Genomic DNA, 57,671 nt, shown 5'->3' on the forward strand with positions numbered 1-57,671 from the left:
ACTTAACCAATTTTATAAGGCACACTCGTTTTACAAACTTCTTCTGTATTATCTAGTTTTGAGGGAATGATTCCTCAATTAAATAGTCTGGCAGCAATGGCGAGAAGGTCACACCCGTTCCCATACCGAACACGGAAGTTAAGCTTCTCAGCGCCGATGGTAGTTGGGACACGCGTCCCTGTGAGAGTAGGACGTTGCCAGGCACGAAAAGGACAACTTGAAAAAGGTTGTCTTTTTTGTCTTCTTTTAAGAATTTCCACTAAAATATACACAACAAAGCCTTAATTAAAAAGCCTCGAAATTTACCAATCTCTTCTATTTAGAAAATCTAAACCACTTATAAACCTTATGACTTAAAAATAACCCCTCACCAGTAGTTTCCATCGACAAAAATTTTTATTTTTCCCTAAAAATTACTTTTCTTTGTTACAATTAAAGATGGAATTCTAGACAAATTGACAAATTACTTACATATATAGGAAAGGGACAAATAGAATGAATCGATTTTTATTACCTCTTTTAATGTTTTTACCGACTTTTTTACTATTAATCTATTATTTAAGTGGAGGGGCCACCAAGCTTGGTGCAAATGAGTTTCTTGTACTAGCTGTTTTAATTGTTCTTGGCATGATTGCCAATTTCTCAATAAGAAGTAATAACACCATCTTTACATTTTTAAATAAACAGGATGAAGATCTTTCGAAAAATCCAGAAAATAATCAACTTGCTGCAACGATATGGCGAGCATTTAATGATAAAAAAGAAAGAACAAAGACACAGCTCAATATTCCATCGTTTATTGAGGTGTTTATGTCTGAATATCATATTGATAATAAAACAAGTATTGTCAAACGAATGAAACTGATTCATACGTTTGCATCGATTTCCATACTCGTCGGGGTCCTCGGTACCTTTACAGGCCTCGTGATAACGCTAGCTGCCCTTAACCCAAGTGATATTGATAAATCCATCTTAAAGGTGTTAGGCGGCGTCCATACTGCCTTTTTCACTAGTATCGGTGGAATTCTATTTTCCATCGCGATCAATCTTCATTCAAAGGTAAGAAACTCGGAACAATTACTATTGCAAGTTATGTTGAAAGTTGAAAACTTTATTCACCAAAAGGATCAAAAGACGTCTGACTATTATGTGGTCGAGGCCATTGGTGGAGTTAAAGAAGCCGTTCACAATATGGGAAATGCCTTCCTGGAGGTCGCCCTCTTTTCGAAGGAATTTAAAACAGCTACTGATAATTTAAAACAATTTAATAATAATTTTCAGCAAAACACGGTGGCAGTTAGTGGTTTATTTAAAGACATGATGGCCATTACTGAATTGTTTAATCAAAAGACCGCGTTAATTCATGATGATTTTGAGAGAATGTTTACTTATTTTAATAATCAGCACAATCTTAATAACGAAATTAAGATGACGTTTGAAAATACAGCCCATGACATTAAGTCGTTTGTCGCGAACCAAAACAATGTGATTGATGGTTTTATGAAAAACAATTATAACTTACACAATTCATATAAATCGTTAGTGGATAGTTCACAACAGGAGATCCAACAAACTTACAAAGAAATGACCAACTTTTTCGAAGGTACAACTTCTCAAATTTCTCAAATTGTAACTCAAAATGAATCACAAGTAGATATGCATAAGCAACTGACTGAATCGATCTATAAACAAATTAAAAAAGAGCAGGCAGGTCTATTGAAGCAGCTGAAAGAGACGAATTCAGAAAACGGAGAAGTCAAAGACTTATTTAAAGATGCCGTGACGAGTATGGGAAATTATATGAGCATTCAAGAGTCATCTAATCAATCTTTAGAAACGAGCCTAAACGCCCTAAGCAATAATATTAAAAATACAAATGATCTCATCGGTAAACTGGACCAAAGCTTTTCCAAAGGGGCTAAGGAGACACCTGAAGCCTTAAACTCCCTTGAGTCCACTTTGAATGATTTAATGAAAAGTCTAGAGACTTTTTCAGAAAAAATGAACGAAAAACAATATGCAGTTAATCTATCAAAATAGGAAAAGGGTCTGAGCATGAAGGAAAAATATAAACGACTAATCAATGACGGTTCCGGAGAATCGGATTTCTGGCCCACGTTTACAGATTTGTTATCAACCATCCTTTTAGTTGTCTTAATTATCTTTGTCGCGATCATCATTAGTATTAATAAGGAAAGCAAAGCGATGCAGGCAAAAGCGATGGAAAGCCAGACGGAAATCAAAAAACAAGCAAAGCAAATTGCTGAAAAAGAAAAGCAGATTGAGGCGTTATCCTACATTCAAAAGGATATCGTCAAAGATTTAGACAAGGAATTTAAAAAGCAGCATATGGAAATTTTGATCGATAAAGATACGGGTGCAATTAAGTTTAAGGATGACTTGTTATTTGAAAAGGGCAAGGATGTTATTAAGCCAGAATTTAAAAAACAGCTGGATAAGTTTATCCCCATTTATTTTAAGACACTTTACGGAAAGTATAACGACAGTATTGCTGAAGTCGTGGTCGAAGGGCATACCGATGATAAAGGCGACTATATGTATAACCTCGATCTATCCCAGCGCAGGGCCTTCAGTGTCGTGAAATACATTTTAAGTGATGAATTCGGAGATTTTCCATATAAGAATCAGGTAACAAAAAATATTACCGCCAACGGACGGTCTGAGAGCCAGTTGAAGATCGTCAAAGGCAAGGTGGACCGTGCACAGTCGAGGCGGGTTGAGTTCAAGTTTAGGCTTAAAAATAGCTATTAAGGAAGCAAAACCCCAAGTGGGAAGTAGGTTCCTTCGAGTATAAGTATGTCCAGGGAGCTGTGAAAATGGCTGACATTAACCAATTCAAGATCATTAAAGAACTATATACTGGTGAGCAATTAACCGTTTATCAAGTGGAAGATCCAAAGGACGGAGAATCAGGAATCCTTCGCTTGATCCATCAGTTGCCGCTTCGTGATGAGTGGAATCAGTTGTATCGTGAGTACGAGGCGAAGATTACCAATTATAAGCACCTTCCAACAGTGAAGGTGCTAGATGTATGGGAGCGTAAGCCCTTTGTTGTGATGGAAGGAAACGAAGGAAACTTTTTAGAAAAAGAGCAGATGCTTACCGGGAAACAAATTGATCAGTTCGTCGATGCTGTCGTATATTTGCACAAACATGGAATTCTTCATGGTAAGATCAATCGATTTAATATCTGGATAAAAGAGAATGGCGAGATTATCTTATATGGCGCAGGTGAGAGAACCGTTTTTCAACCAGATAGTAAAATAACCATTCAGGATGACCTCAAACAAGTGCTATCCATATTAAAAAATCATTCTTCCCTTGCTGAATCGCATTTTGAGGGGATAAGCTTTGAAAACATCGAGGAACTGCAAGGGTGGATTCTAAGGAAATTAGCGATTCCCAAGCCGGGATTAGTGAATCTAGGTGAATCCTCAAAGACCGTTTTTGAATCAGCTATTCATGAGAAAAACAATAGGGAGGAGCCAGAGTTAGTAACACCTGCGCCTGTGCCCCCTAAAGAAAAGCGGAAATCCGGCTCATTGTTTATAGGCATTGCTGTAGCTGTTTTACTTATAATCGTCATCTTTTCCATTAACTTTTTAAAGGGTGGAGCGGAAAAAAACTCGATTCAAGCGAGCGAAAGTAAGCAAGAAACAGCTGTGGAAAAGGACATTCCAAAGGTGAAGGCAGTGGAGAAAAAAGATCAGGTTGATTTAAGTCAATTCACACAAGTAGTTTCTGGCTGGGATCCAATCAAACATGCTTCCATCAAAGTAGCAGGTCATGAATATACTTTAGTTGCCGCTGCCCAGAAACAAGACGATTCATCAGGCAAGGTGAAAGTTTTTGTTTTATCCCAAGGCAAGAAGGTAGGGGAATCGCCTGAGTATAAAGGCAGTAATTCTCCAGAACCAGCATCATATATTGATTCTTTCCTAACCACCACATCAGAAAATGGACAAAAGGGTCTGCTAGTTTTTGGATTACCTGGTGGATTAGGAATATCAGAAGTTATTGCATTAGAGGTCCAAGCAAGTGGCAGTACGAAACAGGTATGGAGTGACTATGGTACTGAGGTTAAGCAGAGCAAAGATGTTATCAGCGTTACAGGGACAGAATTGTCCAATCTTTCTTTGGAAAATAATAAGTTTACCTTGGTGAAAAAATGAAAAGTAACTCCAATGAGGGCTATTGGCGACAAAAATTAGATAAAAACAGAGAAAAGTGTGTCCAATGTCTAGTTCCCCAAAATCAACAATAAAGGTTTCTACAAAAAAGGAGCATCCCACCATGGGAATGCTCTTTTTTGCGCTATTCTTGGCTGTCACTTATTGGGTCTGTAAAAGGGAATTCGTAAGCTACTTCACTTTCACCATGTGTTAGCGTTAGTTTTTTAGTAGCTAATTGTACATCTGTAATAACCTCCGAGTTGTAATTAAGCGGGAGAGGTTCCAGGGTTTCATTCTTCATGTCAGATTTAATAGAGTATACCCACAGATAAGATTCTACTGTTTCACTATTGTTAGCAACTAATACGACTTCATACGTTTTATCACTTGGATCAAAATCGTACTCCGTCCCAACAAGCGAGAATCCTACTTTAAGTTGCCCATTTTCAAAGGGGCTGGCTTCCGTTTCAGTTTTCAGATCCAACTGGAAATTCCCCTCTTGTCGATCAGTCAGGCTTACCCCTTGGGCTTGTCCAACAATTTTTTCAAATTGTTTTCCATCAAGAGGCAGACTAAAGTTCTCACCGTCTACTTTTTCCTCAGATAACTGTTTAAATTGGTCTAAAGAAACAACATTCTCTGCTTTCTTGACCGTCTTTTCCACAGCCGGTGTCGATGCAACCTTTTTTGTAGAATGTTTATTGGAATATAAGTCCACTCCAAACCAAGCTGCACCGCCTGCTCCGCCAAGTACGACTACAATAATTAACAGTTTTACCCCATACTTTTTAAAGAATTTGACAAGAGGACTTGCTGTTTCTGTTTCAACTTCCTTCAAAAAGTTCTTAAAGCTGCTCTTTCGAATTAACTTCAATTCTTTATTGTACTTTTTATTCCGCCAAATTGATTTTGGATCGGAAACTAAATAGCTTCGTAATGCACTTCGATAGGGTACGTCAATTCCAACTAAATTTGAATGATCCTTAATAAAAATCATCATCGTTTTATCATCGCTGTATTGGATTAAGTGTTTAAATAGCATCCCATAATCTACTTCACCATGTTCTGACCCAAATGCAATATTTAGAACTGGAATCTGCTCGGTGGAAACCTTGACCTGTAATAGCTGCTGCAGAATCTCCCGCACCAGTTCCCGGCCCGATCTTGATAACGATTTAAGCTGATTAGGACTAGCCTGAGATGGCATGCTGAGCACCTGGTATAGGGCATCAGTCATTAGATAATTATCTTTTGCCTTGCCATCCTTCATATCACTCGGGTTTATCGGTTGGTTGAAAATTTTACCGAATGTCATGATATCCTGAGTTGTCAGCTCTTTTGGACGAATATTATCTAACATCGCCCATACTGAATTCCTAAACATCTTTTGTTTAAAATTGAGAAAATCCTTGTCTGCCATATCCACTTTAAAGTCCTTGATGGCAAGAACCGAGGTGAAAGCATTACTTTCCTGTTTTAACGAGGCTTCAATTTTAGTAATCACTACCGATTTAAACTTTTCGATAGATAAAAGGTATGGTGAGCTAAGCATTGATTTGAGCTCCCGCAGAATCTCTTCGACTCGAATGATCCGATTGAACCGTTCATCCAGATAAATCTCAAGGAGCCTGTCATAGTTGGGATGCTCATTAATAAACATCAAAATCGCTTTATAAGAGCGATTGTCCTGTTCAACCAATTTCCAGAGCTTATGGAAAAGTTGAGCATTTTGATAATAGTTGAGTGTTTCTAGTATGAACGAGAGAGCCTCATCGCTTCGTACCATTTGATTGATGGACACTACAGCGTGAATGTAATCTAGAGCTGTTGCAGGATCGCCTGCATATTTTTCCATCGCTAGGATTTTTAAAAATAGCTCAACCAAAGGCTGTTTTTCATCACTATTAACCTGAAGAAACTTCTGCAAACTATTTAAAAATCCTAGTTTATTTTCTTTATATAAGGCGTCATCGTGACTATTAAGTGTTTGATAAAGGGAGGTCAACTGATAGTAGCTCGCTACCGCTAGTTTCTGCTCCTCAGGTAAGCCTGATAACGCTGTTTCTGCGAACGCAAAGAAATCGTCCATTCGCTTCGATTGGGAAAAATGGTTGAGTGCAAAGTCCAGATACTCATGCTTCTGACCAGTAATATTGAGGCCAGAAATCCTATCATTTGCAAAATCAAAAATGAATTGCTTTTCAATCGAACGATCATTCATGTTTAATGTACCTGGCTCATAAAACATCACATGGATATAGTTTTTACTCTCTGGTTCACTTGAAAAGGTCATTGCGCCTAATTTGCGGCGGTGTGCATAGGGCAAATAAAGATAAATTAACTCCAACAGTTGAAGTGCAGCCTTCGAATATTCCTGCAAAGGTACATTTAATGAGATAAACACCTTTTTCTTCCCAGCAATGGACGACATGACTGCAAATAATAGTTGTTTAAACTGATCTTCGCGAATTCCTAATTTCCCCAAAAGAGTATCTTTTTCGGCAAGAACATCCATATCATCATATCCGGTTTCTTCCAATTCCGAAAGAACATGGCCTTGCTCGATTTTATAGGAAGTCTGAAAGTCATTTATTTGAAATAGCTTTTCAGGATGTTTAATCCATTCTTCCTTTCGGTTTGGCGGGAGTACATAGTTATGCATGAAATAAGCGCTGCGCTGACCCGTAAAATCAGCAGGCACAAATACAGATTGACCAATGACCATGTCACCGGTTTCCGGCTGAAATAGTGTAACAGTTTCGGGGTAGAGGGAACTGTCCTTTTCGCCACGTGTTGTTAAAGCCTTTGGCGATTGATAAATGCAAAAGGGATGTAAATATTTTTTCACAAATGACTTATCCAAGCCTTCGGAAATAGCAATGGTATCATATCCGTCCGTTGAGAGGAATATTCCGCCCCGTTCCCTGGTATACATTTGTTGTTGAATTAACTTTCCGGTCACTGCACATGTCTCCCTTCTATATAGCCCAGCTTATACATGAGCCAAATAAACGGTTCATCCACACGAATCGGACTAATTATCCCACTAACTTGTCGATCGACTGGATTGCTTCCGAGGGCAGACACGGCAAAATAGGAAGCCTCGTTAAAAAAAACATCAATGGAACCGACGAACGGAGTATCTACCTTTGATAGAAATCTTCTAATCTCTCCATTGATATTCTCGTATTCATCCAGGTTAAGGTATTCACTATGTGTAACATTGTGGAACACATTGCTATTAGAACGAATATATTCACCCTCGTCGGAACTTAGGGTATACAATAAATCACTTTTTGTCAGCACGACTGCAGTCGGAATATTCGTTTTGTTGTTTTCCTGTTGGGAAATGAAATCCTCAAATAATGCGACAACAACCTCGCGGGGTTCACGAGCAAGTCCAACTATCTCCCCCGGATTTTCACCCATTTGATGAAGCATTTTCTGACGGATTGCTCGAATTTGCATTGGGTCGACTAAGAATAAAATTCCCGCTGAATTTTTGATATGGGGAGCATGAAGTTGAAGATATTCTTGTTCAGTCATACCCTCACCAGCTACATCAAAAAATACGAGTGTCAGTGGTGCTTTGTCTTCATCTTTAAACACAAATTGGAAAATAAAGGGTTCTTGACGCTTTGTCGTAGCGGTAGCATCAAGCAAATTTCCATTTTCAAATAAAGGAATTTCATAGTCATCCCTGAATCTTCTGCTAATCGCGTTATTAAGCGGAATACATGCCGCATTAAAATTATTAGCTGTTACATGCTGCAAGGTATGAATGAGAGACGTAATATAAACAGATTTCCCGACGGAAGTGGCACCGACAATGGAAAGAATATTACTTGGATATTTACCTGCTGTAACGGGAAGTTCGTTATGGCACCCTGGGCAAAGTCGCTTTCTCGTCACAACCGCGTAGTTATCAGAAACACCCATAAGTACACCGTTGGAGTAAATCTTATTTTCATCTGGAATCGTCGAAGGATAAACAATCGCCTCAATTTCATCAATTTCGGCAAGCCCAAATTTCTTCCGATAATCGTTCAATTCAGGATCTTCCTGAAGGTTAAATAGCTCATCATCATCACGATAGTGTGCAGCACGGAAGACGACATCTTCATGATGAAATTTTGAAAAGCAGTAGGGGCAGACAATATCATAAAAAGGCAGTCTGGTAGGTTCTGGCTGCTTTTTTTCAAACATTCGTTTTAATAGTCCAAACATGTAAGGTCTCTCCTTATTGTGGAATCAGTTCAAAAATTTCAGCTGATTTCCTTCCATTACTAAAAAAGATTCTAATATATTCATCCTTGCCTATTTCCTTTTCGAGCAGCTCCGTTTTTCCAGGTGGGAAGTCACGAATAAATGGGAAGACGGTTCCATCTTCAATGGACATGGGAGGACTGCCCGTTTTTTTAACATAAACTAACAGATCTTTATCAAGCACGATTTCTGTCATGATGGACATGCGAACTCTTTTTTTCGGCTGAAGGAATTTATTTTTATAGGTAATTGAAAAATAAATCTTTGCCTTCGATCCCGTTATATAAATGAGATTGTTATCGTTTTCCTGACTAAAAACAGCCAGCTTTCCGTCACATTTTTTGCAGGGAAAGATGCGATAGGCGTAACGGCCAATCGCATCCAGTCTGCCAACATATCCATGATTGGCTTTATATTCCTCGCGGGTATAGAGTTTCAAATCCTGCTCATTGATTTCGCTAACCGGTTTTACATTGTCTGAGGACGCTTTATAAATATAGACAAAGTCGATATCTTTAGACCAGAACCAAGTTAAGTGAACCTCTGAATCTCTTATTGTCTTTCGTAAATCCTTTATTTCATAGTCAGGGGAAGCAAGGGTTTCCCAGTTCACCAGAAATCACCCACCATCTTTTCTAATTGATACGGAGAGGTCCAAGCCGCTCCTGAACGCCGTCCATCAAAATCCCTTTTTAAAATGATCCCTTTTTGATGAATTTCTTTTTACGGAAAAATTGGACCCACTGGTGTTACGCGGCGCACTGCCCGAAAACTTTTCACGAATCGGAATAATCAGCGTTCCAAGACCAGTTAACACAGTTAAGAGAATATCGGCAGCGAGGCGGTAAGAAAATCCTGACTGCAGGCTATCTTGCAAACCAAGTTCGAGTACCAATCCTGCTAATAGTCCAGCAAACACCCCAGTAATAGCATAGCTTTTCGCTAAATAACGGTTGTCGAAAATTATTCCAAGCGCGAGACCAAACAATCCGCCGATTAACGTGATTAAGACCACTCGGAGAATGGCGAGATAGGTGCTGTCTTGAAACAATCCGTGTCTTTGGGTCACAAGCAAACGGTCCTGGTTTTCTAAGTAAATTTTTTCAAATACGTTCGTTAATTCATTGGCATTTTTTACATCATAGAAGGAACCACCGGTACTTGATGCAATTAATTTAAGTAATTGGGCTCCTCCTTTATCAATCTTGCTCATCCCAATCGTATTTATGACAATGTCCTTATTCTGGTATGGCTCTACCACTGCATCAAGGTCAAGTTCGCTATAACCATCTGAGAACAGAATGACCATTGGTTTTCGTCCATTTTTTTTGTGGTCATCAATCTCTTGAATAGCTGTGTCCAAGGCGTTGCCAATATCGGTGTTTCCTGTAGCTTGTAAACGATTGATTTGCTCGATCGCATCGGTGCGTTCTTGTTTATCACTGACGTTAAACATTGATTTTGTAATATTAGCATCATCGTTAAAAGAAATAACGGAGGCACGGTGGGTCGGCTTCATATTGGATATGAGCTTTCCGGCAGCCTTCAAGCTTTCGTGTCCAGGGTCCGTTTCATTCATGCTGTCTGAAATATCCATGACCATCACGATATCGTCTGGCGGTTTGATATTTGAGAAATTAAGAGAATATAAGAATTGAAATAAAAGGCCGGCAGCAAATAGCATGACGAGAGTGGCAGGTACCAGCATCTTCCAAGAAAGGCCCGAGTATTCCAAGCGCCAACTGCGTCCATTAATAATCGGACTAATTAACTCAGCACCTAAGCAGAAGAGACCTGCGATCAGGGCTAGCTGGCCAAAATAGGCGCCCATTAAAAGGATATTTGGCCAAACGCCATAATAGGACTCGATTAACCATTCACCAAGGATAGCACCTAGAAGCCCGGAAATGATACTAAAAACAAAAAACAGGATACTAAATTTTCGAACAGGCATGTTCAAATCTCCTTAAAATATAAATTGGGTTTTCTAGTACATTGCTAAGCGGGCGTTTCCGCTTTGGAGTGGAATTCGTATCCTTTTTCTGTGTAGGCCTTGTAGTATCTTTCCCCTCTTTGGTAGTACATTAAGTCACTTAGCTTAAAGCCGCCCATCAGGGTAAGCTTTTCGATCCCGCTGCTATTCTTCTCATGGGCACAGCCCACCTTAAAATGGCGTGTTTCTTGTTCTTTTTCTAAAGCGAACTTCATGAATTTGCTGTGAAAGTCACCGAAGAAGTATTTTTCTTCATAGCGGTGTTCCTGTTTGTAGTTAAAAACTTCAATATGAATCGATGAATTTTCGCTTAAGCGCGTGTTTAATTGCTTGAACAAATCCTCTTTGGTTAGAACGTCTTGATTATCATAGTGCGTCATAACATTCGCCCGTTCTAACAGTTCATCTTCAAAGCTGCGCTGGAAATCCTCTTGGGTCAATACCTCACGATTACAGACAAACAGCAATCTTTCGATCAGGTCGGTCGCTCCGTTTTCAAGGAATGATAGCAGGTTTCCAAAAAAGCGCTCATCAGAAAAGAAATGAGGACCGCGTTTTTCCTTTAGCTTTGCTGTTACGCTGCTAATCATTTGTCCATAATATTCAGCGATATTTTTATCTAAATACTCATCCGAATCATACAGACTCTCCGCAGCTGCTTGTTTCAATAAAGATTCCACCTGATCGACAATCTCTATTTTCGCGCGCAGATACTGGTGGTTTTCTTGTAATACTTCAAGATATTGCTTTAAGATGGCTTGCTTTACCTCAAGTTTGACCATTTGATACTTTAAACCGTAAGCTTCTTCAAAAAAATACTGTAAAAAGCTAGTTAGGTTTTTCTTGTCTGAAAATGGGAGATAGCTTTTTTTAAAATCACAGCTATCCACGATTCGATGATAGAGCTGCTCGAGCCGTGCTTCAGCTTCTGCTCGTTCATTTTTGGCTTCACGAATCATTTTATGAATTTCATCCAGTATGCTAATATTCGGGCCTGTAGAATCAGAGGTCCATAAATAGGCGCAATATAACCCGTATTTTTCATTATTAATCACGTTTTCATGGAGGCATCGCTCAATATGTGCTTTCAAGTTCATGGTTTGTAAATGCTCACTGACCGGCTCTTTAAAGTTAGTATGGAAAAAGCGTTCCGTACCACCTTCATACAGATGCTCTTCTGCCTCCTTGACAGACATTCTTTTTACCGTTTGATAGGAATTGGACACTCCCATCATGTCATTCATATCCACGAGCTTTTCGTCCGAAGGAATGATGTCATGATAATATTTCTGGAAAGAAGCCTCCGTCAACTCAAATAAGCCGAGTACATTTTCGCGTTTCTCGGAGCTGGCTGCTTTTAATGATGTCAGCAGTTCATGGAAAAAATGGCTAGCCGCATGAAGCGCAATCGCTTTATTGGGGCGGTTCACCTTGGAAAAGCCAGCTGAGGCGAATACTGGTTCCTCGGAGTTTCCTCTGAAACTACGTTTAAAGTCCTGATGATTATAGCTGTCCATCTTTTCATGATAATCTGTAATCATTTTTCGGTTTTTTAAGAGATTTAGATTGCTAATAATTTCGTAGTTTTGCTTCCCGGCATCACTTGAAATTAAGCCATCTTCATTTTTATCGCTTAACAAATACACCATATCAAAGAGTGGGGAAGGAGGGTGAACGACTGGCAGCCGCAGATCTTCTTCCAACTGAAGTTCTTTTTCAAAGGTGTATTTATCGTGTTGAAACTGATTTAACTCATTAAAAAAACTAATCCCCAGTGAAGTGGAGAGAGCAAAATTTTCACCATCCTGCTTTTCCTTTATTAATCCATACAAATCTACTTCCACTTGTCGAAAAGACTCTTGTAAAATACTTTTTAACAGCAAAGTAAATTCTTGAATCAGGATATTTGCAGGGTCATCGACGGCCGTCACCACACATAGGTTTAGTTTAACTAGTGAGGAATAGACCTTTCCATACTCAGCAATTTTTGACGAAAGTTTACGGAAGGTTTTATTTAGTTCAATCAGCAAATTCTCATCCTGATAAAAGGCCTCGTAAATGCTTCTGCGAATGGTTTTGGGATCAAACTTATTGCCTGGAAGTTGAATGGATAACACGTTATCGTGGCTGATGGTATTGGTTTGATAGGCATGGAAATATAACACACCCGTGCTGTTATGCCATTTTTCTTCATTAATACTCATGATGGATGTCATGGCTTCCTTGACTGAATCCCCTAGAAATAAAAAGACAATGGGATGGTTTACACTGCGCTGCTCGTTTTCCTCTAATGTCATTTTTTCCAGCTGGTTTGAAAAGGTGTTTGCGTATTTTTGTAAGAGTTCTTTCAAAGCTGTTTCCCCCCGTTGAAAACATTCCCCTATTTATAAAAAAATGGGTGTGATTAGAGGCGGCCACATGCAAAAGCTGCAAGTGGCCTAAATAGTAAATGTGTAATAAGTCTTTGAACGATACGCCGCTAGACGGGCACTTCCGCTTTTCTTAAGAGTTTAATTGACGGAGCATGTCATTAACCTTGAGCATCATTTCTTTATAGAAACTGTATATTTCTTCGCCATTGACTAAATCCTGGTAATCGTAATCAAGGGCTTCTTTTTCCCTTGAATAAGTTGCAGCCATTTCCTCTAAAGCAGTAACAAGTTCGTTCGTGTTTTCTTGGTTTATCATGTCATTGCTGCGACGATCTGATTTCTTTTGCAGTTGATCCATTTTCTTTTGGCTCAATGCTTTAAAAGCATGATAGAGTTCATAATCAACAAACTTCGTTGTCTTCATTAAATTCACAAATGGTTCCCATGCATCTTCTTCAATCTCTTTATCGTACACGTATAAGGCGCCGCGTTTTCGTATCGTTTTTGTATAAACGGCTTGAATGAATTGAGTTAAAGAAACCTCTTTTTCCTCTTGTGAGGCAATATATTGCTCAATCTCAGAGATTTTCTCTTTGATTAAGTGATACTTTCTAACTTCTAGTTTTACTTTTTCGATGAGTTTAGGTGTACGGATGAGATTTTCTTTTGCCAATTCCAAGTTGGTGCTGTCGAAGATATCACTCACACTGTCGGACTCCATGCCGCCGTTAAACATGTCTTTAAGCTGTCGAAGGATTTGCTTCAGGCTGCCAAGGGTTGCTTTGTTTAACTGTTTTGGATCTATATCGTACTGAGCAAATAAGTCCGAAATGTTCATCTCTTTTGTAAAATGACATTCATAGCGAGCACTAGTACTGTGATCGGAATTTTTCTCCGTAATGACTTTAAATTCCATCGCTTGTTCAAACATAGAACGGATGCTGGCATTGTATTGCTGTACGCGCTTGTTGCGGTACGTATCTCCCCATGATTCTTCAGGAATCGGTGAAGGGAGGTAGGCCCAGTTTTCTTTATCTGTTTGGACAAGGTGGCGGCCAGCGCCTTCTCTTTCTAAAATCGTTTTTTCATAGGACTCCTCATAAATGGAGAGTGGGGAGTACGAGAACAGTGGAATACCATTTTTTGTGTTTAACCAGAAGATCCGATTCTTCAGTTCACTCTCTTTAATGGTGAAATGAGATTCACTAATCGAATGCTTTTGGTATTCCTTAACTCCTTTTAAAATATTAGGAGCCTTTACTGGAACGGATACAAATCCCCATTCTGGGAAATGAAGTGCACCACGACCGTTATCTAAATGGAACACCGGTGTTGCATCACCATCAAGTCGTGCAGCAATTTTGTCTTGGATGATTCGATCAATTGGCATATCTTCGCCGTGTTTAAGCCTTAAAAAGTCTTCCATTGATTTCGTAATCAACTCGCCAAACTGGTCGCTTAGGAATTCTGAAACGGTACCTACGATATCGATATCTGATTCATTGACCCAATAGGATGACTTTTCGAGGAGCATTTCTGACCATTGCTGGACAAGTTGTTCTCCATCCTTTGAATTGAACATGCTCTCAATTTCACGGGCCACATCCGGTACACTGACTAAATGCCAGTAATAGGTGACATTATCTTGTTGTTTGACTTCCTCACCATTCACAAGAATATTGGCGTTCTGTTCAAATATCCCTCTAAGTGCATTGAGGATTTCTTTATAGACCACATAAATCTTGTTGTTTTGACTATTGATTAGCTTATATAGATCTTCATAGAATTCAATCATTTCTTCCATTCGTTCTTTTTCGGCGCGAAGATCATACTCATTCAACTTGGACTCGATATAGGCATTCTTTTTCTTTTCCTTAGATATAAATGCACTTCTCGCATCTTCAAGTTTATTGTAGGTATACTCCTCAGCCGATTGAATGGCTTTAGGCATACGTTCTAGACGTTCGCGTAAGCTTTCTACATAGGTTTGCAGGGTCGTTAATAAGCAAAACCCGTCCTTCTGGTAGATTAAACGTGATGCGTAGATAGGGCCTTTTTTGGAATTTAAAAACATTTTCTCAATTTGCCGGCGGAATTCTTCCATGATTTCGCCTGGATGCTGCTTTTTGCATTTACGATACTGATCTTTTGCTTTTAAAAGAAACTCTCTGTCTAATTCATCATTGATATTGGTTACCGATGTTTTGATGACATTGTTGTAGGAGAAACGGTCACTATTCTCATAGCCTGAAAGCGGTTCTGGTACACGTTCATTAAAGCGTTGGTGGACGGAATCAGGGTCAATCCGCAGTTTTTCAGCAAATTGCTCCACATCTGATTGCTCAGGACCTGCTTCAAACATATTATCCATTTTTTCAAACAGCTTGTAGGCGATGTAGGTTGTCATTTCTTCCAGTGGAATTTCTGCCATGGAAGCGCCGATAATGTTGTATTGATAGTTGGCTGGATATGGCTTATGCATGCCGGCAATATTGGATCTGATATTGCTGATATAGTCATGGATGGCAAATTCTTCGCCTGATCCTTTATCTTCACTAGCCATAAAGTTAGTAATATTTTCAGCTGTTACATTCATGCAGTAATCGTAGGCATTCTCAAGCCATTTTCCTTCAGTATTCGTACCTGATATTAAATGGCATAGATTAAACGGCGGCACTTGTGAGTTCACGGTTAATAAATTGCCGTACTTCTGAATAAAACGTTCATTTCTTTCATCACAGTTCATCCAGTAGTCGAGTTCTTTTAAGGCAGCATAGCCGTTTTTCTGGATGTATTCAGCCGTATGGTGGTTGATTCCTTTTTTTGATAGATTCACGTCAGGTGTGAAAAGGTAGCCAAGGATGCTCAAACGGTCGACACCTTTTGCCCCAAATTTTTTATCCATGATTCCTCTAATAATGTAGGCTATATCTAAGTAACAGCCACTGCCAGTCCCACCAGAAAGTCCGGTAAGCAGGAAGACGTATAATCGTTTTCCAGACCCTTCAAGTACGGCATCCATTTTGTTTTGGATGATCGTTACAACCTGATTGATTTTTGTAAACATGAGCAGTCTGCCCGCTTGGCGTACGCCTGAAGCCCCGCTGATTCCATCCGTTATTGACAATTCGGGTGATAACCAGTCTTTGATATAAGGTTCAATCGTGCTGCGATTTGAAAGAACGCTGCCGATTTCTGGGTTGGAAAGCAGGACGAATTCTTTATGAGGGTCAAGGCCAATCCCATTATATTTTTTATTACGATCATGCTCATTCGTTTCAAATGCTAAAAACTCAATGTTACTTGGTTTATCTTTCTTCTTTTTTGATAAAGGATCTTCTGGAAGTTTAAAACGACGGTTAACTTGGTACTTGAGTCGTAATAGGGCATCAATCCCTGTACCGCCAAGTCCAATGACAAGCATCGGATTGTCAATCGTATCAACGCGGATCTTCTCTGATATAATCCCGCCGCCATGGGCGACTTCCAACTGTGATATATGCTCTTTAACACTTGCTTTCATGCAACTATTCCTCCCTAGCTGTGAACTACTAATATATATAGACGAAAAATAAATTGATTAGGATTCCTTTTTCGGTGCCTGACACCGAAAACCGCTTAGCTTATATATTCAATATAAATGGACTTATTTACCTTCTTTAACACAATGCGAAGACGGTCATTTCGTTTGATCTGCTGACCTTTCTTGGCATCGATTGCCCGGCCGCTTTTTTCAATCGTACAGTCCGAGTTGTTGATCAGCAGGAGCGAATCACCGGCATGCGGCTTGAAGATAATTTGATTGGTTTCAGTGAATTCAGGTTGCAGTCCGAGCAGTTGATGTAACTGGATTTTCCCTTTAAAGCCTTTTAATGGCTTGTATTGTGGATTCGAGCGTTCACCGGTATCCTCATCTTTTACTTCTACCACCATTTGACCACTAAAACCTTGCTTTTTCCTTAACAGGAAGTAAGCAAGTACGGCGAGAAGGAGTGCACCAATCACACAGGCAATGACATAAAGCCATGGAAACGGCTTTTCATCTTCTGTGTTTGCAGGCTTGGCAGCTGCTGGTGTTTTCGCTGTTTTTTGCACCGTTATTTTTTGCGGCTGCGTTTCACGGAAAAAGCTATTATCTTCCGCTTTTACCAATACTTCATAACTGCTTGAGTTTCCTAACTTAAATTGACCCGAAAAGCCTTGGTCATCAACTGATAAGCTTACTTCCTCGGTTTTCCCTTGATCGAGATCTTTCACATATAGAGTCGATTTCATTGATTGATAAATGCTTTTATCAGCGATAGGTGTACCATTATCTTCAAAAAAGGAATGGATCTTAACTGTTTCGCCCGCCTTGTAACTTTGCTTAGCAAGTTTATCTAGCTTCAACTGTAAATCATAATTGAAAACAAGGTTGATATCGATTTTGTCCTTTGCTACCCCTTTAACCTTCAGTGTCCAATCTCCCTGAACTGGTTTCAGCAGTTTGACCATAGAGTAGGTCTTTGATTTTGAAAGTAGGACTTGGTCTGAAGGGATGGCGAGCTCTTTCCCTGAAGGATCAACGAGCTTAACCTCTACTGGATGGTTGGACATTAATGAAATGTTGGCTTCTAATACATTGTCATTGGGAACATTTATTTTGATATCTTGATAATCACCATTACCTACTATTTGGTTAATAGGAACGATTTTTAATTTTAAATGGTTGGCAAAAATTTCACTTAGGATGCCTGGCAATTTATCGGCAGAACTTGCTTCAAAGAATTCCCCATTCGTGCTCTTGGCCACGTTTGTGAGAACCTGTTTATTTAGCTTGCCATTAGCGTTTAAGCCAATCGTGTAGATTGGGTATCCTTTAGCTTTAGCGGCGGCGACTGCTTGGTTTAGGTCTTTTTCCGCTTGCTTTTCGGTTTTGGACTTCTTTGGGTCTAGTTCGTTATTCCCATCGGCAAGCAGCACGATCAATGGGTAGTAACCTTGCTCATGACTACTATCTAATACGTTGACGGCTTCCTTAACCCCAGTTGATAAATCGGTGTACATATATTTTTGAACGGAGTCGATGAACGACTTTAGGTCCTTCTTATCCTGTTCTGACTTGATTTTGACAAGCGCTTTTTCACGCATGACTTCGTCAGCGTAAGCGATGGCACCAATTTTATCGCCGTTAAAGGAGGCCATATCAATGAACATCTTCATCGCTTCGTTACTGATATTCTTCGGGTCGCTGCTCTTCATGGAATTACTCACATCAACGACAAGCATTCCCTCAATTCGAGAAGTGGAATTTAACGGACTTGCAGCGTGTACATTATATAAGGACATATTCCAGATTAGACACGCAACTACGATTAAACTGCTGATACATTTTCTTAACATCTGTGTGCAACCCCCACTGCATTTTTCCTATTTCGGGTAATAATTACATTTTTTGCATTGTACTACTATTCTACCACTGTTCCTAATATACACCCAAACAATTATTCCCTAGATATATTATAATTCTACTATTATAATATAAGATAATGTATTTACTGGAAAACATCTGGGATTATTAATGGATAATTAGTTTTCATAAAAAAATAATCTCAAAAGGGGAAGTAAAATGTACGGTTTGGTATTTACTAGTCTTCTAGTTTTAATCCTTTGTTGGAAAACCTATAAATTAATGGAAAATAAGCGAAATAGCGGTGATTTTGAAGGTATTGATGATGAATTAGTTATCATGCTGAATGAAGGTGATTCGATTGGCTAAACAGGCCGTCCAGCTCTCCAAGAAAAAAAGAACGAAATATCGATTTCAAAAGGTAAAGATGTGTAAAAAATGCAACCGTTATTCCGTTTTAGGGGATGAAAAATGCCAGAATTGCGGTTCGGATTTTATCGAAATTGAAACGCTCGTGAAGTCGATTTTTAAAAACCGTTTATTTACGGAAGCGATATGGATCTTAATGTTTGTTTGTGTAGGTATTTTGGCTGCTCCAACGGTAAAAATGTTATATTACTCGTTAATTGCCGGGGTAGTGTTTGTAATTGGATATGTCATTCTTACCTCCATCTTCATTAAAAGTGAGTATTTCATGCAACTGAAAAAACTACTTCGAATCGACCTTAGAAAAATTGCCGCAGGTATTCAATATGACAGTGAACTTGCCAAAGAGGATGTTCATGCTGAGAGACTGGCCCCAGCATATGAAAAGCTCCGCGATATTGGCGATTTTATTGCGAGTGATCGGGTGAAAATCCGCCGTATCATGGTCTTAAATGAAATCGTTCTAAGAAGTGATATGGAGCTTGAACTAGAACCCCTTATTCCTTCATCCTATGATTCGAATTTTGTAAAATATGCGCTTGAGGTGTTAAAAATTAATCGGACGCTTTTTACGAAAAAGTGTATTGCCTACTTTATTAAGTATCGTGAGGCCATTGTCAGCGATTTTGGAATGGATTCACTCATTTCTGTGGCCGGCTCAGCGTTACGAATGAAACTGTACATCCTAGAATTTTCAGAGTTCATCGAGGAATTCCTTGAATATTTCCCAAAGGACCGGTTCTTGCGACTGTGCAGTATAATCTATTCCAACCCGGAAGTTGATTGGGGCAGTCTAGAGGAAAAAACCAAGCGTTTAGTTATGGTGAAGTATCATTACGATCCTGATTTCAAGCAGTTCGTATCGTAGAAAGGATCTTACTCAATATGTTTAAATTTACCGTTTATCGAAAAGTGAATATGTCCAGGAATTTTTTCTTGTTAATGCTGGTTATCTTGCTTGGGCTGGTTAGCGCAAAAATCGTTTTGGCACATGAAAAAATTGACACCTACAATGAAGCAGTAAAATTATTTAAGTCAGGTGAATTAGTCGCTGCAGAGGAAAAGTTCCATGCCGCAAAGCTAAATGTTTCTGTCACTGACCATAACAAAGACATCAATTTCATGCTATCCATTCTGTCTCCGATACGTGAAGTCATGGAAGATCTAGATGAAAAAGCGGCTGATTATAATGAAGGAAATGACCTCGACAACCTCATTAAAATATACGACCGTTGGAAGGAAAGCGAGAAAAAGTGGGTGTCAGGCACCAATGTTCAAAAGGATATGTACGGGGAAATGGTGGCGTTGACGAAGTTAGATACGGATATGAAGGGTTATTTTTCCACGATTAAAAAGGAAAATCTTGATAAATTAATGAATGAAACGGCTAATGACATTTCTGAGGAGGAGGAGATATTTACCGTCCTCAATAAGATTCCAGCAGAATATTACGGCAGTCGTTTGTCAGCTAAGACAGAAGCGATCCAATCTTCATTCAAAAACTATTACGCGGCAAAGATAAATAAAATGGTTGAAACTGGCACAGTCTCATCGATTATTGACGAGGGGAGCAGGCAGTTTAGTGCACTAAGAATATTGTCGTTGGATTCTAGCTGGCTTGAGCAAACCCTTGATTCGAACTTGTTAAGGATTGTAACGGCTGCGATCGATAAAAAGGATTATGGCGCATTCACCGAAGCCGCAAATTCAATCAAAAAGTTAGAAGCGAATATGAATGGTGCCGATGTATTTGCTTATATTGAAAAAACAACCTCTGATCTAATCGTTAAAGCGGAGAATCTCACAGAGGCTAATAAATACGAGGATGCAATCAGGATCTATGAAGCATTAAAACCACTAAAGGACACGACTGAATCAATTGCGAGTGCCAATCTTGCTTGGGATAAATATGAACCCATTCGCGTTTTAAAACGTCTGTATCCAGGAAAAGAGTTTCCGAACGTTATAAATGCAAAAAACAAATGGGGCGCAGACAGCGTTGTTGCAGCAATTTCCACGGACGGCGGCATATATTTTGGCAAGCTTACGGGAGAGGAAGCAATGGTTGTAACCGAGGGGGCGATCGAAGGGGCAGCGTCCATTAATAAGTTGGCTTTTAATAGTAACTTCAGCACTTCTGACAATCCAGTCCTTTATATTGAGGCAAAGTCATCCGAACGGAAGCATCATTATATAGCCTATGAAGTCAATGGCGGTTCGATGGTAAAGATCCTCGATGTGGAAGCGGATAAGCTAATTTTCGAATCAGAGCAAGTATTGGTTGTAGATAATCCTGTTGGACAGGGTGAAGGGGAGCTCGCTTACTTCGAATCCGATGGCAGCGGGGAATATCAATTTTCTAGAATAAAGGTAGACTATGTTGATATACAAGTCACAGATATAGCCAACTATTATGGGAAGAAGGTTCGCTTCACTGCTTTCGCAGATACAGTCCAAAATGGAGGGGCCTTGGTAACCTTATCGGAAACCTATAACAATAGCACGGGACTATGGGAGAAAACGTATTTGTTATTAAAGGGAGATTCCGATTTCACAATCTATGAGAATTATACCGTCATTGGTACTTTCAATAGTTATGAGAATATTACCGACGAAAACGGGGAATCTGTTCGCGTGCCCGTTTTTCAAGTAGAAAAAGTCGAATAAATGAGAGAGGACCAAACAAGGGCTTTTGCTGATGTTTGGTCTTTTTTGAGGGCTTTGTTAAACTTGGCCGTTGATTTCCGCTCCAGGCGCTTCGCTTTCCGCGGGCGGTCCGGGGAGCCTCCTCGGCGCAAAGCGCCTGCGGGGTCTCCCCTGCCCCGTCCTCCCGCAGGAGTCTTCGCGCCTTCCGCTCCAATCAACTTAGGCTTTAAATCAACAATGTCCTTTAACACAGCCTTTTAAAAAAAATAAGCCAGTCCCTAAAGAGACCGGCTTTTGATTATCGATTATTCTTTACTCGAGATTGTAATGAATTTATTGAAGATGCCAATCGATGTGACTTTTCCCAGACCTACTTCGGAAAAATCGGTTTTGTAGACCGAGAAAATAAAATAATCCTTCTTCGTTGTTCCCGCATCAAAAATGGATTTCCCAGCTACAGATAATAATCCCTTTTCTATCAGACTCGAAGATTTATCCATTGTTTTGTGATTGGCCCAGTCGATATAGGCAGAGCGCTCAGGATTAGTGGCTGATAGAATAAAAATCAAAACGATTAAAACAATGATCGAAAAAAGACGTCTCATAGTAACATTCTCCTATCTCGTAATTATTAATTGTAAATTTTTATATAAATGGGTATAAATTAAAAAAATCCTTTTGTAAATTTTAAAAGGAAAAGCTTGATTGGTTTTTGGGACTCTATCAAACTTTTTATTTTTATTAAATATATGTTTCGATCGTTTGGAGTAGAAGACTATCGGTAAATTATTTATGGTAATAATTAGGAATCATTATTTTCGTGATATTTACCTAGCAATATGTTAAATTATTACTAATATATTTTTTTGAAAAAGAGGGGATCATTTCGTGACGAGAAAATGGAAGTGGACGATTGCTTGTTTCTTTTTCCTGCTTTTTTTTAATGCGTTCGGGATCATTGCAGTAAAGATATTGGGCAGGTAAGGGGAAACGGGATTTCTCCGCCAAATTTTTCAGGTAGGGAATGATGAGAATGATAACGAATTTAACAAAACCGATTTCAAAAAAGCTGCTATTTGCAATGATCATTGTAACCATCGGGGCAGAGGTTCTTCTTTATCTTACTCGTTACAGTTCTATGGCCAGCACCTTATATGATGCCGTCATGGTGTCCTCCTTTTTTATCGGTTGGAAGCTTTACCGGAGGCTTGGGAATCAGCAGGGTCATCAGAAAAGCCCGCGCCAGATCATGCTGCAATTCACTGGTGCTTTTCTCATTTTCTTCTTTGGAAGTACGATTGTTAATGTGTACTCTAGTATCACATTTGAGGATTTTAATGAGGATTATGATCAATATGTTCAAGACTATACGGAGTCGCAAGCCTTTGATGTGGAAGATGGAGTGGATGCAGGGCTTCCGGACGATCCAATCTGGTCCATTTTTGAAAAGGTAGATACAATTGGATATGATCTATATAACGACACATTGGCTGGCCTGGAAGAGGTTTGGCGGCTAGCTTATATCATTCTACTGCTTGTGGTATTTAAAAAAGTGTTTCCGCGGCGCTGGGAGAGTGGCAAAAGAGATGTTTTTCTAATGGCTGCGCTGTTTATCACCTCTATTCTTTTCGGCATAGACCATACGCTCGATACGGAGCAGCCATGGGCGATCCGAATTGGGGCGATTGTAACCTTCGCAAATATGGGATTGATGTTTGGAATGATCCTATTATGGACCCGGAACCTTTGGCTAACAGTTATTGTTCATGCTTTATACGATATCACAGCAACTCTTTCATGGTACTATATCGATTATGCGGTCGAATATTTCACCCTTGGTGTTTTAATTATTCACCTGAGTCTCTTTATTATAGAAAAAATACACCAAAAACGATTAATGAGCCAGTTGGCGACGGTTCAGGAAGGTCAAATGGCAGAATTGACTCAAAGTGTAGAATAAAAGGAAAGAGGTTGCCGGGTGAGTCCGGCAACCTCTTTTGTCATTTTCCTACATCATAAGATTTTGATTTTATCCAGTACTGTATGGTTCCATTTTCTCTTAGTATGTACTTAATCTTTTCCTTCTCAAAACCTTTGTGAGTCCAATAGCCTTTTATTAATAGAGAACAGGCTACAATCAACAGGAGAATTGAGATGATCATAAACATCCACTTTTTAAGAGAATGGCTTTTACGGGGAATAATAGTTTTCTCGTTGTGATAGACAAGGGCGTTAATCTGCAGCTCTTCAAGCTCCTGCTTCACTTTTTGTTGGGCGGTAGTCAGCATCTTGCGGCCCTCCAATGAACCTAGAATGATTTGAAACTATTAATATCCTACTACAAAAAGAGACAATAAATCCATATTTTATCCAATTTTTTCTACATTAAGTAAACAATGACCATCAACCCCAAAATAATTGGTGGTATTTCCCGAGAAATGACGTTATTTGGGTTATTGATGTCGTTGTGGTGTCAGGCACCATGATTCAATGGATATTCTATTTTTTTATGGTGAATTTTGTTTTATTATGATGTGAGAAGTTTGTAATAAATTGCCGAAATATATATATAGTTAATCTTTTCTATTAAAACATTAATTATGGTATTGTAGTAATAAATGGAAATTGCAAGGGGGATGTACTTTTGTTTAAACGTTTTCTAATTGGATTTATTATTTTATGCTTGGGATTTTCAGTTTTTCCCAACGCCCAAGAGGCTGAGGCTAGTACCACCAAGGAACAACTAATTATTATTAACAAAAAGGTTAATAAACTCGCATTTTACGACAATGGTAAATTAATAAAAACATACAGGGTGGCAACAGGAAGAACTTCAAGACTCACCCCGGAAGGAACTTTTTACATAAGAGAAAAAATTGTAAACAGACCTTACTATAAAAAACATATTGCTGGCGGCGATCCGCGTAATCCATTAGGAAACCGCTGGATGGGTTTAAGTAAAAAAGAGAATGGCGGATATCCGTACGCAATACATGGTAATAATAATGAAAGTTCGATTGGAAAATATGTCTCTGGCGGATGTATCCGGATGCATAATAATGAGGTAAGGGAATTGTTCAGTAAGGTAAAGACGAGGACGAAAGTAATGATCGTTTCCTCGAAAAAAAGCTTTAATCAGTTAGCCGCACCATATTACAATAATATTGACATTAAAGCTCCTGCGGTTCCAACGGTTTATACTGTTTCAGACAAAACAATTGAAGTATCCGGTAAAACAGAAAAAGGAGCAACAGTCACTGTTGCGATTGGGTCAAAAAGGTATACAGCAAAACCTGCGGATTCCAAGGGAACATTTAAGGTCAAGATTCCGAAACAAAAGGCTGGCATAAAATTATCTTTTACTGCTAAAGATAAATCTGGAAATATCAGTAAGGCTAAAACGGTTGTTGTGCTTGACAGAACGGCTCCAGTGGTTAGCGGAGTAAGTAATAACCGAGTTTACAACAAGGATGTTACCATCTCCTTTAAAGAAGGAACAGCTTGGTTAGATGGAAATCGAGTAAAAACAGGAAAGGTTGTTACTTCAGAAGGAACACACAGAGTTGTGTTAACTGATGCGGCCGGCAACAAAACAATTGTTGTTTTTACGATTGATAGAACAGCGCCAGTAGTGAGCGGAGTAAGTAATAACGCATTCTACAACAAGGATGTTACCATCACCTTTAAAGAAGGAACAGCCTGGTTAGATGGAAATCGTGTGAAAACAGGAAAAGCTGTTACTTCAGAAGGAAAACACAGAGTTACGATAGCTGATGCTGTCGGTAATAAGAGAACAGTTGTGTTTACAATTGATAAAACAGCACCAGTGGTTAGCGGAGTAAGTAATAACGAAAGCTACAGCCAAGATGTGAAGATCTCTTTTAATGAAGGAAAAGCAACATTGGATGGAGTAGCAGTGAAAACAGGAACAGTTGTTAGTGCTGAGGGAACACATACATTAGTGGTAACTGATGCGGCCGGCAACAAGACATCTGTAGTGTTTATTATTGAAATAGCAGAACCAATAACAGAACCTATGACAGAACCTATGACAGAACCAATATTGACTTAAGTTTTAACATTTCATTAAAACAATAATAAGTCCCAAGTGAGTTCATTCACTTGGGACTTTGCTTATTTTAATATTTGTACTTTCACTGTTTTCCTACCCCATTGAATCGCACTTTTATGAGAAGGAACGAAAATATCAATTTTTTTCCCTTTAATGGCACCGCCAGTGTCGCCGGCAACGGCATAGCCATAACCTTCAACATAGACCTTTGTTCCGAGCTTAATTACTTTCGGGTCTACAGAGATTACCTTTTGGTTTGGATTTTTCTTTAGATTTAATCCGATAGCTGTGATGCCAGAGCATCGTTTACAATTCGCTGTATAGGCAGTTGCACTAACTGTTAAAGTCTTAACTACCTTTAACTTCGGTGCTTTACTTGCACTAGTGCTGGCTTTCTTAACAACCGGTTTACTAGCTGGTACATTAGTAATCTTTAATATTTGATTCGGGTGAATAGTATTTGATTTAAGTTTATTCCATTGTTTTAATGTGTTCACGGAGATTTTATATGTTTTTGCAATACGATAAAGCGAATCGCCACTCTTAACTTTATATGTATTGGATGCTGCTGATGCGTCGTTGCTACTTCCGAATAATAACATACCTGCCAAACTACACATGACTAGGAATTTCTTCATAACTGAAAACCCCTTCCTTCTGTTATATACAAGTTACCACAATAATATTACACAAATATTTCAATAGCTTACTAGTTTCATGACAAAACCGTGATAATAAGGTGTCAGGCACCAGCCGTGGACAAAACTCCTAATTTGTCCGCGGGTGACGGACGCTGAAGGCAGGGAAGTTCATTTTAATATAATTTGTGCCTTTGTGTTTCGATTCGGGTGAATTATTAAATAGCAAAAAAACCTCTGCCAATTATTATCTCGGCAGAGGTTTTGATACTATTTAATATCTAATTGTGTTTTCAGTTCACTTTGAATCCGTTGTTTTTCTTCTTGTGGAACGATGTAGTAATAGATTCCATTAATTTTCGTCCCGCCGCCTTTTATTGTCATTTGCTCAACGTTACCAGCCGCACTACGGTAATTCTTTTGAATATCCATCATTTGATCAAATGTAAGATTTGTTCTCACATTATTGCCAAGGGCTGTAAAAATACTTTGATATTTAGTAAGCGATGAGAGGCTCGCACCTTCTCTTAAAACCCCTTGAATAATTTCACGCTGACGTAATTGGCGCCCAAAATCACCACGAGGGTCTTCATATCTCATCCGAGTAAAGGCTAACGCTTTTTTGCCATTCAAAGTTACCTGTCCCTTTGGAAAATGGTAACCGCCTTGAGAAAAGTCTAAATCATTGTTTACCGTTATGCCGCCAACCGCATCGACAATATCCTCAAAGCCTTCCATGTTTATTTTTACAAAATAATCAATGGGAATGTCCAAGAAATTTTCAACCGTGTTCATCGCCATTTCTTCGTTGCCGAATGCGTAAGCATGGTTAATTTTATCCACGGTGCCTTTACCAACAATTTCTGTTCGGGTATCACGTGGAATACTTAACATCTTTACAGAATTTAGTTTTGGATTCACTGACAAAACAATAATGGTGTCAGAACGACCTTTATCGCCTTTACGCTGGTCCACACCCAAGAGTAATACCGAGAAAGGCTCCTTTTCTTGTAATGATACTTCTTCGGTACGTTTGTCTGATTTTCGATCGACAGGGTGATGCATCGTTTCGACAGCAGTTGTTAATGAGTTATATACTGAATAGGCGTAAACCCCGATTCCAATTATAAGTAGTAATAAAACAATTCCAGTTACGCGGAGCCATGTTTTCTTTTTCTTTTTATTCTTTTCAGCTCTCATCTAGTTTTCCTCCATAACGTTATTTTGGACCAACCTAAAGAATAGCAGAAATTATCGAAATTTAATACATTTATTTGAAGTACTTACATATTTTTTAACTGGATAATTTGGAAAAACTTTTTACACGAATTGTTGTTAACTAAATAGTGTAATCCATCATAATAGAGTATGCTAAACAAAAATTCCCCAGGGACAATATGCTAGAAAAGAAGTTTATTTAAGAAGAGCCTATGCAGGTAAGGTAATTGGCTATATTAATAAATATCAAGAATACTATTTTTTCAAAAAGGAAAAAGACTACTATGTTGTTGACATAGGCGGAAGAGTTGGTTATGTAGCTAGTAAATATATTACGGCTCTTAGCGTTGGCAAGTAAGTTTACCGTTTTAGCAAGGGCGAATTGGATATCTGTCAAAAGGGCTTCCGTAATGGGAGCCCTTTTAAGTATTAAAATTTAAAGGAAAAACGGTAACCGTATGGTTTTAGAAGTAGTGTATTCCTTTAGTTGTATATTTTTTATAAGTTAACAAATTCTATACATATCAACTAATCATTGATAAAATCTTATATGAATATTGTCGAAATTCTAGGGAGTGTGACAGAATTTGTATGAAAACTAAACAAGTCTAGACGGCATCAATCAAATCCTGACTTACAACTAAACAGTTATTAATCAAGCAAGATACTTGTAAAATGCGGTTAAAAGCCCCAAAAGGCTTAAAAGGTACATATACGGAGGATAAGAATCGTGCTATTTAGTTCAACAGTTTTTTTATTTTTATTTTTGCCTCTTACACTAACTATATATTTTTTTTCACCCAGAAAGTTAAGGAACACGGTTTTACTTTTGGCAAGTTTGTTTTTTTACGCATGGGGCGAACCAAAGTTTGTGTTGTTTTTATTTCTTTCCATTCTTCTTAATTATGTTTTTGCCCTGCTAGTTGATCAAAATAGAGAGAAACGTGTATTGGTAAAGTGGGTGTTAGGCCTTACTGTCTTTGCTAATCTTTCCATTCTGATTATTTTCAAATATGCCAACTTTATTGTAGATAACATAAATAACTTGTTTGGAACGATGATTGAATTAGGCAACATCCCGTTTCCGTTAGGGATTTCCTTTTTTACGTTTCAGGGACTAAGCTATGTTATTGATGTGTACAGGAAAGACGGGAAGGCGCAAAAAAATCTGATTAACATGGCGATGTATAAAGCATTGTTTCCACAACTTATTGCAGGACCAATTGTTCGCTATGTAACGGTGGCTGACCAAATTACCGACAGAAAAGAATCGTTACCGAAATTTGCTGAAGGTACCAAAAGATTTATCATAGGGTTAGCGAAAAAAATGATTATAGCCAATAATTGCGGCTGGGTGGCTGATCAAATTTTCTCAATGCCTGCAAGTGAGTTATCTGTTGGTCTGGCGTGGATTGGCATCATTGCTTATTCCTTACAAATCTATTTTGACTTTTCGGGTTATTCCGATATGGCGATAGGTTTAGGAAAAATGTTTGGCTTTGATTTCCTTGAAAACTTTAACTATCCCTATATTTCTCGTTCGGCCACGGAATTTTGGAGAAGGTGGCATATTTCACTAAGTACCTGGTTTAAGGATTATTTATATATTCCGTTAGGCGGGAACCGCGGCGGAACCTTTAAGACCTATCGGAACTTGTTCATTGTCTGGCTGGCTACAGGGATTTGGCATGGCGCCGCATGGACATTTATCGCCTGGGGTGTTTATTACGGTGTATTGATTATGTTAGAAAAAGCCTTTTTGCTGAAATTTATAAAAAGCATTCCGAGGGTATTCCAACATCTTTATGCACTATTAGCCGTTATGATTGGCTGGGTGTTCTTCCGTGCAGAAACATTTACCTATGGGTTTAATTATCTGAAGGTTATGTTCGGTGCCAATGGAAACCCTGTCTGGGACCGCCAGGCTAGTTTTTATATTTCACAATATGGAATTATCCTTTTGATTGCGATTATTGCCTCTATGCCTGTTATCCCTTTCATCAAAGACAGATTCTTAAAGCAGGGAACAGTCGGTGTCACAAGCAGCAGGGATCTCATTGTCACAGCAAGTTACGCTGTTATTTTCTTTTTAACGCTTGTAAGCGTGGTTTCATCCACCTTCAATCCATTTATTTATTTTCGGTTTTAATAAGTATGGAGGATATTATGAAAAAAGCTAATATACAAGGTCTCGCCTTAATTACCATTTTCCTACTAACGATCTTTGGCTTCTTTATCTTTACTTTTGTAACGCCATCAAAGTCAATGTCGCTTTTAGAAAATAGAAATTTAGCACAAAGACCTGATTTAAACTCTGAAAATCTACTTACCGGTGAGTACTCCAAGCGATTTGAGCAGTATTACAATGATCAATTTCCGATGCGTGATACGTTTATCGAAACCAACAGCAGAATTAATAAGAATTTTCTTAGACAAACTATTATTGATGATGTCTATGTGTCGGATGACGGTTACTTGTTATCCCAGATAGCACAGGGAACGTCGGCTGATGCCCAAAAAATAGCTATTGGAATCAATGAGTTGGCCGATAGTTTAGCTAAAAAGAACATTGGTGTTTATACCGCATTAATGCCAAATAAACCGACAATGATGGAGAATAAATTTCCCTCTTATTTTCCAAGCTATGGTCAAAAAAATATGGATCTCTTATATAAGGAACTAGACGAGAATACCCACCCGATTGACTCGCGTGCTACTTTAGAAAAACATATGAATGAGGACTATATGTTTTTCTATTCAGACCATCACTGGCAAGCTAAGGCCGCTTTTTACGCGTACCAGAATGTAATGTCTGAAATTATTGATAAGGAAAACATGAAGGATTCAATTTCGCAGTATAACGATTATTCTTGGGAATTAAAAGGAAAACCGTTCTATGGTTCAGATGCGAGGAAAACAACAAGTGCAAATGCAAAAAAGGCGGATAAAATCCTTGTAGCGGAGCTTAAAGAAGACCACAAGCCGTATGTAATGAAGTGGGGAATAAAATCACGCAGTGGCTTATACAATACGGACTTTTTAACCATGGAGGATCTGTATACAAATCGTTACCAGGCCTATTTAGGCGGAGATTTTGCGCAACTGACGATTACAAATCCGAATCAAACGAATAATAAAAAACTTTTAGTCATTAAAGATTCCTATGCCAATGCATTTGTTCAATTTCTAGTTCCTCACTATAAAGAGATACATGTATTGGATTTACGCCATTATAATAAAATGCCAATCGAGAAATATGTAGATGAAAATAAAATTGATCAAATTGTCCTGTTAAATAATATTAACTCGATTTTTGTCACTCCTGCTTTAACAAATTTTGAACATCCAGGGCAGGGTGAAAATCAATAAACAACTTTGAAAAAAAGCCCTCCATCTAAGCCTTTTGCTGAAATGGAGGGCTTTTTTCGTTGACAGGTTTTGATAAGGATGTTGTTCTTAGGCAAACTTCACCCGTATGGTTGCTTGTAACTTTTTGAATTTTGGTAAATTTATAGAAAGCCTTATAAGTGTATAATGCTATAATAATAGTATCTAAGCTTTTTTTTAGGAAGGGGAAAATAATGAGTAAAAAATTATCTGTTTCTTTTCTGATCCTTATGCTTTTATTTCCTGCCTTAGGGAATTATGCTCACGCAATAAGCACGACGACACCAAATAAGTCCACTCAAAAATATGTGTATTACCCAGACACTGTAAATGGAACACAAGGAAATAATATTAAATATATCTTGTATTTTGATGCCTCCGGGTATTTGTCCAGTGCTGTTTTAAAAGAAAAGGGAACGCAGCGAATTCTTGCTAGATATGTTTATTATCCCAAAACGGTTTACGGTACCCATGGGGAAAATATCAAGTATGTTTTGAATTTTAATGGCTCAGGATATGTGACCAATGCGGTTTTACGAGAAAAACAGACGCAGCGAATTCTTTCGAGATATGTGTATTACCCAAACACTGTGTATGGTACCCATGGGAAAAATATCAAATATGTCCTGAACTTTAATGCCTCCGGGTATGTGTCAAATGCTATATTACGAGAAAAAGGAACCCAGCGAAATCTTACTAGATACGAATATTACCCTAATACGGTGTATGGCACCCACGGGAAAAATATCAAGTTTAGCTATACCCTAAACAATTTAGGATATGTGACCCAGGCTACTCAAAGAGAAAAAGGAACTCAACGCGTTCTTTCATGGTATCAATATCAAGCAAAAACGGTTTACGGGAACCACGCATCTAAGGTCAGTAGTCTTAAATTAAATGTACCCTTGATCAATCAAAGGCCAGAGCTGCCAACAGGTTGTGAAATTACTGCAGTCACAATGATGCTCCAGTATAAAGGCGTGCGTGTCGATAAAGTCACCTTAGCGAAAAAAATGCCAAGGCATTCAAGTAATCCAAACCTTGGTTATGTTGGGAATCCGTTTACAAGATCAGGATGGACTATTTATCCTCCTGCCCTAATGGGATTAGTAAAGGATTATGCTGGAAGTGCCAAAAACCTAACAGGTGCTAGTAATGGAACAATAGAAAAGCAATTAGTAAATAACAAACCCGTTGTTGTTTTGGTTTCACGTATGCATGGTTTTTCAGTGCATGCATTGGTGCTAACAGGATTTGATCAATCTAATTATTACTATAATGATTGCTGGACAGGGGAAAAGAATGCCAAAATCAGCAAAGCGGAGTTTAATAGATTATGGGGCAACCAAAGTAAGAGAGCCATATCTTATTAATTAAAAATCCTTTATCCGGTTGTCATCCTATTCTCGTCCTTTCCAGGAATTTATGGTAGTAAATACGTGAATACAAAACATAAGGCTGCCTTTTGGCGGCCTTTTTTGCGTTATTACACAGACAATCAAGATTAATACGAGATTAATACGGGAATAATACATGTAAACCGAAGTTAGGTTCTTATTGTGTTCCTTCTATTATCATGTGATACATAAAGTGAAAAAGTAATACATATAAATTTATTTTGGACTACCTTGTTGGAGGAATGGAAATGTTAAAGGTTACCGTAGCTATACCTGTTTATAACGCGGCAAGACATTTGAATGTAACACTGGATTCCTTAATGCACCAAACGATGGATGCGTCAGAATTTGAGGTCATTTGTGTGAATGATTGCTCTACAGATAATAGTAAGGAAGTTATTGAGAACTTTAGTAAGTTAATGAGTAACATTGTTCTCATTGATCGGGAGAATAATTCAGGAGGCCCGATGATTCCACGAAACGATGCGATAGATGCAGCTCGTGGTGAATATATCCTTTTCTTAGACAATGACGACTTCTTAGGGGAGGAGGCACTCGAACGACTTTATATTGAAGCAAAAAAAAATCAATCCGATGTCATATATGGCAAGTATGTTGGTATCAATGGGCGTAAAGTACCTGGGTCTATGTTTAAAAAAGGGAACCGTCCGAAGGCTGATATTATCAAAGATAATTTAGTTAACTCTTTAGCACCTCATAAGATGTTTAAGCTCTCTTTTCTGAGACAAAATGATTTTAGATTCCATCCAAAGGCTGTAGTGGGTGAAGATCAGCTTTTTGTCATGCAATGCTATGTGACAGCTAAGGTTATTACCGTACTCGCGGATTATCATTATTACTTCGTTGTATCGCGTGGGAAAGAGAATCTGAGTGTAAAGTATTTCCCTGCAGAGCAATTCTTTTTTTCCTTTAATCGACTCATGGAATTTTTACATGAATGTAACCATGATGAATCATATAAAACAAGGTTAAAGGTTGCTTTCTTAAATCGGTTCCTTCATGCCAGCCGTTTACGTGGGCATCTATTAACTTCTCGGTTAACACACGAACAAAAAATAGACTGGTTAAGTGAGACAAAAAGATTTATTGACAACCATGTGGATGACAGCTTACTTACTTCTCTAGAGCCTCGGTTCCATTACTTTATGGAAGTGGCAAAAGAAAATGATATTCATAAACTGGCTTCAGTCCAAATGTAGAATCCTTATTCTGGACATGAGAGGAATACAGAAAAAATATAGAGGTGACCACCATGTGGAAAATGAAAACAAAACGGGCAAATGTAATCACTTATACTAGACCTTCCATTAAATCTATACCAGCCAATCACTATGAAATACCTGGGCAGGAGCACATTGTTTATCCATGTATAAAAGGTTGGTTTGAGATCAGGCGAGTCGATAAAGATAATATAAAGACCGTAGAATTTATTCGGAAAGAAGATATACGGTACAGTACGGAATATTTGATCTTTGTTATGAAAGAAAAAGCCAGACGTCTAATGAGAATTAAACCTCTAACAATAAAATTTCTTAGAAGTGCAATGGTAAAAAGCAAAAGGTGAGGAATACTATACTCCTCACCGACTCCAAAAAACTCAACTCAACTTTCATCTGTTTGTAATAAATGAAGGACAGGATCTAAGGGCATTATATTGCCAGTATCTCCATTTTCATCTCCATCGTCATCCTCATCATTCCATTCAGAAATACTATTATATTCAATACAATCCTCACAAAAACCATTTATTAAGTAGTATGAAATATCTTCCCGTCCGCAATCAGCACATAGTGCCATAGTACCACCTTCTATTTCAGTTTACTTTGTATAATATTTTGTCCTAAAAATCATTAATCATACTAAAGTAGACTTTATTTATTAACTTGGGAATCCTTTTCCATAGCCCTTAACATCCAGTCATCAGCCCTTTTTCTTAGCCAGTGTAGATCTTCATTGGCCTCAAGCCATTTATCCTTGAGGAGCTGATTTTGTTGTATCATTTCATCAATAATGGAAATCAAACTTAGTCCCATTGCTCTTATTTTTTCGACGGAAGTATCCTGATCAACCGTTTCAAAAAAAATTCTTATTTTTTGAATTTCCAACATTTGATTACTCATACCTTCCACCTCTTTCTAGGATTATCTATAACTTATTCGATATTAATTAATAAATGTACATAAAATTTACCATTTTAACTGAACATTCCCCAGCTGGGACATATCTCCGGTTGTTATACTAGGCCTTTTATACTATATTTATATTATGTATTAACATTTCTATGAAACTTTAAGATAATAGTTTATATATCGACAAAAAAATTATTTAGGAGGGCTTAAAAATCAAATTTCGACAATTGAATATTCCATTAATGATATTCTTTCTTGGATTCTTCGGAATATTTTTTATAAACGATGATTCCGCTAAGGCCGAGGATGGAGCGTGGAAAGCTACTTTCTACCCCAGAATTGATTTTACTGGAACTGGGATAAGTAAAACATATACAAATGTAAAATTCGATTGGAAGGCTAATTCGCCTGATCCAAAAATTCCAAAAGACAATTTCTCGGCAGTATTTGAGAAAACGGTAACCATCTCAAGTCCAGGGAAATATCGCCTAACAGGAAAAGCTGATGATGGGGTAAGAGTTTATGTAGATGGGAAGAAAATAATAGATTTTTGGAGTGACGGTGTACATTCTATTAATAAAGAAATCTATTTAACCGCAGGCACTCATACGCTAAAGGTTCAATATTATGAAAAAAAGTGGAGCGCTGCGCTAGCCATTGATTTGGTAAAACTTTCTGAAAGTATTGGATCAGATTCGTGGTCAGCAGAATTTTATCCGTCAGCTGATTTTTCTGGGAGTCCAGTAAAGAAATTTTATCCAACCTTAGACTTTCATTGGGGGAGCGGATCACCAATTTCAGGCATTCCATCTGACCATTTTACTGCTGTATTTAAAAAGCAAGTAAATGTTACTAAATCTGGCAATTACAGATTAGCAGGCAAGGCAGATGATGGGGTGCGTGTCTACGTCGACGGTTCCAAAAAAGTTGATATGTGGAAGTCGGGAATTAATTCATTTAATCAAGAGGTTTATCTAGCATCTGGCAGCCATACGATATTAATAGAGTATTTTGATGACAAATGGAGTTCTTCCTTTGCATTTAACATGGATGAAGTAGTGGAACCCATCCCAGAAGAAGTGGTAACAATTCCAGTTGATAAGTGGAGTGCCAGATTTTATCCTACTAAGGATTTTACAGGTACACCTATTAAGAAAGAATATGATCAATTACAATTTTCTTGGGGTAGCGGCTCACCAGATTCTACTATTCCAACTGATAATTTCTCAGGTATTTTTGAAAGAAATTATGTTGTGGATGAAACAGGGGATTATAAAATCGTTGGAAAAGCCGACGATGGTGCAAGAGTTTATATTGACGGAATCCGTTATGTGGATAAATGGACAGATGGCGTGAATTACATTGATGTTCCGATTACGCTAGAGCCTGGGACCCATACCGTTAAAGTCGAGTATTATGATTCAAAATATAGCGCTTCATTGAATTTAAATTTAGAACCAATTAATCAAGAGAATGAAACGATTGATCCTACTAAATGGAAAGCGACTTATTATCCATTAAAGGATTTTACAGGTACCCCGTTAATAAAAGTTTATGATGAATTACAATTTTCTTGGGGAAATGGCTCGCCAGACCCTATGCTCCCAACTGATGGTTTCTCTGGAACCTTTGAAAAACAATATGTTGTGACGAAACCTGGAAAATATAGATTCATAGGAAAAGCAGATGATGGTGTACGAGTTTATGTAGACGGAGTACTCAATGTCGATAAATGGAAAGATGGAGTGAATATCATCGATGATCCAGTAACTCTTACGACGGGTACCCATACCATTAAGGTTGAGTATTATGATTCTAAATATAGTGCCACGATGAAATTAGATCTCATTGAAGATTTTTGGGAAGCGAAATTCTATCCTAGCAATAATTTGACAGGGACTCCTGTTCAAAAAACGTTTGATGCGCTGGATTTTTATTGGAGTGGATCTCCTATAACCGATATCCCAGCAGATAATTTTTCTGCCGTTTTTGAAAAAAAGGTATATATCGCAAAATCAAGTAATTATAAACTTTCAGGTAAAGCCGATGATGGCATACGTATTTATGTTGATGATGTACGTAAAGTGGATAGCTGGAAGGACGGGGTTAATAATTATAGTTCTTCCTCCCAACAATTGTCGGAAGGGATCCACATCATTAAGGTTGAGTATTATGACAGTAAGTATAGTGCCTCATTAGCAGTGAACTTAAGTGAGGTTATTAAGAAAACCACTACTCAATATACCAATTATGATATTTCATTAGGAGAACTTCTCGATAAACAAATTGGTGTATCTCAAACTGATAAAAAATATGACGCCTATATACGAAGTGATTTATTAACAGTCAATGCCTCAACACCGAATGTGGGTGTTGTAAACACAGACAATACAAACGTTAGAGGAATACCAGTTGATGGTTGGATCCTTGGAAAGCTAGATCTTAATGAACAAGTGACAATCGATTCCAAAACCATGCAAAAGGATGGATATTATTGGTATGAGATTCAGTATAATGAAGAATGGGTTAATCCAAGTCCAACTGATATTAGCTATTATATTAATCCTACTAATTTTGGAATTGGCACTTCAAGTTATTATCAATTTCTTAAGCTTTCCGAAATTGCCGGTGCAGATGCGTACGAAGTGAATCAAAAAATATTGACCAATAAAGGAATTCTCACTGGAAAAGGACAAATCTTTATTAACGCAGGTGCACTGTATAACATCAATGAAATTTACTTGATTTCCCACGCGCTACTTGAAACAGGCAATGGCAGTTCTCCGTTAGCAAAAGGGGTTAAGGTAAAGAAAAAGCTTGATAGTAATGGGAATCCTGTCATTGATCCTGCTACAGGAGAAGAAGAGATTACCGAATTAGCAAGTGATGCAACCTCCTATGATGCGATCGTTTATAATATGTATGCTGTTGGTGCTTTTGATAAGTGTCCGCTTCATTGTGGAGCAAGAAGGGCATTTAATCAGGACTGGACTACACCGGATAAAGCGATTGTGGGTGGGGCAAAATTCGTTGCCTTGAATTATATTGATAAAGGGCAGGACACGATTTATAAAATGAAATGGAATCCTGCAGCTCCAGGTACACATCAATATGCAACTGACATTGGCTGGGCTGTGAAACAAACACCTAACATTTTCAATCTTTATAGTTTACTAGATAGCTATACTTTAGTTTTTGATGTCCCTAAATATTAATTCAAAAAAATGAAGTGGAAGATTTCTTCCCTTCATTTTTTTTTACAATAAAGACACTGAACTAGAATCTTACCTCGCTTGAAAATGTATTTGAAAGAGTGTATAGTTTTAATTGAGTTTTTGTCAAGAAATTTGTCGTTTTTTGTTAATTAGGATGAAGAGTGGTACGGTTAATTATGTATCATTTTAATAATAAAGTTACTTTCAAATTAAGCATGATAAGTATGATAAGGAGTGTGGACAATGATTTTTGCAGAAATTCTTGCCGGAGGAAAAGGAACAAGAATGGGTAATATTAATATGCCCAAGCAGTTTTTAACTTTAAATAGTAAACCTATCATTATACATACAATTGAAAAGTTTATCCTAAACGATCGTTTTGAGAAGATTCTAGTCGTTACACCGAAAGAATGGGTTAATCATGCCAAAGATATTATTAATAAATATATTGGAAAAGACGCAAGGATTGTTGTGATTGAAGGCGGAAAAGATCGCAATGAATCCATCATGAGCGGCATCCGCTATATCGAAAAAAACTTTGGAATTAACGATGATGATGTGATTATTACCCATGATTCTGTAAGACCATTTTTAACTCATCGAATTATTGAAGAGAATATTGAAGCGGCCATTAAGTTTGGGGCTGTTGATACAGTGATCGAGGCAATTGATACGATTATCCAATCTGAGGATGGAGAATTTATCTCAAACATTCCGGTAAGGGATACTATGTACCAAGGACAAACTCCACAAAGTTTTAATATCAAGAAATTGGTTACTTATTATAATGCACTAACCGAGGAACAAAAAATGATTCTTACGGATGCATGTAAAATTTGCGCGCTTGCAGGTGAAAAGGTTAAGATTGTCAAGGGTGAATTATTTAATATAAAGGTAACAACCCCATATGATTTGAAGGTAGCTAATGCAATCCTACAAGAGAGGGTTTCACGATGATTAATCAAGTGTATCGCTTAGTGTCGCCACGGCAGTTTGAAGTGACCTATAAAGACCGTTCCATTCAGTCAGACAAAATTGTAGTGCGTCCCACTCATCTCTCCATATGTGCGGCTGACCAAAGGTATTACACCGGCACACGTGGAAAAGAAGCAATGGCGAAAAAACTGCCAATGGCGCTTATCCATGAAGGGATTGGTAAGGTCGTTTATGATCCAAATAATGAGTTTGCACCTGGTACCCGGGTCGTGATGGTACCGAATACCCCAACTGAAGAAGATGAAGTTATTGCAGAAAATTACTTACGATCGAGTAAATTTCGTTCAAGCGGTTACGATGGATTTATGCAGGACTATGTTTTTCTTCACAGGGATCGGATTGTTCCATTACCAGAAGAAATTGATCCATCGGTTGCGGCTTTTATGGAATTAATCACCATAAGTATGCATGCCTTGGTGCGCTTTGAGGCAAAAGCCCATGCTCGAAAAAATACGTTCGGGGTATGGGGAGATGGGAATTTAGGTTATATAACCACGCTGATTTTAAAGAAACGCTATCCTGATAGCAAAGTTTATATTTTTGGGAAAACAAAATATAAAATGGATCATTTTTCGTTTGTTGATGAAGCGTATCAAATTGATGAAATTCCGGATGATTTACGGATTGATCATGGATTTGAATGTGTTGGCGGGAATGGCAGCCAATCTGCGATTAATCAAATGATTGATTATATTAATCCAGAGGGATCTATTTGTATTCTCGGTGTCTCTGAATATCCTGTTGAAATAAACACTAGAATGATTCTAGAAAAAGGTCTAACGATGATTGGCAGCAGTCGAAGTGGACGAACTGATTTTGTCAACACTGTAAACTTCATGGTTGAGCACCCGGAAGTTGGCGAGTATTTTGGGATGCTGATAGGGGAAGTTCACCAAATAAAGAACATCCAAGATATTATTGATGCATTTGAAAAAGACCTGACAAACTCTTGGGGAAAAACCATTCTCGAATGGAAAATATAAAATAAAAAAGGCAGGCATGGCGATGTATTTAGTGAGAATTTTTCCAACAATTATGGTGAAGGGATTCATCCAGATGATCTTTTACCTGTCATGCCTTCTTTTTAAAGTAAATAATGAAAAGGTCACCTTTGCTTCCTATAGGGCCACGGAGATTCAGGGGAATCTCTATTATATTTATAAGGAATTACACGGAAGATATCCCAATTGGACGTGTAATTTTCTTTTTAAAAAGTATAGCAGCTCATTACTAGGCAAATTCCACTATGTCCTACATATGGTTAAAGCGAGTTATCATTTAGCAACATCCCGTTATTTTATCATCGATGATTATTATTTCCCCGTTTATGTGATAAAACCTCGACAGGGAACGGATATTATTCAGCTTTGGCATGCAGCAGGTGCATTCAAAAAATTTGGCTTAAGCACCTTAGATAAAGAATTTGGTCCAAGTTCAGATTATTTAAAACATGTTAAGGTTCATTCAAATTATTCTAAAGTATTTGTGAGTTCCTCGGAAGTCATTCCTTTTTATGCTGAAGCCTTCGATATGCCATCCTCAAGGATATTCCCATTAGGTGTACCGAGAACAGATTATTTTTTTAATAAACGAGAGCAGTTCAGATTGATGGGAGAATTACAGAGTGAATTTCCTGACATTAAGGGGAGAAAGATTATTTTATATGCTCCTACCTTTAGAGGGAAAAGTCATTATCAAGAATCATTTCACATTCCTATCGATTTTTCAGCTATGAGGGAGACTCTCGGTGATGAATATGTATTATTGATTCATTTACATCCATATATGCGTTCGGAGATCACTATTAAGGAAGAAGATAAAGGTTTTGTCTTTCATGTAAAGGAAAAATTCAACATCGAACAATTATTAGTTTTAGCTGATATTCTTTTAACAGATTATTCATCGGTAATTTTTGATTATAGTTTATTAGTCCGGCCAATTGCCTTTATTGCGAATGACCTTGAAGAGTATATAAAGGAACGAGATTTTTATTTTCCTTTCCTCTCATTCATTCCAGGGCCATTCTTTCACCAAACTCAAGATCTGATTGAGTGGATCCAACAAGATGAGTTTGATCTGAAAAAAATTGAGCAATTTAGAAATCGTTTTTTTACATACTTTGATGGAAAAACAAGTAAAAGAATCGTAGATAATTTAATTGAAAAAAGCTAAATCGCATAAATTTTCCAGTAGGAGATTAATAATGTTAAAAAATAAAATGGAAAACCAAGGGGAAAGTATAGGAAACAGCCAGCAATATAGTCTTGTTTACCGGTTCTTCCGTAAAGTTATTTTTCGTTTGCTTTACCTACTTTTTTGCACATTTCCGTTACATAAAAAAAAAATACTATTTGCATCTGATAGCCGAAGCGATTTAAGCGGTAACTTTGAATTCGTTTATCAAGAATTGAAAAGAAAAAATTTAGATTACCAATACCATTTTATTCTCAAAGAGAGTACGAGGGCTTATAAAACCTATTGGGAAATGGTTCGTTTAGCTTTTCATCTGGCAACGGCAAAATTTATTTTGTTGGATGATTTTTATCCGATGGTCTATCCATTAAAGATACGGAAAGGTGCCGATCTTATCCAGTTATGGCATGCAGTCGGTGCGTTTAAAACCTTTGGATACAGCCGTGTAGGTCTTCCGGGCGGTCCAGACCCTCATTCTTTGAATCACCGCAATTATACAAAGGTAATCGTAAGTTCGAAGAATGTGGCAAAGCATTATGCTGAAGGCTTTGGGATTAGTGAAAATCGGGTGTTTGCAACTGGGATACCAAGAACGGATGTCTTTTTTGATCAAGCATACCAAGTGAAGGTTAAAGAAGAATTATACAGAGGGTATCCCATTTTATCTGAAAAAAAAGTCATTATGTTTGCACCAACCTTTCGGGGGGACGGCCAACAGTCTGCCTATTATCCAAAGGATTATCTTGATTTAGAAAAACTTTATCATGCCTTACATGATGAGTATGTTTTTCTATTTAAAATGCATCCGTTTGTAAAAGACTATTGGCAAATCCCTGCAGAATATAATGATTTTTTCTTCGATATTTCACATTATCGGGAAATTAATGATTTATTATTTATCTCAGATCTATTAATCACCGATTACTCCTCTGTTTGCTTTGAGTTTGCATTATTAAATAAACCGATGATTTTCTATTCTCCAGATGTAGAGGAATATATAGCAACACGAGATTTTTATTATAAATATGATTCATTTATCCCTGGCCCATTAGCAAGGACATTAGATGAATTAATTGAAACCATTCAAAATAAAGACTTCAAAATGGAAAAAATCGAGACATTTGTTGATTACTTTTTTGATCATACGGATGGAAAATCAAGCAATCGCGTTGTTGACCAACTCATCGTAGATGCTGATTCTAAATAGAGTGAATTTTATCCCTATTCTTCTATTTAAATCATAAAAGAGGAAAATGATGTTAATAATAGTTAAAAAAGATGAGCGTTTCAAAAAATGGTGCTTTGTTTTTTTTACAACAGAGGAGATATTATATGAGTAAACTTCAATATATCATTCATCCTGATTTAGAAGATGTGAAGGTAAGTATAATTACCCCAGTTTTTAATGTGGAAGAATATATTACGGAGACATTGGAGTCTCTTGTCAACCAGACGTTAGATCACATTGAAATTATTATGGTTGATGACGGATCAAGTGATCAAAGTCCAGAAATCGTTGAAGAATATGCAAATAAATACAGAAATATTGTTTATATAAAACAAGAAAATTCAGGACCAGGGGTAGCACGGAATAATGGTTTAGAAGTAGCAAGAGGTGAATTCATTAGTTTTGTTGATTCAGATGACCTCTTACCACTAGATGCCTTAGAAACCATGTATAATAGTGCTTTAAAAGAAAAGGCAGATATCGTTTTAGGAACTTCTTTAAGCTTTAATAGCTCAGAAACATGGTTTATTGCTAGTCACGTGAATAATGGTGTATACATTCCAGGTGAAAAGAGCCTCGTCTCCAATCCAGGGTTACTATTCTCATTAGGACCATGCAATAAGCTTTATCATTCTAAAATTGTTAAAGGAATACGGTTTCCTGCAGATATTCATGTAACCGAGGATCAGCCATTTGTGATTGAAGCCTATATGAAGGCAAATAAAATATATACAGTTGATAAAATCATATATAAATATCGGTCTAGGGAAGCGGAGGAGAATTTATCCTTATCACAAACTGTCCGGGTGAATTCAGTAAAGGTTTTAACCGATATTTTTAAAAGTTTACGTATTTCCGATCAATTATGGGATAAATATATTTCTAATCAACATACCCGATTTGCTTTAAAGAAAAGTTATTATACCAGAATTATTTCAGCAGACATTTGGCCTGCTATTCGAAGTGCGCTTGTAAGCAAGGATCAAAAAACTCAAGTAGAATCATTTACCCTGGTTTTGGAGTGGGTTAAAACTTTAGATTATCATTTATTTAATCAGATTCCGTCGTTACATAGAGTGATGACCTATGAGATTGCAGATCGGTATAAACTAGTTAGTCCAGCTGCCAAAAAACTGTATCTACAATGGCTAAAGGTTTGTTTCTCAAAACTGGATCCAGGTTCTTTACATGCATTAGAGACTTCGAAAAAACAAAAAGTGTTCATGGCGGTTAAGAAAGCATGGAAAAGAAATAATCTTTCCCCGATCTTTTTCTATCTAGTAAAAGTTAAATTTAAAAAAATAAAAACCAAGGTGAAAACGGCCTTTGTCCGGCGGGTGGCTTTTCCATTTTTTAGCACCCTGCCTGTACAAAAGAAAATTACGATGGCGACCAACAAATTTCCGAGATTAACGGATTCATTTGAGCATATTTATGATGAATTAATTAATCAGCGCCCAGATTACAAAATTAGAGGTCATTTGAAGAAAAAGCGAAATTTCAGGGATTTCTGTAGACTGTATTATGATATCGCGACTTCCCGTTATTTAATCTTAGATGATTATTATCGTCCATTATATAAGCTTCGTGTGCGCAAGCAAACGGAAGTGATTCAAACTTGGCATGCAGCTGGCGCTTTTAAGAAATTTGGCCATAGTGCCGTAGGGTATCGTGAAAGTAATTCCACCCAATTTGAACGAAGTGCTCATCAAATTTATACAAAAGCAGTAGTTACAAGTAAAGAGATTATTCCTCACTATGCTGAGGCATTTGAAGTGCCGGAAGAAAATATTTACCCATTAGGATTGCCGCGAACAGATGTCTTTTTTGATAAGGAATTAATGGAATTCGTTCACCAGCGATATCTGGGAACCTATCCACAGCTTAAAAATAAAAAAGTGATTACCTATGCTCCCACGTTTAGAGGTGGTCCAGGTAAGCGGGCTAATTTTAATATTAAATTGGATTTAGTAAAAATGGCTGAAGAACTCTCAGATGAATATGTACTGGTATTAAAACTTCATCCATCTGTTACCAAAAAAGTTCAAATACCGGAGGAAGCAGCAGACTTTGTAATAAATATGAGTTCGAATGAAATAAATAATGTATTAATGAATACGGATATTTTAATTAGTGATTATTCATCTTTAGTTTTTGAATTCTCTTTATTGGAACGACCAATGATTTTCTTTGCATATGACCTTGATGAGTATCTCGAAGATCGTGGTTTTTACTATGAATACTCTGACTTTGTTCCAGGGCCAATTGTAAAAACTACTGATGAGGTTATCAAAACGGTGAAAGAAAACCAGTTTGATTTTAAAAAGATTGAAAGCTTTAAACATCGATTCTTCGATGATCTTGACGGAGAATCTGCAAAAAGATTTGTGGATATACTAATAAAACCATGATAGTAAATTATCATGGTTTTATTTTTAAATAGACCGAACGTGAATCCTTTCACTAGTGTTTGAAATAAAAACTAGTGGGATATATAATGGGAAATGGATTGTTTTTCTGCAAGAGTTTTCAGGTGGTGAATAAACGCTGCGATGAAAACTCGGTGAGGAGTTGAAAAGAATGAAAAAGGTATTAACGTACGGGACTTTTGATTTGCTCCATGTTGGTCATATCAATATATTAAGAAAATCTAAGGAATTAGGAGATTTTCTAATCGTTGGTCTATCAACAGATGAATTTAATATCGAAAAGAATAAAAAAGCCTACTATAGTTATCAGGACCGACAATTAATTTTGGAGTCGATTCGCTATGTTGACCACGTCATTCCGGAATCCTGCTGGGAACAAAAGATCCAGGACGTAATTGACCATAATATTGATGTCTTTGTAATGGGTGATGATTGGAAAGGTCATTTTGATTTTCTAAAAAGGTATTGTGAAGTGGTTTATTTGCCAAGAACTACCGGTATCTCAACCTCCAAAATTAAATCCGATTTAAATTATGTGAAAAATGATTAGAGAAATTGTCATATCCATTTATTTGTTTATATTTAAGTGTTTTTTTATGATTTGTAAGGCATTCCCATTAAAAAATAAGGTCACCTTTCTGGTTTCCTTTGGGGATAATGCCAAATATGTGTACGAGGAAATCCTTCACCAGAATATCCAACAAGAAATTGTCTTTTTATGTAAGGGTTCTTCACTTTCACTTTTTAAGAAATATCCTGCTCTTCCTGTCATTCCATTTGAAACATCGTTTATCGATCTATTGCGTTCCATCTATCACCTCGCTACTTCCAAAAAAATTATTATTGATAACTATTTTGGGGCTTTGGCTTCAACTAATTTTAAAACGGGTGTGGAATGTATCCAGCTTTGGCACGCAGCCGGTGCGATTAAAAAGTTTGGACTGGAGGATGAGTCCAATGTCAATCGTAGTAAAAGGGCTCATAAGCGATTTCTACGAGTTTACAAAAAATTTCATAAGGTTGTTGTTGGGTCAGACAAGATGGCTGATATTTTTAAACAGGTATTTGCCCTAAAGGATCAAAACATTCTTCGAACAGGAATACCGAGAACTGACGTTTTTTTTGATGAGAACAAACATAAAGCAATTATTTCTAAATTAATAGATGAGAATCCTGAATTAACATCCAAAAAGGTGATCTTGTATGCCCCAACATACAGGGATCATCAATTAGATCAATTTGAATTAAAATTGGATTTAGAAAAAATGTATCAGGAGCTTAGTGATGAATATGTTTTGTTGCTCCGTTTCCATCCTGCGATAAAAAGTTCATTAGAGAACAATGAATTAAATTCTAATTTTGTTTATGATTATTCATCCTCACTTTATGATGTTAATGAACTGTTACTTATCACTGACTTGCTGATTACAGATTATTCTTCCATACCATATGAGTTTTCATTATTAAATAAACCAATGATCTTTTTTACTTATGATATTGAACAATACAAAGTGGAAAGAGGATTGTGGGAGGATTTTGAAGAGACCGTTCCAGGTCCGATCACGAAACATACGGATGAAATCATTACGATTATTAAAGATAACTTATTTGATTATCAGAAGGTTACCGGTTTTTCTGACATTTGGAATAAATATTCAAACGGGATATCCAGCCAGAAGCTCGTAGATTACATTTTTAAAGGATCACAAAGCGACTCGTATCAAAGGGATAAGAACTCAAACTAACTATATATGTCGTAATTGAGTTAGAATTTATCCTTTTTTTATGGTAAAATGTTATGGTCTTTGAGGGGGAATGATTCATTTTATGAAAAGGTCTTATCTTATATCCCCAATTAAATCGTTTAGGAAGGATCAACACGATGTCAATGTTTAAGGTCATAAGGGAACAGATTAGCAGTTTTTATCTCATCAGAAGATTATCCCTTTTTGAATTAAAAAGTGCAAATAACAGTCATTATTTAGGGATATTATGGGAATTAATCAATCCCATGATTCAAATAGGTATCTATTATTTTGTATTCGGATATGGTATCCGTGGTGGACGTGCAGTAGAGGGGATTCCGTATTTCTATTGGATGCTGGCGGGTATTTTAGTTTGGTTCTTTGTTAATCCAGCAATATTGGACGCATCAAAGTCGATCTATACGAGGATCGCCTTAATCGCAAAAATGAGCTTTCCGATGAGTGTTATTCCAACCTATGTCATTATATCGAAATTTTATCAGCATCTCATGTTAGTTGGAGTCATTGTGGTTATCTTTCAATTTACAGGCTATCCTATATCGATATATTATTTGTCGTTACCCTATTATATGTTTGCCACCATTATTCTACTGGTAGCTATTTCATTAATTACCTCTACCTTAGCGACGATTGTACGGGATGTACAAATGATTGTCCAAGCGATTGTCAGAATGCTGCTTTATCTGACACCATTATTATGGACGCCTGAAAGACTTCCACATATCGTTCAAAGCGTAATGAAGTTTAATCCATTATACTATATTGCTGAAGGTTATCGCGCTGCTCTGTTAGGGCATAGCTGGTATCTAATTGAACACATTAAATATACCGCATACTTTTGGGGACTTGTTTTCGTGTTGTTATTTATAGGCTCAGCACTGCACTTGAAATTTCGAAATCGATTTGTAGACTACTTGTAAAGTGGAAGTGGAAAAAATGACTAAAACAGTTATTATTGATAATGTATCAAAGAAATACAAATTGTATAATAGAACATCTGATAAGCTTCTTGATATCATTTTGCCCAATGGCTATGGTGATGATTTCTACGCGTTGCAAAATATAAGTTTCACCGCTGAACAAGGCGATGTGATTGGTTTAATTGGTGTAAATGGCTCCGGAAAATCGACTCTATCCAACATTATTGCAGGCGTAGTTCCACCTACAAATGGAAAGGTCGAAACTATTGGACAAACATCTTTAATTGCGATTGCCTCTGGGTTAAACAATAATTTAACGGGTCGAGAAAATATTGAACTGAAATGTTTAATGCTCGGTTTTAGTAAAAAGGAAATCCGGGAGCTCGAACCTGAAATTATTGATTTCTCTGAACTAGGAAGGTTTATTGATCAGCCTGTAAAAACCTATTCAAGTGGTATGAAATCAAAGCTTGGTTTTGCCATCTCTGTGACTGTGGATCCAGATATATTAATTATCGACGAGGCGCTCTCCGTTGGGGACCAAGCATTTGCAGAAAAATCAAAGAAAAAAATGTACAGCTTTAAAGAGAAAGGGAAAACCATCTTTTTTGTAAGCCATGCGATTGGCCAGATTAAAGATTTTTGCCAAAAAGCTTTATGGTTAGAATTTGGTCAAATCAAAGCATATGGGACGACTGCGGAAGTGGTTCCGCAATATGAAGCGTTTCTCAAAGAATTTAAGGCCATGTCTAAAGAGGAACAGCGAAAGTTTAGAGAAACAGCCTTAGAAAAACAAAGCAGATTAGTATTAAATACAGCTAGATAATAAAAAGAGGCTCAAAAATAATTGGCTAGATCCATTTTTTTGAGCCTTTTTTTATAAATATGAAAAAATACAAAAGGATAAAAACCATGCAGAACAACACCGTCGATATATTAGGTATTGATTTTATCAATAAACAATTTAATGAAGTAGTTAACATTCTTAATGAAATGATAAAAAGTAATCGTAAAGCTTTCATTGTCACAGCCAACCCGGAAATTGTCATGTACGCTCATGAACATCCCGACTATAAAAAAATCATTCAATCGGCCGACATGGTTGTTCCTGATGGTTATGGGATTATTCTTGCGTCAAAAATATTAAACACCCCGATTAAGGAAAGGGTCGCAGGTTATGATTTAATGATCCGTCTGCTAGAACTAGGGAACGAGAATAAGTTGAAAATTTATCTATTGGGCGGGCGCGAAGAGACCAATCAAAAAGCTGTGGCTAATATCAACAGTCAATTTCCGCATGTTCAAATTGTGGGCAGTCATCATGGCTTTTTTGATTGGGAAAACAATCCGATTACTGCTGAGATTAAAGCCTCAAGCCCCGATTTGATTTTCGTAGCGTTAGGGTTCCCTAAACAAGAACAATGGATTGCAAGGAATCTGGATCAATTTTCCAAGGGAGTATGCATGGGGGTTGGCGGCAGCATCGATGTCCTCGCTGGAGAGGTCCAGCGTGCCCCTCGTTTCTGGCAAAAAATGAACCTCGAATGGTTTTATCGCTTGATTTCACAGCCGTCGAGGTGGAGGAGAATGTTAGCCATTCCCCGGTTTTTACTGGAAATCTTCCAATTAAAGTTCACCAAATAGGACGATTCATTTAAAATAAATGTAACTTTTTGGAGTAACCAATCGTCTTACATGGTGTGGGATCGTGACTAATAAATCCTAGTAACGCTCGCTAATTAAGAGGGAATTTTCCGACAATTCAACAAAATATACCAAAATAAAAAATGTATGCTATAATATGTTCGTTGTGTACTTAGAAATATGTGCCTGTTTCTAAAATTTATTAATGGGGCATTATATTCATAGGGAGGGTCTTCATGTTATATCTGACCTTAATATTATGTTTTTTATGCTCCGTATTAATCACTCCAATCGTAAAAAAATTGGCTTTTAAATTAGGAGCAACGGACAGTCCTAATCAGCGTAAAGTACATGTTAAGATTATGCCTCGTTTAGGCGGACTGGCAATTTATATTAGTTTTCTCTTCGGTCTTTTAATCCTGCACCCAAGCAGTCCCTACCATGCAGCTATTGTTGCTGGTGGATTAATCATACTAGTTACCGGTATTTTAGATGATATCTTTGAATTATCGGCCAAAATAAAATTTACCTTACAAATTGTTTCTGCCCTGATCGTCGTGTTGTGGGGCGGGGTGGAAGTTGAATTTATTAACTTACCGTTTAATGGTTCCTTAGAATTTGGTATCTTTAGTATTCCAATTACTGTCATCTGGATTGTTGGCGTTACCAATGCAATCAATTTAATCGATGGACTTGATGGATTGGCAGCTGGTGTTTCCTCGATCGCCTTTATCACTATTTCCGGGATGGCGATTGTGATGGGAAATGGTTATGTAGTTGCCATGGGGACAATCCTGCTTGCGAGTACGTTAGGCTTTCTACTATATAATTTTCACCCTGCAAAAATTTTTATGGGAGATTCTGGGGCACTCTTCCTTGGCTACATGATCTCAGTTCTAGCCTTGCTCGGTTTTAAAAATGTAGCCTTGATCTCGTTTGTTGTTCCAATCATTATTTTAGGTGTTCCGATTTCAGATACTTTTTTTGCAATCATCCGTCGTATTTACAATAAGAAATCATTATCAGCACCAGATAAATCTCATTTACACCATTGTTTACTAGAACTAGGTTTTACGCATCGAGAAACGGTTCTGTTAATTTATGCTATGAGTGCGATGTTTGGTCTTGCTGCCTTTATTTTTACCATTACAACAGTATGGGGCTCAATTTTAATTATTACTCTAATATTACTGGCAATTGAATTATTTGTTGAAACGATTGGTTTAATTAATAAAAATTACCGGCCGCTCCTCCGAATCATGGGGATTTTGAGAAACAAATAAATCTAATAGAATATTTACTATATTAAAAGGGTAGATCACAACAGAGTAAGTCGTTGTGATCTACCCTTTTATTATTTTCTTTTAATTAATATTTATGCAAATAAAAACCCGGATCTCATCTGATCCGGGTCTGTTCTTATTTACCGTCCGTTGTACTGGCCGTAATTTTTCTATTGAGGTGTGTCTTAAGTGTTGATTTTGTTTCCTCTAAGGCCGTTTCATCAAGTTGATAATAGTAAACACGATCAATATATGAATCGGACCCTTTTAGTGATAGTGATTCAACATCGATTCCACTACCAGCCTGGATATAGCTAATAAACGATTTCATTTGGTCAAACGTTAAGTCTGTTGACATATTCTTTCCAACAGCTTCCATCACATCTGTGTAATTAGAAATAGACTTTATTGATGAACCTTTTGAAAGGATGGCTTTAAAGATCTGCTGCTGGCGCTGTCCTCTTTGAATATCACTATCCATTTTCCTTGTCCGTGCAAACGCAAGCGCTTGTTCACCATCTAATTCTTGTACGCCTTTTTTCAAGGTTATCGCTTTCGCATGGTCCTGGGAATCTTGTTCAGAAAATGTGAATGGAACGTCTACTTTCACACCATCTAGCGCATTAATAACGTCAATAAAAGCGTTAAAATTCATTTTTACATAATAATCGACTGGTACATCAAGCAATTCTTCGACTGTTTCAAGCGTAAGTTTCACGCCGCCATAAGCATGGGCATGAGTAATTTTTGTATAAATATCCTTCTCAGGGATGTGAACGTATGAATCACGTGGGATACTCAATAGCTTAATAGATTTTTCTTTCTTATTAAAAGTAGCCAGCATCAAGGCATCTGAACGAGAACTGCCATTTGATTTTCTCTTTTCACTATCATCGACACCAATAAATAGTATCGATGTATTTTCAAGTTTTACATTGGCCTTTGCTTTGGTATCACGTTCAATTGGCTTGTAGGATTTATTCATCACTGATTCAGCCTTATTATACAAAAATCCGCCGTAAGCTGTTGCACCTATTATTAATAATAGAATGGGCATTACGAACCAAAGCAAGAGTCGTTTTCGTCTTAGTCTTCTCTTTACCTTACCCTTGTTATTATTTTTATACACCTGTCTATTGATAGACATAGATTGCCTCCTAGTAGTTTAAATAGAAAATTGTCAAGTTTTGTTGAAAATCTACTCTATTTTATAATATTTATTGAGATTGGTAAAATGAAATTTTTTTTACAATATGATTACTATTCTCAATAGGTAGGGAGGAAAGAAATTTCCTAGTTATCTAACTCAAGATAGGTAACCTCTCCAGCAGTAATATCGGCTTGTCCATTTGTCATTTCAATCATCCATTCTGTGAAAGCCGGTTGGTTTTCTTCTTCGACAAATACTTCAATTTCGACATTCTCCTGGTACTGGATATTTTTAAGGATATAGATGGACGATCGCAATTCATTTTCAATCTTGCCAAGCCAAGAATAATCAATTTTTACATGGCAGACCCGCATTAGCCTTCTTTCGACAATCCCAACTGCATCCAGGCCTTCCGACGTGGCTTTACCATAGGCACGAATTAAACCGCCTGCGCCTAATTTTATCCCGCCAAAATAGCGGGTAACGACCACCACTGTATCCTTCAGCTTTCTTTTTTTCAAAACTTCTAGGATTGGAACGCCGGCTGTACCACTTGGTTCGCCGTCATCATTGGCTTTCTGAATTTGGTCGTGCTCGCCAATCAGATAGGCAGAACAGTTATGCGTGGCATCCCAATATTTTTTCTTCAATGTTTGAATGAACTCCTGGGCTTCCGCTTCCGATTCAGTTCTTTTGATGTGGGCAATAAATCTTGATTTTTGAATAATAATTTCATGTTCACCAGTTTGTTTTACTGTATGGTAACGAGGCAACATATTGCACACTCCTTCCTTAATTTCATCAGGGTGTAATATAACTTTAATATGGCAGTAAAGTTTCCGTGTTATAATAAAAAAGGTAAAAGTAGTGAAAACCTATTTTTATAGACAAAAAGAGATGCTACCATTATACTACTTTTTTACTTGAATCAAACGTACAACGTAAGTTCATATTCGCATATTGATAAAATTCAAGGTAAAATATGTTAAAAGGTAGTATGATGAATTTTGAAATCCAAAGATAATAAAATATCATTCACTGAAATTAGATTATTGTTTAGCTTTGCGTCTAGGCGCTTATTGCTTTTCTTATCGGAGGAATGTGTATGAAGCTTAAGCAGATTAATATGAAATCGATTGATGAAATTCGTGAAGAAATGATTGAAACTGTTACTTGCAGCAAAACCGACATCTTCCAGATAGGCGAGCAATGCCGTCAAGATTACGAAAATATGATCAATGAATTAGACAATATCAAGCAAATGATGAGCAAACTCATAAAAGAAGGCGAGAAGCTCGAGAAACAAGTCCTCGAGGCGCGGAGTATGCTCTCAGAAGTCAGTATGAATTTTAAAAATTACTCTGAAGAAGAAGTCCGAGATGCCTACGAAAAGGCCCATCAACTGCAAATGGATCTTTCGATTAATTGGCAGTATAAAAAGCAGCTTTTGGATAAACGGGCAGATCTGGAAAATCGTCTGGTCGGTTTAGATGAAACGATTGATCGTGCTGACCAGCTTATTTCGCAAATTTCCGTCGTGATGAATTACTTGACGAGTGATTTAAAACAGGTTGGTAAAGTCCTAGAACATGCGAAAGCCAAACAAGATTTTGGCTTAAAGATAATTGAAGCACAGGAAGAGGAACGCAAGCGGCTTTCAAGGGAGATTCACGATGGTCCCGCCCAAATGCTTGCCAATGTCATCATGCGCTCCGACTTAATCGAACGTGTTTATAGGGAAAAGGGCGCGGATGAGGCTTTTTCTGAGGTCAATAGCTTTAAAAAAATGGTCCGATCGGCACTTTATGAGGTCCGGCGAATTATTTATGACCTTCGTCCGATGGCATTGGATGATTTAGGTCTTGTCCCTACCCTCAGAAAATACTTACAAACCATCGAAGAATATCATAACCACTCAAAAATCGAGTTTGTGAATATAGGCCTAGAACGCCGGCTTCCTACTAAGTATGAAGTCGCACTCTTCCGGATGATCCAAGAATCGGTGCAAAATGCACTGAAGCATGCAAATGCCTGTGAAATCAAAGTCCGATTAGAAATAACCAATGCCTCAGTTACCGTCTTGATTAAGGACAATGGGGTCGGTTTTGATATCACGCAAAAGAAACCTGAGTCATTTGGCATGATAGGGATGCGCGAGCGTGTCGACCTGCTTGAAGGCGAAATTACCTTTGATTCAAAAATAGGCAAGGGAACCGCAGTACTCATTCGAGTTCCACTAATTAACTAAAAAACAAATGAACCTACCGCCAATGGAGAAAAACTTCGAAATTAGAAGGATTAGGGGGCGTAACAATTGATTACAAAAATTGTCATTATAGACGATCACCAACTATTTAGAGAAGGCGTTAAGAGAATACTAGAGTTTGAAAAATCGTTCCAAGTTGTTGCTGAAGGCGATGATGGCTGTGAAGCACTAAGATTAGTAGAAGAATTCCAACCCGACGTTGTCATCATGGATATTAACATGCCGCAAAAGAACGGGATCGAAGCAACTCGTGAGTTGGTTGAAAAATATCCGAAAACGAAGATTATTATCTTATCCATACATGATGATGAAAACTATGTGACCCATGCTTTACAGACGGGTGCACAAGGTTATCTATTAAAAGAAATGGATGCCGATGCCCTGATTGAAGCAGTGCGTGTTGTGGCGGATGGCGGTTCCTATCTACATCCAAAGGTCACACATAATTTGGTGAACGAATATCGCAAACTTGCTGCGGGTGTGGCCCGTGGCGGCGGAGGCTATATGCCAACAATGGAAATTCGCCGTCCATTGCATTTATTGACCCGACGTGAGTGCGAAGTACTCCAAATGCTTGCCGATGGAAAAAGCAACCGTGGTATCGGCGAAGCTTTATTTATCAGTGAAAAAACAGTCAAAAACCATGTCTCAAACATTTTACAAAAAATGAATGTCAACGACCGTACCCAAGCAGTGGTTGTTGCGATTAAAAATGGCTGGGTAGAAGTAAAGTAAGATTTTAATAAAATAGTAAAGGGCATACTTCACGGTATGCTCTTTTTGTTTTTTGCGAAGTAATGCAATTTAGCTCTATTTCATATAAAATAGTAAAATCAATATAGTGGTTATATAGATAAGGATGGTATTTTTTTATGAAGACAGCCGTTGTCACGGATAGTACTGCGTATATCCCAAAGGATGTACGAGATAAATGGAATATACATATGATCCCGTTAAATGTCATCTTCGGTAACGAGGTTTACCAGGAAGAAATTGATATATCTTGGAGTCAGTTTTACGATGAGGTGAAGACAAAAGCGCTGCCGACTACCTCTCAGCCGCCAATTGGCCAATTTGTCGAGCTATTTGAAAACCTTTCAAAGGAATATGATGCCGTCATCTGTGTTCACCTATCAAGTGGGATCAGCGGCACTTTCCAAGGGGCTAACGCAGCGAGTACGATGGTTGAAGGCATCGCCGTTTACCCATTTGATTCAGAAATCAGCTGCATGGTTCAAGGCTTTTACGCGATCGAGGCAGCTAAGATGGCATCCCGAGGCGAGGACGCTGCTTCCATTATGGAACGCTTAGAAGAATTGAAAAAAACGGCTCGTGCCTATTTCATGGTAGACGATTTACAGCATCTGCAGCGAGGCGGCCGCCTTTCAAGTGCACAGGCTTTTATCGGGAGCCTCCTCCAGGTTAAACCACTGCTTCATTTTGACAACAAGGTGATTGTTCCGTTTGAAAAGATCCGCACCCGGAAAAAAGCGATGAATCGAATGGTCGATTTGCTAAGTGAGGATGTGTCAGGTGGCAGCGAATATCAAGCCGTTATTATTCATGCCAATCGCGAAGAAGACGCCAAGGAGTGGCGCGATGAACTGGCTGCCAAGTATCCAAACGTTGAATTCTCGATAGGCTACTTCGGTGCAGTGATCGGTACCCACCTCGGCGAAGGATCCATGGGCCTAGGCTGGATAAAAAATTAGAAAAGTAAGCAAGTTACCATTCCGTCCTTTCGGCCGGAATGGTTTTTAATTTTAAGGGGTTGGTGGGAAATTGCGGTTTGGCGGAATCATCAGAGGAATCGGCGGAAAAGGTTGTGAAGTCGGCGGAATCCATCGGCAGAGTTCCAGGAGTAAAATGCCCAGGGAATAGGCTCGAGACCATTAAAAAAAGGTAATTAAAAGGGGTTTGGCGGAATCATCAGGGGAATCGGCGGAAAAAGTTGTGAAGTCGGCGGAATTCGTACGAAGAATGGCGGAATAACTCCAGAAGTTCGCGGAATCCAGGACCAAATTGGCGGAATCCATTGGCAGAGACCAAGGAGTAAAATGCCCAGGGAATAGGCTCGAGACCATTAAAAGAAGGTAATTAAAAGGGGTTTGGCGGAATCATCAGGGGAATCGGCGGAAAAGGTTCCGAAGTCGGCGGAATCCATACGAAGAATGGCGGAATAACTCCAGAAGTCGGCGGAATTTCAGCCCAAATTGGCGGAATCCATCGGCAGAGATCCAGGAGTAAAATGACCAGGGAATAGGCTCGAGACCATTAAAAAAGGTAATTAAAAGGGGTTTGGCGGAATCATCAGAGGAATCGGCGGAAAAAGTTCCGAAGTCGGCGGAATCTGTACGAAGATTGGCGGAATAACTTCAGAAGTTGGCGGAATCCCGGCCCTATTCGGCGGAATCCCCTAGCAACAATAGAAAGACACCAGACCGTCACATATCCACAAAAAATATAAAAACCTTCGATAAATTAGCAGGAATTTCTCCTTTCTTTGAAGAAATCTTCCAAAAAAGAAAAAGGAGCTGACGAATGAATTGATCATGAAAGAATTAACTCCTCCGCAAAGACTATTCTTAACCCAAATCGTAAAAATAAGACTAATACTCGGTCACAGCAAATATCAAGAAATTGAAAGAGACCTAGCCAAACGGTGGGCTGGTTATTGGGGCGAAATTGCCTTAGCAAACTACGTTAAAGAACTTCCACATGATAAATACCTCATCTTCCATGACCTCCAACTCCAAATCAACGGCATTCACTTTCAAATCGACACACTTCTCCTCTCACAAAACTACATCCTCATCATCGAAGCAAAAAACATCGCAGGCACATTAACTTTTGATAATGTCTTCAAGCAGCTAATTCGTACCCATGAAGATGGAACAGAAGAATCATTCGAGGACCCGCGCGTTCAATGCCAACGACTGCAATCCCTCTTACGCAATTGGCTGGTCAAAAACGGCTGCAATCTTCTCCCGGTAGACACCCTTGTTTTTTTCAAAAGTACCAGTACGATCTTGAAAACTAACTCTGGAGACAAAACAGATTTTAGCAAAGTATGCAAGGGAAGAGACCTTTTTAATAAAATCGAATCAATGGAACAACAATATCATCAAGAAAGGATAGACACCGATACATTGACTAAGATCGGAAAATTGCTCTTAAGTCAACACAGTCCAAAACCAATCGATATCTTAAAAGAATACAATCTTACCGAAAAAGATATCCGCAGTGGTGTTTGTTGCCCAGATGATAATTGTAATTATATTCCAATGAATTTCAAAAGGGGAAAATGGAGTTGTCCCGCTTGCCATACCTCTTCAAAAGATGCCATTCTAAAGAGCCTCAGTCACTATTTCTACCTATACAAGCCAACGATGACCAATCTAGAATTGAGAAACTATTTGCATCTTCCATCCCCTGATACCACTCAAAAAGTGGTCCATAGATTAAACCTGCAAACAACAGGCAAAACAAAAGATCGTCTCTATTATCTGAATCCAGAGAGGGTGTCCTCATGCGTTTTGTTATAAAAAATAAACTCCTGATTCCAAGCATCAAAGACGTTGACTCACTCCCAATTACGCACATCACCAGCATCCCGCAGCCGCAGCTAAGTCCAAACTTCCAATACAATCCTGATCTTCAGCAGCTTCTCACAGGCAAACAACTCCTCCTAGAAGATATCCCCTTCCCATTGGAAGAAGTGCATGCACATTACGAAAATGGCTATGTCACCTACCGTAAAGGAATCGAGTACAACGGAAAAAAGCCCATATGCTCCCGGTGCGAAAATAAGGACTCACAGCATTTTGCATCTTACCCATGCTCACGATGTGGCGAAACCTGTCTCTATTGCCGCCATTGCATCATGATGGGAAGAATTAGCGAATGCACGCCGCTCATTGGTTGGAATGGCCCGGTACCTGACACCCATCTTCCTTCAAAAATCAAATATTGGCAGGGGACCCTCTCAAAGGGACAGCAAGAAGCATCAGATCATGTATTTGAGGCCATTCAACAAAATCAAGAGCACTTAGTTTGGGCCGTATGCGGGGCAGGGAAAACCGAGGTCCTATTCGCTGGAATTGAAGCCGCACTTGCTGCTAAAAAAAGAATCTGCATTGCCACACCGCGAACGGATGTCGTCTTAGAGCTCACACCTAGACTAAAAGCCGCCTTCCCGGAAATAAAAGTTGCTTCTCTTTACGGCGGAAGTGAGGACCGTCATCTCTATACTCCGCTCACGATTGCGACCACCCACCAGCTGCTCCGCTTCTACAATGCCTTTGATGCGATCATTTTAGACGAAGTCGATGCCTTTCCTTATACAGTTGAGGAATCCCTCCAGTATGCAGCCATCCAGGCGAGAAAGCCATCATCGGCCATGATTTACCTGACCGCCACGCCCAATGAAAAATG

44 protein-coding genes and 1 rRNA gene (1 of these 45 running past the window's edge) are annotated in these 57,671 nt (G+C 38.0%); 30 read left to right on the plus strand and 15 right to left on the minus strand.

The window, feature by feature from the left end; genetic code table 11:
- Positions 1 to 86 precede the first annotated feature (86 nt).
- The 4 genes from rrf to J7E77_RS15005 all read left to right on the plus strand — a co-directional run bounded on the left by rrf (position 87) and on the right by J7E77_RS15005 (position 4,193).
- Positions 87 to 203 (plus strand): 5S ribosomal RNA (gene rrf, locus J7E77_RS14990).
- Positions 204 to 495: 292 nt separating this feature from the next.
- Positions 496 to 2,040 carry a MotA/TolQ/ExbB proton channel family protein gene (locus J7E77_RS14995; RefSeq protein WP_214715399.1) on the plus strand — a complete coding sequence of 515 codons (1,545 nt, stop codon included), beginning with the start codon at positions 496 to 498 and terminating at the stop codon, positions 2,038 to 2,040.
- 15 nt (positions 2,041 to 2,055) lie between these two features.
- Positions 2,056 to 2,772: an OmpA family protein gene (locus J7E77_RS15000; RefSeq protein ID WP_214715401.1), complete on the plus strand. Its 717-nt coding sequence runs from the start codon at positions 2,056 to 2,058 to the stop codon at positions 2,770 to 2,772.
- 65 nt (positions 2,773 to 2,837) lie between these two features.
- Complete coding sequence (locus J7E77_RS15005) at positions 2,838 to 4,193, plus strand: protein kinase family protein (protein ID WP_214715402.1); 1,356 nt, start codon at positions 2,838 to 2,840, stop codon at positions 4,191 to 4,193.
- A 142-nt stretch (positions 4,194 to 4,335) separates the two neighbouring features.
- Here the strand turns inward: J7E77_RS15005 and J7E77_RS15010 are convergent, their stop codons facing one another.
- The 7 genes from J7E77_RS15010 to J7E77_RS15040 form a co-directional block, all read right to left on the minus strand.
- Positions 4,336 to 7,155: a GAP1-N2 domain-containing protein gene (locus J7E77_RS15010; RefSeq protein ID WP_214715404.1), complete on the minus strand. Its 2,820-nt coding sequence runs from the start codon at positions 7,153 to 7,155 to the stop codon at positions 4,336 to 4,338.
- Positions 7,152 to 8,420: a TRAFAC clade GTPase domain-containing protein gene (locus J7E77_RS15015; protein ID WP_214715406.1), complete on the minus strand. Its 1,269-nt coding sequence runs from the start codon at positions 8,418 to 8,420 to the stop codon at positions 7,152 to 7,154. The genes J7E77_RS15010 and J7E77_RS15015 overlap by 4 nt, the downstream gene beginning before the upstream one ends.
- 13 nt (positions 8,421 to 8,433) lie before the next feature.
- A complete protein-coding gene (locus J7E77_RS15020; protein WP_214715407.1) occupies positions 8,434 to 9,072 on the minus strand; it encodes a beta-mannanase in 639 nt (212 codons plus the stop codon).
- A gap of 66 nt (positions 9,073 to 9,138) precedes the next feature.
- Positions 9,139 to 10,413, minus strand: a complete 1,275-nt coding sequence (locus J7E77_RS15025; RefSeq protein ID WP_214715408.1) for a vWA domain-containing protein — start codon at positions 10,411 to 10,413, stop codon at positions 9,139 to 9,141.
- Between the two features lie 44 nt (positions 10,414 to 10,457).
- Positions 10,458 to 12,803, minus strand: coding sequence for a hypothetical protein (locus tag J7E77_RS15030; RefSeq protein WP_214715409.1), 2,346 nt, complete (start codon positions 12,801 to 12,803; stop codon positions 10,458 to 10,460).
- A 151-nt stretch (positions 12,804 to 12,954) separates the two neighbouring features.
- Positions 12,955 to 16,347, minus strand: a complete 3,393-nt coding sequence (locus J7E77_RS31940) for a tubulin-like doman-containing protein (RefSeq protein ID WP_214715410.1) — start codon at positions 16,345 to 16,347, stop codon at positions 12,955 to 12,957.
- Between the two features lie 95 nt (positions 16,348 to 16,442).
- Positions 16,443 to 18,206, minus strand: coding sequence for a vWA domain-containing protein (locus J7E77_RS15040; protein ID WP_214715411.1), 1,764 nt, complete (start codon positions 18,204 to 18,206; stop codon positions 16,443 to 16,445).
- A 226-nt stretch (positions 18,207 to 18,432) separates the two neighbouring features.
- On the opposite strand from J7E77_RS15040, the gene J7E77_RS15045 reads away from it, so the two are divergent.
- Genes J7E77_RS15045 through J7E77_RS15055 form a run of 3 tightly spaced genes read left to right on the plus strand, consistent with a single transcriptional unit; the run spans position 18,433 to position 21,306 of the window.
- Positions 18,433 to 18,582, plus strand: coding sequence for a hypothetical protein (locus J7E77_RS15045; protein ID WP_214715412.1), 150 nt, complete (start codon positions 18,433 to 18,435; stop codon positions 18,580 to 18,582).
- The gene (locus J7E77_RS15050; protein WP_214715413.1) at positions 18,575 to 19,507 is read left to right on the plus strand and encodes a hypothetical protein; all 933 of its coding nucleotides are present in this window, start codon (positions 18,575 to 18,577) and stop codon (positions 19,505 to 19,507) included. Before J7E77_RS15045 ends, J7E77_RS15050 begins: the two co-directional genes overlap by 8 nt.
- A 17-nt stretch (positions 19,508 to 19,524) precedes the next feature.
- Complete coding sequence (locus J7E77_RS15055) at positions 19,525 to 21,306, plus strand: hypothetical protein (protein ID WP_214715415.1); 1,782 nt, start codon at positions 19,525 to 19,527, stop codon at positions 21,304 to 21,306.
- Between the two features lie 284 nt (positions 21,307 to 21,590).
- On the opposite strand, the gene J7E77_RS15060 is transcribed toward J7E77_RS15055, so the two are convergent.
- Complete coding sequence (locus tag J7E77_RS15060; protein ID WP_214715416.1) at positions 21,591 to 21,890, minus strand: DUF4359 domain-containing protein; 300 nt, start codon at positions 21,888 to 21,890, stop codon at positions 21,591 to 21,593.
- A gap of 428 nt (positions 21,891 to 22,318) precedes the next feature.
- Between J7E77_RS15060 and J7E77_RS15065 the strand changes: the two genes are divergently transcribed.
- Complete coding sequence (locus tag J7E77_RS15065; protein ID WP_214715417.1) at positions 22,319 to 23,245, plus strand: CPBP family intramembrane glutamic endopeptidase; 927 nt, start codon at positions 22,319 to 22,321, stop codon at positions 23,243 to 23,245.
- A 40-nt stretch (positions 23,246 to 23,285) separates the two neighbouring features.
- On the opposite strand, the gene J7E77_RS15070 is transcribed toward J7E77_RS15065, so the two are convergent.
- Positions 23,286 to 23,573 (minus strand): hypothetical protein, encoded by a 288-nt coding sequence (locus tag J7E77_RS15070; RefSeq protein WP_214715418.1) that lies wholly within the window; start codon positions 23,571 to 23,573, stop codon positions 23,286 to 23,288.
- Positions 23,574 to 23,929: 356 nt separating this feature from the next.
- Between J7E77_RS15070 and J7E77_RS15075 the strand changes: the two genes are divergently transcribed.
- Positions 23,930 to 25,357 (plus strand): L,D-transpeptidase family protein, encoded by a 1,428-nt coding sequence (locus J7E77_RS15075; protein ID WP_214715419.1) that lies wholly within the window; start codon positions 23,930 to 23,932, stop codon positions 25,355 to 25,357.
- Between the two features lie 62 nt (positions 25,358 to 25,419).
- On the opposite strand, the gene J7E77_RS15080 is transcribed toward J7E77_RS15075, so the two are convergent.
- Both J7E77_RS15080 and tagU read right to left on the minus strand, forming a co-directional pair.
- Entirely contained in the window at positions 25,420 to 25,995 is a 576-nt protein-coding gene (locus J7E77_RS15080; RefSeq protein WP_214715420.1) for a 3D domain-containing protein, read from the minus strand.
- A gap of 270 nt (positions 25,996 to 26,265) precedes the next feature.
- A complete protein-coding gene (gene tagU / locus J7E77_RS15085) occupies positions 26,266 to 27,195 on the minus strand; it encodes a polyisoprenyl-teichoic acid--peptidoglycan teichoic acid transferase TagU (RefSeq protein ID WP_214715421.1) in 930 nt (309 codons plus the stop codon).
- 748 nt (positions 27,196 to 27,943) lie between these two features.
- On the opposite strand from tagU, the gene J7E77_RS15090 reads away from it, so the two are divergent.
- From J7E77_RS15090 to J7E77_RS15105, 4 genes are all read left to right on the plus strand, one after another.
- On the plus strand, positions 27,944 to 29,362 hold the full coding sequence (locus J7E77_RS15090) for an MBOAT family O-acyltransferase (protein WP_214715423.1): 1,419 nt from the start codon (positions 27,944 to 27,946) through the stop codon (positions 29,360 to 29,362).
- 17 nt (positions 29,363 to 29,379) lie between these two features.
- Complete coding sequence (locus J7E77_RS15095; RefSeq protein ID WP_214715424.1) at positions 29,380 to 30,582, plus strand: DHHW family protein; 1,203 nt, start codon at positions 29,380 to 29,382, stop codon at positions 30,580 to 30,582.
- A gap of 212 nt (positions 30,583 to 30,794) precedes the next feature.
- Positions 30,795 to 31,973, plus strand: coding sequence for a C39 family peptidase (locus J7E77_RS31760; RefSeq protein ID WP_374102977.1), 1,179 nt, complete (start codon positions 30,795 to 30,797; stop codon positions 31,971 to 31,973).
- Between the two features lie 272 nt (positions 31,974 to 32,245).
- Entirely contained in the window at positions 32,246 to 33,217 is a 972-nt protein-coding gene (locus tag J7E77_RS15105) for a glycosyltransferase family 2 protein (protein WP_214715426.1), read from the plus strand.
- A gap of 403 nt (positions 33,218 to 33,620) precedes the next feature.
- Here the strand turns inward: J7E77_RS15105 and J7E77_RS15110 are convergent, their stop codons facing one another.
- Together J7E77_RS15110 and J7E77_RS15115 are read right to left on the minus strand one after the other, a co-directional pair.
- Positions 33,621 to 33,815, minus strand: a complete 195-nt coding sequence (locus J7E77_RS15110) for a hypothetical protein (RefSeq protein ID WP_214715428.1) — start codon at positions 33,813 to 33,815, stop codon at positions 33,621 to 33,623.
- A 74-nt stretch (positions 33,816 to 33,889) separates the two neighbouring features.
- On the minus strand, positions 33,890 to 34,138 hold the full coding sequence (locus tag J7E77_RS15115) for a hypothetical protein (protein WP_214715430.1): 249 nt from the start codon (positions 34,136 to 34,138) through the stop codon (positions 33,890 to 33,892).
- Between the two features lie 251 nt (positions 34,139 to 34,389).
- Here J7E77_RS15115 and J7E77_RS15120 point away from each other — a divergent pair, with 251 nt between their 5' ends.
- The 12 genes from J7E77_RS15120 to J7E77_RS15175 all read left to right on the plus strand — a co-directional run bounded on the left by J7E77_RS15120 (position 34,390) and on the right by J7E77_RS15175 (position 49,821).
- Entirely contained in the window at positions 34,390 to 37,362 is a 2,973-nt protein-coding gene (locus J7E77_RS15120) for a PA14 domain-containing protein (protein WP_214715432.1), read from the plus strand.
- Positions 37,363 to 37,605: 243 nt separating this feature from the next.
- The gene (locus J7E77_RS15125) at positions 37,606 to 38,319 is read left to right on the plus strand and encodes an IspD/TarI family cytidylyltransferase (protein WP_214715434.1); all 714 of its coding nucleotides are present in this window, start codon (positions 37,606 to 37,608) and stop codon (positions 38,317 to 38,319) included.
- Positions 38,316 to 39,341 carry a ribitol-5-phosphate dehydrogenase gene (locus tag J7E77_RS15130; RefSeq protein ID WP_214715436.1) on the plus strand — a complete coding sequence of 342 codons (1,026 nt, stop codon included), beginning with the start codon at positions 38,316 to 38,318 and terminating at the stop codon, positions 39,339 to 39,341. Before J7E77_RS15125 ends, J7E77_RS15130 begins: the two co-directional genes overlap by 4 nt.
- Before the next feature lie 22 nt (positions 39,342 to 39,363).
- Positions 39,364 to 40,530, plus strand: coding sequence for a CDP-glycerol glycerophosphotransferase family protein (locus tag J7E77_RS15135; RefSeq protein ID WP_214715438.1), 1,167 nt, complete (start codon positions 39,364 to 39,366; stop codon positions 40,528 to 40,530).
- Positions 40,531 to 40,561: 31 nt separating this feature from the next.
- The gene (locus J7E77_RS15140; RefSeq protein WP_214715440.1) at positions 40,562 to 41,758 is read left to right on the plus strand and encodes a CDP-glycerol glycerophosphotransferase family protein; all 1,197 of its coding nucleotides are present in this window, start codon (positions 40,562 to 40,564) and stop codon (positions 41,756 to 41,758) included.
- Between the two features lie 125 nt (positions 41,759 to 41,883).
- The gene (locus J7E77_RS15145; protein WP_214715442.1) at positions 41,884 to 44,190 is read left to right on the plus strand and encodes a bifunctional glycosyltransferase/CDP-glycerol:glycerophosphate glycerophosphotransferase; all 2,307 of its coding nucleotides are present in this window, start codon (positions 41,884 to 41,886) and stop codon (positions 44,188 to 44,190) included.
- Between the two features lie 169 nt (positions 44,191 to 44,359).
- Positions 44,360 to 44,758: a glycerol-3-phosphate cytidylyltransferase gene (tagD, locus tag J7E77_RS15150; RefSeq protein ID WP_214715444.1), complete on the plus strand. Its 399-nt coding sequence runs from the start codon at positions 44,360 to 44,362 to the stop codon at positions 44,756 to 44,758.
- A gap of 46 nt (positions 44,759 to 44,804) precedes the next feature.
- Entirely contained in the window at positions 44,805 to 45,953 is a 1,149-nt protein-coding gene (locus tag J7E77_RS15155; RefSeq protein WP_308160625.1) for a CDP-glycerol glycerophosphotransferase family protein, read from the plus strand.
- Positions 45,954 to 46,090: 137 nt separating this feature from the next.
- Positions 46,091 to 46,894 carry an ABC transporter permease gene (locus J7E77_RS15160; protein ID WP_246869604.1) on the plus strand — a complete coding sequence of 268 codons (804 nt, stop codon included), beginning with the start codon at positions 46,091 to 46,093 and terminating at the stop codon, positions 46,892 to 46,894.
- A 16-nt stretch (positions 46,895 to 46,910) separates the two neighbouring features.
- Positions 46,911 to 47,720: a teichoic acids export ABC transporter ATP-binding subunit TagH gene (gene tagH / locus J7E77_RS15165; RefSeq protein ID WP_088089635.1), complete on the plus strand. Its 810-nt coding sequence runs from the start codon at positions 46,911 to 46,913 to the stop codon at positions 47,718 to 47,720.
- An 86-nt stretch (positions 47,721 to 47,806) separates the two neighbouring features.
- On the plus strand, positions 47,807 to 48,538 hold the full coding sequence (locus J7E77_RS15170) for a WecB/TagA/CpsF family glycosyltransferase (RefSeq protein WP_214715446.1): 732 nt from the start codon (positions 47,807 to 47,809) through the stop codon (positions 48,536 to 48,538).
- A gap of 236 nt (positions 48,539 to 48,774) precedes the next feature.
- A complete protein-coding gene (locus tag J7E77_RS15175) occupies positions 48,775 to 49,821 on the plus strand; it encodes a glycosyltransferase family 4 protein (protein ID WP_214715447.1) in 1,047 nt (348 codons plus the stop codon).
- A gap of 136 nt (positions 49,822 to 49,957) precedes the next feature.
- Here J7E77_RS15175 and J7E77_RS15180 read toward each other — a convergent pair whose 3' ends face one another.
- Both J7E77_RS15180 and J7E77_RS15185 read right to left on the minus strand, forming a co-directional pair.
- A complete protein-coding gene (locus J7E77_RS15180; protein ID WP_214715448.1) occupies positions 49,958 to 50,968 on the minus strand; it encodes an LCP family protein in 1,011 nt (336 codons plus the stop codon).
- 146 nt (positions 50,969 to 51,114) lie between these two features.
- Positions 51,115 to 51,747, minus strand: coding sequence for a YigZ family protein (locus tag J7E77_RS15185; RefSeq protein ID WP_214715449.1), 633 nt, complete (start codon positions 51,745 to 51,747; stop codon positions 51,115 to 51,117).
- Between the two features lie 329 nt (positions 51,748 to 52,076).
- On the opposite strand from J7E77_RS15185, the gene J7E77_RS15190 reads away from it, so the two are divergent.
- From J7E77_RS15190 to J7E77_RS15210, 5 genes are all read left to right on the plus strand, one after another.
- Positions 52,077 to 53,219, plus strand: a complete 1,143-nt coding sequence (locus tag J7E77_RS15190; RefSeq protein ID WP_214715451.1) for a sensor histidine kinase — start codon at positions 52,077 to 52,079, stop codon at positions 53,217 to 53,219.
- Positions 53,220 to 53,288: 69 nt separating this feature from the next.
- A complete protein-coding gene (locus tag J7E77_RS15195; RefSeq protein ID WP_179196042.1) occupies positions 53,289 to 53,972 on the plus strand; it encodes a response regulator in 684 nt (227 codons plus the stop codon).
- Between the two features lie 137 nt (positions 53,973 to 54,109).
- The gene (locus J7E77_RS15200) at positions 54,110 to 54,949 is read left to right on the plus strand and encodes a DegV family protein (RefSeq protein ID WP_214715453.1); all 840 of its coding nucleotides are present in this window, start codon (positions 54,110 to 54,112) and stop codon (positions 54,947 to 54,949) included.
- Positions 54,950 to 55,789: 840 nt separating this feature from the next.
- Entirely contained in the window at positions 55,790 to 56,782 is a 993-nt protein-coding gene (locus J7E77_RS15205; RefSeq protein ID WP_251028080.1) for a nuclease-related domain-containing protein, read from the plus strand.
- A protein-coding gene (locus J7E77_RS15210; RefSeq protein ID WP_214715455.1) for an ATP-dependent helicase ComFA crosses the window boundary here: on the plus strand, positions 56,767 to 57,671 show its 5' portion. It continues 583 nt past the right edge of the window; only the first 905 of its 1,488 coding nucleotides appear in the window; its start codon is at positions 56,767 to 56,769; its stop codon lies beyond the right edge, outside the window. Before J7E77_RS15205 ends, J7E77_RS15210 begins: the two co-directional genes overlap by 16 nt.

This window comes from Bacillus sp. ISL-77, assembly GCF_018613105.1.

What these genes read in the sequence shown, in the direction of transcription:
- J7E77_RS15065 (WP_214715417.1), top strand. Translation starts at nt 22,319, where the DNA reads ATGATAACGAATTTAACAAAACCGATTTCAAAAAAGCTGCTATTTGCA.
- J7E77_RS15110 (WP_214715428.1), bottom strand. Translation starts at nt 33,815, where the DNA reads ATGGCACTATGTGCTGATTGCGGACGGGAAGATATTTCATACTACTTA.
- J7E77_RS15130 (WP_214715436.1), top strand. Translation starts at nt 38,316, where the DNA reads ATGATTAATCAAGTGTATCGCTTAGTGTCGCCACGGCAGTTTGAAGTG.
- J7E77_RS15190 (WP_214715451.1), top strand. Translation starts at nt 52,077, where the DNA reads ATGAAGCTTAAGCAGATTAATATGAAATCGATTGATGAAATTCGTGAA.
- J7E77_RS31940 (WP_214715410.1), bottom strand. Translation starts at nt 16,347, where the DNA reads ATGAAAGCAAGTGTTAAAGAGCATATATCACAGTTGGAAGTCGCCCAT.
- J7E77_RS15120 (WP_214715432.1), top strand. Translation starts at nt 34,390, where the DNA reads ATGATATTCTTTCTTGGATTCTTCGGAATATTTTTTATAAACGATGAT.
- J7E77_RS15015 (WP_214715406.1), bottom strand. Translation starts at nt 8,420, where the DNA reads ATGTTTGGACTATTAAAACGAATGTTTGAAAAAAAGCAGCCAGAACCT.
- J7E77_RS31760 (WP_374102977.1), top strand. Translation starts at nt 30,795, where the DNA reads ATGAGTAAAAAATTATCTGTTTCTTTTCTGATCCTTATGCTTTTATTT.
- J7E77_RS15125 (WP_214715434.1), top strand. Translation starts at nt 37,606, where the DNA reads ATGATTTTTGCAGAAATTCTTGCCGGAGGAAAAGGAACAAGAATGGGT.
- J7E77_RS15140 (WP_214715440.1), top strand. Translation starts at nt 40,562, where the DNA reads ATGTTAAAAAATAAAATGGAAAACCAAGGGGAAAGTATAGGAAACAGC.
- J7E77_RS15180 (WP_214715448.1), bottom strand. Translation starts at nt 50,968, where the DNA reads ATGTCTATCAATAGACAGGTGTATAAAAATAATAACAAGGGTAAGGTA.
- J7E77_RS15200 (WP_214715453.1), top strand. Translation starts at nt 54,110, where the DNA reads ATGAAGACAGCCGTTGTCACGGATAGTACTGCGTATATCCCAAAGGAT.
- J7E77_RS15000 (WP_214715401.1), top strand. Translation starts at nt 2,056, where the DNA reads ATGAAGGAAAAATATAAACGACTAATCAATGACGGTTCCGGAGAATCG.
- J7E77_RS15095 (WP_214715424.1), top strand. Translation starts at nt 29,380, where the DNA reads ATGAAAAAAGCTAATATACAAGGTCTCGCCTTAATTACCATTTTCCTA.
- J7E77_RS15160 (WP_246869604.1), top strand. Translation starts at nt 46,091, where the DNA reads ATGTCAATGTTTAAGGTCATAAGGGAACAGATTAGCAGTTTTTATCTC.
- J7E77_RS15040 (WP_214715411.1), bottom strand. Translation starts at nt 18,206, where the DNA reads ATGTTAAGAAAATGTATCAGCAGTTTAATCGTAGTTGCGTGTCTAATC.
- J7E77_RS15055 (WP_214715415.1), top strand. Translation starts at nt 19,525, where the DNA reads ATGTTTAAATTTACCGTTTATCGAAAAGTGAATATGTCCAGGAATTTT.
- tagD (WP_214715444.1), top strand. Translation starts at nt 44,360, where the DNA reads ATGAAAAAGGTATTAACGTACGGGACTTTTGATTTGCTCCATGTTGGT.
- J7E77_RS15170 (WP_214715446.1), top strand. Translation starts at nt 47,807, where the DNA reads ATGCAGAACAACACCGTCGATATATTAGGTATTGATTTTATCAATAAA.
- J7E77_RS15005 (WP_214715402.1), top strand. Translation starts at nt 2,838, where the DNA reads ATGGCTGACATTAACCAATTCAAGATCATTAAAGAACTATATACTGGT.
- J7E77_RS15155 (WP_308160625.1), top strand. Translation starts at nt 44,805, where the DNA reads ATGATTTGTAAGGCATTCCCATTAAAAAATAAGGTCACCTTTCTGGTT.
- J7E77_RS15115 (WP_214715430.1), bottom strand. Translation starts at nt 34,138, where the DNA reads ATGAGTAATCAAATGTTGGAAATTCAAAAAATAAGAATTTTTTTTGAA.
- J7E77_RS14995 (WP_214715399.1), top strand. Translation starts at nt 496, where the DNA reads ATGAATCGATTTTTATTACCTCTTTTAATGTTTTTACCGACTTTTTTA.
- J7E77_RS15070 (WP_214715418.1), bottom strand. Translation starts at nt 23,573, where the DNA reads ATGCTGACTACCGCCCAACAAAAAGTGAAGCAGGAGCTTGAAGAGCTG.
- J7E77_RS15025 (WP_214715408.1), bottom strand. Translation starts at nt 10,413, where the DNA reads ATGCCTGTTCGAAAATTTAGTATCCTGTTTTTTGTTTTTAGTATCATT.
- tagU (WP_214715421.1), bottom strand. Translation starts at nt 27,195, where the DNA reads ATGAGAGCTGAAAAGAATAAAAAGAAAAAGAAAACATGGCTCCGCGTA.
- J7E77_RS15145 (WP_214715442.1), top strand. Translation starts at nt 41,884, where the DNA reads ATGAGTAAACTTCAATATATCATTCATCCTGATTTAGAAGATGTGAAG.
- J7E77_RS15080 (WP_214715420.1), bottom strand. Translation starts at nt 25,995, where the DNA reads ATGAAGAAATTCCTAGTCATGTGTAGTTTGGCAGGTATGTTATTATTC.
- J7E77_RS15135 (WP_214715438.1), top strand. Translation starts at nt 39,364, where the DNA reads ATGTATTTAGTGAGAATTTTTCCAACAATTATGGTGAAGGGATTCATC.
- J7E77_RS15205 (WP_251028080.1), top strand. Translation starts at nt 55,790, where the DNA reads ATGAAAGAATTAACTCCTCCGCAAAGACTATTCTTAACCCAAATCGTA.
- tagH (WP_088089635.1), top strand. Translation starts at nt 46,911, where the DNA reads ATGACTAAAACAGTTATTATTGATAATGTATCAAAGAAATACAAATTG.
- J7E77_RS15105 (WP_214715426.1), top strand. Translation starts at nt 32,246, where the DNA reads ATGTTAAAGGTTACCGTAGCTATACCTGTTTATAACGCGGCAAGACAT.
- J7E77_RS15045 (WP_214715412.1), top strand. Translation starts at nt 18,433, where the DNA reads ATGTACGGTTTGGTATTTACTAGTCTTCTAGTTTTAATCCTTTGTTGG.
- J7E77_RS15060 (WP_214715416.1), bottom strand. Translation starts at nt 21,890, where the DNA reads ATGAGACGTCTTTTTTCGATCATTGTTTTAATCGTTTTGATTTTTATT.
- J7E77_RS15185 (WP_214715449.1), bottom strand. Translation starts at nt 51,747, where the DNA reads ATGTTGCCTCGTTACCATACAGTAAAACAAACTGGTGAACATGAAATT.
- J7E77_RS15175 (WP_214715447.1), top strand. Translation starts at nt 48,775, where the DNA reads ATGTTATATCTGACCTTAATATTATGTTTTTTATGCTCCGTATTAATC.